Raw genomic sequence first — 56,745 nt, forward strand, 5'->3', positions numbered from 1 at the left:
GCTCGCGAGACGCTTCGCCTCTGTCGCCTGTCCAAAGCTGCTCAAGCAGCTTTGGCGCCACAGGCTCCAGCCCCTCGGGGTCCATTTTTCTACGGGCGGCCCGTCGGAGCCTTTCATGCTGAAAATCGAAAACCTCCACGCCTATTACGGCAAGAGCCACGTGCTGCACGGGGTCCACTTTGGCGTCCAACCCGGTGAAATCGTGGCCCTGCTGGGTCGCAACGGTTCGGGGCGCTCCACCACGGCCAAGGCCATCATGGGCCTGGTGGAATGCGAAGGCGACATCCAGTGGAAAGGCCGGCGCATCACCGGGCAGAAGGCCTACGAGATCGCCCACCTGGGCATCGGGTATGTGCCGGAAAATCGCGACATCTTCCCGACGCTGACCGTGCACCAGAACCTGATGCTGGGACAAAAAGGCAAGGGCAAGGGCAGCCGCTGGTCGTTTGAAGACATGTACCAGATGTTCCCGCGGCTCAGGGAACGCCAGCACACCGAGGCCGGCGTGTTGTCCGGCGGCGAGCAGCAGATGCTCACGCTGTGCCGCGCGCTGATGGGCGACCCGGACCTGCTCATCATCGACGAACCGACCGAGGGTCTGGCGCCCAAGATCGTCGAACTGGTGGGCCAGTACCTGCAGACCCTGAAGGCCAAGGGGATCTCCGTGCTGCTGATTGAGCAGAAACTGACGATTGCCATGGCGATTTCAGACCGGGCGCTGGTCATGGGCCATGGCAGCATTGTGTTTGAGGGCACGCCGGAAAGCCTGCGCGCCGACGCCTACACCCGCAAGGAGTGGCTGGAGGTCTAGGAGCCTGTGGGATTTGCCGCCGACGATTTCCAAGTCCGACAGGCTCCTGGGGCATGCTTTGTCACGGCAGGGACAAGACCGGTGCTGGCAAGGCTTGCAGTGCCCTGCCAGCCTTCTACAATGACAAATAGAACGGTCGTACTATTTTTGGACGCCAAGCCGTTTGAGAATCATCACCTGGCCCCGCAAACGGCCGGGTAAACGCAACAAAGGAAAAGCAAATGACAGCCAAATACGAAGTCCACGGCAGTGTCGCGGTGATCACCCTGGACAACCCGCCGATCAACGGCCTGGGTTATGCCACCCGGGTGGGCATCACCGACAGTCTGCAAAAAGCCAATGCCGATGCGGCCGTCAAATCCATTGTGCTGACCGGTGCGGGCAAGGCCTTTTCGGGCGGCGCCGACATCAAGGAATTCGGCACGCCGAAAGCGCTGGCCGAGCCCAACCTGCTCAGCGTCATCCTGGCCGTCGAGAACTCGTCCAAGCCCGTGGTGGCTGCAGTGCACTCGGTGTGTATGGGCGGCGGCCTCGAACTGGCACTCGGTTGCCACTACCGCATTGCCGCACCGGGCTGCAACGTGGCCCTGCCTGAAGTCAAGCTCGGCCTGATCCCCGGTGCCGGCGGCACACAGCGGCTGCCGCGCGCGCTCGGTGTCGAGCCGGCCCTGAACATGATCGTTAGCGGTGAGCCGGTCAAGAGTGAGCTGTTGGCCCAGATCCCCGGCCAGAAGCTGTTCGACAAGATGGCGGCGTCCGCAGAATCGCTGGCCCAGGAAGCTCTGGCCTTTGCCCAGGCCGTGTCCGACACGCGCCCCTTGCCGCTGGTACGCAACCTGCCTTGCAAACACCCGGGCGGCGACGCGTATTTCCAGTTTGCGCGCAACATGGTCAAGGGCATGGCCAAAAACTTCCCGGCCCCCGTCAAATGCGTGGACGCCGTGGAAGCCGCGACGAAGAAAAAATTCGACGAAGGTATGCTGTTTGAGCGCGAGATCTTCATCAACCTGATGTGGACCCCGGAGAGCAAGGCGCTGCGCCATATTTTCGCGGCCGAGCGTGCAGCGTCGAAGATTCCGGACGTGCTGGAAGACACGCCCAAACGCGAGATCAAGGCTATCGCCGTCATTGGCGCCGGCACCATGGGCGGCGGCATTGCCATGAATTTCCTGAACGCCGGCATCCCGGTGAAGATGCTGGAGATGAAGCAGGAAGCGCTGGACAAGGGCCTTGCCACCATCCGCAAGAACTACGAAGCCCAGGTCAAAAAGGGCAAGCTCAAGCAGGACAAATACGAGCAGCGCATGAGCCTGCTGAGCACCACGCTGAGTTACGACGAGCTGAAAGACGCCGACATGGTGATCGAGGCCGTGTTCGAGGAATTGGGCGTCAAGGAAAAAGTCTTCAAGGAACTCGACCGCGTGATGAAGCCCGGCGCCATCCTGGCCTCCAACACTTCGACGCTGGACGTCAACAAGATCGCGGCCTTCACCAAGCGCCCACAGGACGTGGTCGGCATGCATTTCTTCAGCCCGGCCAACGTGATGAAGCTGCTCGAAGTCATTCGCGGTGAAAAAACCGCCAAGGATGTGCTGGCCACGGTGATGGCGATCAGCAAAAAGATCAGGAAAACCGCCGTGGTTTCCGGTGTCTGTGACGGCTTCATCGGCAACCGCATGATCGAGCAGTACGGCCGCCAGGGCGGCTTCCTGCTCGACGAGGGCTGTACGCCCGCGCAGGTCGACAAGGCGATGGAAAAATTCGGCATGGCCATGGGCCCGTTCCGCATGGGTGACCTGGCCGGCAACGACATCGGCTGGGCCATCCGCAAGCGCCGTTACCAGGAAAAGCCGGACATGAAATACAGCAAGACCGCCGATCTGCTGTGCGAGAAGGGCCGCTTCGGCCAGAAGACCGGCGCCGGCTGGTACGACTATGTGCCCGGCAAGCGCGACGCGATTCCGAACGCCGAAGTGGTCAAGATGATTGAAGACCACCGCGCCTCGCTGGGCATCACGCCGCGCAAGATCTCCGACGAGGAGATCGTGCAGCGCCTGGTTTACGCACTGGTCAACGAGGCGGCGCACATTCTGGAAGAGGGCATAGCGTCGAAGGCCAGCGACATCGACATGGTCTACCTCATGGGTTACGGCTTCCCGATCTACCGTGGCGGCCCCATGAATTACGCCGACCAGGTGGGCCTGTTCAACGTGGTGCAGAGCATGAAGCGTTTTGCCCAGAACCCGCTGGACGACGCGAAATTCTGGCAACCGGCGCCGCTGCTGGCCCGTCTTGCCGCGGAAGGCAAGACCTTCAACTGAAGGGCCACCGAAGGCAAGACGTTCAATTAATTTCCGGAGATTTTCATGACTTCAGCTGTAATCGTTTCCACCGCCCGCACCCCCCTGGCCAAAAGCTGGAAGGGCTCTTTCAACATGACCCACGGCGCCACCCTGGGCGGCCACGCGGTTGAACACGCGATCAAACGCGCCGGCATCGAGGCCGGCGAGGTCGAGGATGTGATCATGGGCTGCGCCAACCCCGAAGGCGCGACGGGCGCCAACATTGCGCGCCAGATCGCGCTGCGCGCCGGCTGCCCCATCACCGTGTCGGGCATGACCGTCAACCGTTTCTGCTCGTCCGGCCTGCAGACCATTGCCCTGGCGGCGCAGCGCATCATTGCCGGTGAAGCCGACATTTATGTGGCCGGTGGTGTTGAAAGCATTTCCTGCGTGCAGCAGGAAATGAACACCCACATGCTGGCCGACCCGTGGCTGGTCAAGAACAAGCCCGAGATCTACTGGAACATGTTGCAGACGGCCGAGCAGGTCGCCAAGCGTTACGGCATCACGCGCGAGCAGATGGACGAATACGGCGCCGCCAGCCAGCAAAAAGCCTCGGCTGCCCTGGCTTCCGGCCTGTTCGATGCCGAAATTGCACCGATCACCGTCACCATGGGTGTGGCCGACGCCGTGATGGGCCTGACCACCAAACAGGTGACGGTCAGCAAGGATGAAGGCATCCGTGAAGGCACGACCAAGGAAGGCATCAGCGGCATCAAGCCGGCCGTTCCCGGCGGCGTGATTTCGGCCGGCAATGCCAGCCAGTTCTCCGACGGCGGCGGTGCGGTTGTTGTGATGGATGAAAAAGTGGCCGAGAAAAAAGGCCTGGCGCCGCTGGGCCGCTTCCTCGGTTTTGCGGTCGCCGGCTGTGAGCCTGACGAAATGGGCATAGGCCCGGTCTACGCCATCCCCAAGGTGCTGGCGCGCCTGGGCCTGAAGGTCAGCGACATCGACCTGTGGGAGCTCAACGAAGCCTTTGCCGTGCAGGTGATCTATTGCCGTGACAAGCTGGGCATTCCGATGGACAAGCTCAACGTCAATGGTGGTGCGATTGCGGTCGGCCACCCCTACGGCGTCAGCGGCCAGCGCCTGACCGGCCATGCGCTGATCGAAGGCAAACGCCGCGGCGCCAAACGTGTCTGCGTGACCATGTGTATCGGTGGCGGCATGGGCGCGGCGGGCATCTTCGAAGTACTCTGAGTTCCTTCAGCGAGCACGCTGACCATGGGGCTGAGCAGGCTGTCCGCATAAGACCGGACAGGCAGCTCGGCCCCCATTTATTGATGGGTACGCCCCAGCTAAAAGTGAGAGCACTATGAGCCTTCGTCCCACCCTTGATTTCCTGCTCTACGAGTGGCTGGGCGCCGAGTCGCTGAACCAGCGCGAGCGTTTTTCCGACCATTCGCGCGAAACCTTCAACGCGGTATTCGACACCTGCGAACGCATCGCGCGTGAAAAATTTGCGCCTTTCAACCGGCTGGTCGACACGCAGGAGCCGCATTTTGACGGCGAAAAAGTCATCCTGCCGCAGGCCACACATGACGCGCACAAGGCCTACGCCGGCTCCGGCATGCTCAGCGCCGCGCAGGACTACCACGAAGGCGGCATGCAGCTGCCTTACACCATCGAGGCGGCGGCCAACTGCTTTTTTGCCATGGCCTCGGTCAGCATAGGCTCCAGCCTGCTGACCAAGGGCAATGCCAACCTGCTGCTGGTGCACGGCACCGAAGCGCAGAAAGAGGTGTTTGCGCGCAACGAGTTTTCCGGGCGTTTTTCCGGCACCATGTGCCTGAGCGAGCCGCAGGCCGGCTCCTCGCTGAGCGACATCACCACACGCGCCGTGCCGGACGGCGACGATTTCGAGGCCGAGCCGCTCGGGCCGCGCTACCGCCTCACCGGCAACAAGATGTGGATCTCAAGCGGTGAACACGAGCTCACCGAAAACATCATCCACCTGGTGCTGGCAAAGATTCCGGGGCCGGACGGCAAGTTGATTGCCGGCACGCGCGGCATCTCGCTGTTCATCGTGCCCAAGTGGCTGGTGAACGTGGAGAGCCCTCACCCCAGCCCTCTCCCGGGGGGAGAGGGTGAGAAAGGCAGCGTCAAGGTCACGCTGGGTGCCCGGAATGACGTGGCACTGGCCGGCCTGAACCACAAGCTGGGCTGGCGCGGCACCACCAACACACTGCTGAACTTCGGCGAAGGCAAATATCCAGTGGACGGCAAGGCCGGCGCCATCGGCTACCTGGTCGGCAAGCCGCATGAAGGCCTGCGCTGCATGTTCCACATGATGAACGAGGCGCGCATCGGTGTCGGCACGGCGGCCGTGATGCTGGGCATGGCCGGGTATTACGCTTCGCTGGACTATGCGAAGAACCGGCCGCAGGGCAGGTTGCCGATCGGTCAGAAAAAGGAAAACGGCGCAAGCGCCGTGGGCAAAGATTCAGCCCAGCCGCAGGTGCGCATCATCGAACACGCCGATGTCAAACGCATGCTGCTCGCGCAAAAAGCCTATTGCGAAGGCGCGCTGGCGCTGGAACTGTATTGCGCCCGCCTGGTGGACGAGCAGCACACGGCCGAAGCCGGTGCGGCGGACGACGCCCGCCTGCTGCTGGAGGTGCTGACGCCGATCGCCAAGAGCTGGCCCAGCGAGTGGTGCCTGGAGGCCAATTCGCTGGCGATCCAGATTCACGGTGGTTACGGCTACACGCGCGACTTCCCGGTGGAGCAGTACTGGCGCGACAACCGCCTGAACATGATCCACGAAGGCACCCATGGCATCCAGGCCACCGACCTGCTGGGCCGCAAGGTGCTGATGGAGGGCGGCAAGGGCCTGCAGCTGCTGTCGGCGCGCATCAACAGCACGATGGAGCGGGCGAGCCAGGTGCCTGAACTCGCGGCCTATGCCCATGCGCTGGGCCAGGCGCTGCAGCAGGTCGGGGCGACCACCCAGGCCGCCTGGGCCACCGGCAACCCGCAGGATGCGCTTGCCAACGCCGTGCCCTACATGCAGGGCTTCGGCCACACCGTGCTGGCCTGGATCTGGCTGGACGTGGCGCTGGCCGCGCTGCAGGCCGATGCTACAAAATCCATAGCTGTTACCGCCGGTAAATTGGGCGCGGTGCGCTACTTTTATCACTACGAATTGCCTAAAATCGACGCATGGCTCCAAGTGGTCGCGGCCCGCGACCTGACCTGCGCCGACTTGCCGGAGGAGGCGTTCTGATGGGATTTTTCAAGGAATCAGGGAGCACCACGTCGAGCAAGTCGATTGCCCGGCTGCAGCAGCTGATCTGGATCCTGATCTACGGCGGGTTGCTCACGCTGGTGCTGGGCCTGTCGGTGCAGCGCATGGATGACGCCCTCGGCTGGTCCATGGTGGTCGCCGGCGGTGTTGTGGCGGCCATCGGTTTTGTGCTGATCTACGTGCGTTCCCGCCTGACCAGCGGCGACTGACCCGTCCGCCCTGCGACAGCCGGCAGGCACGCTTTGCGCGACACTCGTTTCCATCTTCCCCCAAACAACAAGGAGCCCTTCATGACCCGTACCATCCAGCAGCTGTTCGACCTCACCGGCAAGACCGCCCTCGTCACCGGCGGTTCACGCGGCCTGGGCCTGCAGCTGGCGCAGGCGCTGGGCGAAGCCGGCGCCAAAATCATGCTGAGCTCGCGCAAGGCAGAAGACCTCGAAGAATCGGCCGCCACGCTCAAGGCCGCCGGCATCGCCGTGGACTGGATCGCAGCCGATTGCTCGAAGGAAGCGGACATCCGCGCGCTGGCGGACGAAACCATCAAGCGCTTCGGCCATGTGGACATCCTGGTCAACAACGCGGGCGCCGCTTGGGGTGCGCCGGCCGAAGACCACCCGGTCGAGGCTTGGGACAAGGTCATGAACCTGAACATCCGCGGCTACTTCATCCTGAGCCAGCACATTGCCAAACACAGCATGATTGCGCGGCGTTCCGGCCGAATCATCAATATCGCGTCCATCGCCGGTCTGGGCGGCAACCCGCCCGAGATGACCACGGTGGCCTACAACACCTCCAAAGGCGCGGTGATCAACTTCACGCGCGCACTGGGCTGCGAATGGGGCAAGTACAACATCACCGTCAATGCCATCTGCCCGGGCTTTTTTCCGAGCAAGATGACGGTGGGCACGCTCAAGGCCCTGGGCGAGGAAAAACTGGCCGCCCACGCGCCGCTGCTGCGACTGGGCGACGACGAGGACCTCAAGGGCCTGTGTGTGCTGTACGCGTCGGACGCCGGCAAACACATCACCGCGCAGTGGCTGGCGGTGGACGGCGGCGTTTCTTCGGTAACAGGTGGCTAGAAATGAAGCCCCCACGTTCGCTCGCTTCGCGTAGCTCTCTGCCCCCCGAGGGGGCGCTGCGCCTGCGGCCCGGCAAAGCCGGTTCCGCGGCCCCGGCTGGTCAGGAGGGAGCTCCCACCCTTATGGCTTTGCGTGCTGCACTGCCCCCACTGGCGATATGTTTATGAGCTTCGGCGTCGAGATCCCCTTTGTCAACCACCTCGGTTTCGAGCTGGTGCTGTTCGAAGGCGGGGCGTCGCAGATCGACTACACGCCGCTGCCCGAGCACCTGAACTCGTTTCATGTCACGCACGGCGGCGCACTGATGACGCTGCAGGACGTGGTCATGGCGACGGCGGCGCGCAGTGTGGAGCCGGACATGGGCGTGGTCACCATCGAGATGAAAACCAGCTTCATGCGGCCTGCGCCCGGTGACGGCAGCAAGCTGACGGCCAAGGGCCGGCTGATCCACCGCACGGCAACCATGGCCTTCACCGAAGGCACGGTGTACGACGACCAGGGCCGTATCTGCTCGCATGCTACCGGCACCTTCAAGTACGTCAAACGCCTGGCCGTGGGCCCTAAAGGCGTGAATACACTCCAGACCGTCATTTCGACGGACTAGCCTTCTTCATAAGCAAAATCGTGCTCCAGCCCTTATTGCACCTGCGCCAGCAGCTCTCAAATCAATAGCAATTCACATTCCTCCAGGAGACACCCCATGCCACTCAACCAGCAAATCCTTCTCGACAACCGCCCCACCGGCGAAGCCGTCGCCGCCAACTTCAAGCTCGTCAGCAGCGACACGCCCGCGCTGGCGGACGGGCAGGTGCTGGTGCGCCACCACTACCTGAGCCTGGACCCCTACATGCGCGGCCGCATGAACGATGCCAAGAGTTATGCCCAGCCGCAGGTGCTGGGCCAGGTCATGGGCGGCGGCACGGCCGGCGAAGTGGTTGAGTCGAAAAATCCCAAGTTCGCGGTCGGCGACAAGGTGGTCGGCATGGGCGGCTGGCAGGAGTACAGCGTGGTCGATGCGACCCAGCCCGGTGTCCTGCGCAAGGTAGACACCACCCATGTGCCGCTGTCGCATTACCTGGGCGCCGTGGGCATGCCGGGTGTGACGGCCTGGTACGGCCTGGTGAAAATCATCGAACCGAAAGCCGGACAGACCGTGGTGGTCAGCGCCGCCACTGGTGCCGTGGGCAGTGCCTTCGGCGCTTTGTCCAAGGCGCGTGGCTGCCGCGTGGTCGGCATTGCTGGCGGGCCGGATAAATGCAAATACGCGGTCGAAGAACTCGGCTTTGACGCCTGCATCGATTACAAGCAGCACAAGGATGCGGCTTCGCTGTCGAAAGCGCTCAAGGAAGCCTGCCCGAACGGCATCGACGGCTACTTCGAAAACGTCGGTGGCATGATCCTGGACGCCGTGCTCACACGCATGAACGCTTTCGGCCGCATCGCGCTGTGCGGCATGATCGCCGGTTATGACGGCCAGCCTCTGCCCATGACGTATCCGCAGCTGATCCTGACCAATCGCCTGAAGATCCAGGGTTTTATCGTCAGCGAACACATGGAAGTCTGGCCCGAGGCCCTGAACGAGTTGGGCGCCCTCGTGGCGACCGGCAAGCTCAAGCCACGCGAAACGATTGCCCAAGGCATCGCCGCTGCCCCGGAAGCTTTCCTGGGTTTGCTTAAAGGCAAAAACTTTGGCAAACAACTGGTCAAACTCGTCTGACACGGCAGTTTTTTGCCGTTGAAAGGGATGCCATGAACGCAACCCATGAAGTCTTCAACCAGCCCGAGCCGCTGGTTGACTACAACCTGTTCGATACCAACCACGGCCTGCGCGACGCGCTGAAGTTCAATGCGCCGCAGCTGGCGACGGCGGAGCTCAGCGCGCTGGGTGCAAGCCTGGGCAGCGCGGAGATGCAAACCCACGCCCGTCTGGCCAACACCCACACGCCGCAGCTGCACAGCCACGACCGCTTCGGCCGGCGGGTGGACCAGGTGGAGTTTCACCCGAGTTATCACGTGCTCATGGATGCCGCAACCAGGGCCGGACTGCACGGGACGCCGTGGGGGAGCCCTCACCCTAACCCTCTCCCAAAGGGAGAGGGGACAAATTCCCCCGTCTTGCTCCCTCTCCCTCCGGGAGAGGGCAGGGGTGAGGGCTCTCCGCACGTCGAACGCGCCGCCGGTTTCATGCTGTTCACCGAGCTCGAGCCCTCCATCCTCTGCCCGATCTCCATGACCTACGCGGTCACGCCGGCGCTGCGCGACAACGCCGCCATCCACGCCGACTGGGCGCCCAGGCTCACCAGCCGCGCCTACGATCCGGCGCTCAAGCTGTTTTCGGAAAAAACCGGTGTGACCATGGGCATGGGCATGACGGAAAAGCAGGGCGGCTCCGACGTGCGCGCCAACACGACCCAGGCCGTGCCCGATGGCAGCGACGCCTGGGGCCAGCGCTTTCGCCTGACCGGCCACAAGTGGTTCTTCTCGGCGCCCATGTGCGACGCCTTTCTGGTGCTGGCCCAGGCGCCGGCAGGACTGAGCTGCTTCTTCATTCCACGCGTTCTTCCGGGCAACAGCCTCAACGCCATCCGCATCCAGCGCCTGAAAGACAAACTCGGCAACAAGGCCAACGCGAGCTCTGAAGTCGAGTTCGACAGCGCCACCGCCTGGCTGGTCGGCGAGGAAGGCCGCGGCGTGCCGCAAATCCTCGAGATGGGAACCATGACGCGGCTGGACTGCGCACTCGGCACCAGCGGCCTGATGCGCCAGGCGCTCAGCATTGCGCTGAACCATTGCGCCCAGCGCGAGGCCTTCGGCAGGCCGCTGATCGACCAGCCGCTGATGCGCAATGTGCTGGCCGACCTGGCGCTCGAATCCGAAGCGGCCACCGCGCTCTCCATCCGGCTGGCCCGCGCTTTTGACCACAACACCGATGCGCATGAGCAGGCGATGGCGCGCCTGCTGACGCCGGTCGCCAAGTTCTGGATCTGCAAACGCGGCAGCCACTTTGCGCAGGAAGCCATGGAATGCCTGGGCGGCAACGGTTATGTGGAAGAGGGCGGCGAAGGCATCATGGCCCGCATCTACCGCGAGATGCCACTCAACTCGATCTGGGAAGGTGCCGGCAACATCATGGCGCTGGACCTGCTGCGCGCCTTGCGCAAGGCCGATGCCGCCGCCGCGCTGGCGCAGGAACTGGCCCCCGCCAAAGGCGCCCATCCTGCACTGGACCGCCTCGCCGCGGCCTTGCCGACCCGCGTGGAAGAAATGGCCACCGAAATGGAGGCCAGGCGGCTGGCGCAGGACGTGGCCCTCGCGGTGCAGGCCGCGCTGCTGTACCAGAGCGCGCCCGCGGCCGTGTTCGAGGCTTTCTGCGATTCACGGCTGGGCGGCGACTGGGGCCAGGCTTTCGGCACCCTGGGCGCCGATGTGGACTTCGACGCCCTGATCACCCGTGCCATGCCGCGATGAACACGTGTACTTGTCATTGCGCACCCCGGATCAAGTCCGGGGCGGGCTTTGATCCGCAATCCATCCCTGGCACGCCGTCATGGATCCCGGGGCAAGCCCGGGATGACGGCCAACTGGAGCTCCCATGGCCGACCTGATTCTTCACCACTACCCGACCTCACCGTTTTCCGAGAAGGTCCGCCTGATCCTCGGCTACAAGCAGCTGGCCTGGAAGTCGGTGATCATTCCCAGCATCATGCCCAAGCCCGACGTGCTGGCGCTGACCGGCGGCTACCGCAAGACGCCCTTCCTGCAGGTCGGTGCCGACATCTATTGCGACAGCGCGCTGATCGCCGATGTGCTCGAGCACCTGCAGCCCACGCCTTCCCTCTACCCCGATCCGTGCAAAGGCCTGGCGCGCACGCTGGCGCAGTGGGCCGACAGCACCTTGTTCTGGGCCGCCATGGCGCACAACCTGGGCCCCAAAGGCGCGGCGCACATGTTTGCCGGCGCGCCCCCCGAAGCCGCCAGGGCTTTCGGCGAAGACCGCAAGGCCATGAGTTTCAACATGACGCGCCTGCGTCCGGCCGATGCAGCCGCGGCCTACAAGTCATATTTGCGGCGCCTGTCGGACATGCTCGACGAACAGCCTTTTCTGCTCGGCCAGGTGCCCTGCATCGCCGACTTCGCCGCCTACCACCCGCTGTGGTTCACCCGGGTGCGCACGCCGGTGGTGGCCGACATCCTGCAGCTCACGCCGGCCGTGCTCGACTGGATGGACCGCATGGCCGCCATCGGCCACGGCAGCATGGAAAAATTCGATGCGGCCCAAGCCATCGCCGCCGCGGCGGCCGCCAACCCCATGCCGGTCGGGCACGGCCTGCTGCGCGACAGCACCTTCCAGGACGAACACGGCATTGCGCTGGGCAGCCGCGTCAGCATCACGGCCGAAAGTTTCGGCCCGGAACCCACCGAAGGCGAGCTGATCGCCGCCACACGCACGCACTACACGCTGAGCCGCAACGATGAACGCGCCGGCACGCTGCATGTGCATTTCCCGCGCATTGGGTATGTCCTGAAAGCGGCGATACCCGCATGACGGTTACCTGGCGCTTTGTCCCCTTTGATGCGCTGACCACCACAGAGCTTTATGAAGTCCTGCAGCTTCGCACGGAAGTTTTCGTGATGGAACAGGACGGCATCTATCAGGACATGGACGGGTCGGACCACCAGGCCGTGCATGTTCTTGGCGCATCCGATCGGCAGCTCGTGGCTTATGCACGCTGCTTCCCCGCTGGCGTGAAGTTTGCCGAAGCCAGCATAGGACGCGTGATCACCCGCCAGGTCCTGCGTGGAAGCGGCATGGGTCATAAACTCATGCGCCAGGCCATCGCCTGCGTTTTCGGGCAGTGGGGTGCGCAGCCCATCCGCATAGGCGCCCAGGCACGGCTTGAAAAATTTTATTTGCAGCACGGGTTTGTAAAAGCCGGGCTGCCCTACATCGAAGACGGCATTCCCCACATCGAGATGCTGCGCCCGGTTTATTGATGTTTTGTAATTCACGACACTGCACCGTTCAGGCTGAGCCTGTCGAAGCCCTTCGACAAGCTCAGGGCGAACGGTAGTAAGTGGCCTGTCGTGAATTATGGAAGTCTCAACAATTCAAGGAGTTACTGATGATCACGGATTTCAAAGGAAAAACAGCGGTTCTGACCGGCGCGGGCTCAGGCTTCGGCCTCGAGTGTGCACGCATAGGCGCACGCCTGGGCATGAACCTCGTCCTTGCCGATGTGCAGCAGGATGCACTCGACAAGGCCGCGGCTGAAATGACGGCCGCCGGCGCGCAGGTGCTGGCTTTGCGCCTCGACGTGTCCAAAGCCGCCGAGGTCGAAGCGCTCGGCGCCGCCGTGCTGGCACGTTTCGGCGCGCCCCATTTTGTCTTCAACAACGCCGGCGTCGGGGCAGGGGGCCTGATCTGGGAGAACACGCTGAAAGACTGGGAGTGGGTCATCGGCGTCAACCTCATGGGGGTGGCGCACGGCGTGCGTGTGTTCACGCCCATGATGCTCGAAGCCGCCAAAAAAGACCCGGCCTGGCAGGGCCACATCGTCAACACCGCGAGCATGGCCGGGCTGCTCAACGCGCCCAACATGGGCATTTACAACGTCAGCAAACATGCGGTGGTCAGCATGAGTGAAACCCTGTACCAGGACCTGGCGCTGGTCACCGACCAGATCAGTGCCTCGGTGCTGTGCCCCTTCTTCGTGCCCACCGGCATCAGCCAGAGCCAGCGCAACCGCCCCGATGAGCTGCCGGCCGCCAGGCCGACCAAAAGCCAGCTGATTGGCCAGGCCATGAGCGACAAGGCGGTTGGCTCCGGCAAGGTCACGGCGGCTGACGTGGCACAAAAGGTGTTCGACGCGATCGCCGCCAACCAGTTCTACATCTACAGCCACCCCAAGGCGATCGGCTCGGTGCAGACGCGGCTCGAAGACATTCTGCAGGCGCGCAACCCGACCAACCCGTTTGCGCACAAACCGGAAATCGGCGAAGAGCTGAAAAAAGCACTTCGCGAGGAAGCCTAGGCGCGAAGCTGGGCCCCCTCAGAAGCTGAAGGGGAACTTGACCCCGATGGTGATGTCCGGCGCGTCGGCGGTGACGCCGATGCCGAGGTTGAACACCATGGACCGCCGGTCCGACAAGGAATAGGTCACGCCGAAGTTGAGCACGCCGGCGCTGGAGTCGCTGCCATTGACGGTTTGCCAGTCCTGCCCCTGCTGGCGGATACGCGCCTTTCTTGCAAAGCGGTGCGAATACGAGGTGCTCAGGCTCATGCGTTCGTTGAGGGCAAAGGCAAAACCCGCGCCCAGCGAAAACTGGTCACCCAGCCTGACGCTGCCCGGCGTTCTCGTGTTCGGGTCCGAACTGATGTCGCTGAAGCTGCGGTCGAAGTGGTGCGTATAGCCCAGGTTGGCAAACAGGATGGCCGGATCCACCGTCTTGATGAAGCTCACGCCGGCCGAAGCGGCCCACACGCCATTGCCGGTCGGCAACTTCGCGGGAATCTTCAGGTTGCCGCCCGAATCCGGCGAATCCTCGAACTTGATGCCATAGGGGCTGGTTCCGGTCGGTGCCTTGACGCGAAAGTTGAGCACGGTGTCGGGGCGGTCTGCGCTTTCCTGGACCAGGCGGTAGAACACGCCGGCATTGACATCGCCCACATCGCCGTTCGAGACATTCCGCTCGGCCACGGCCGATGTGCTGAAACCCGCGCCGACCGACGAAAAAGCGGAGTAGCGGTACAGGTAGGGCACGTTGATGTCGAACTGGAGCCGGTCCGTCGGCGCATAACGCCCCGTCAGGTCAAAGGTCAGGGTGTCGGCCTTGATGCGGTCAAGATTGATCTGCCCGAGAAAGATCGCATCCAGCGCCAGAAAGCCGTTGAGGAAAAGGTCACGCCGGTTCGAGTGGGAATAACTCACGCCCGTTTCCAGGGTGAACTTGCGGTCGAACATGGCGCTCTGTTCGCGGTACACCGCCTCGGCACTGCGCGAAGCCGGCGCTTCCCGGACCACCTTCTCTGCGCCGCCACCCTCTGCAGAACCCGGCTCCCGGCTTGCCGACGCATCAGGCTGGGAGCCATCGGCTGCCGTTCTCACCATGCGCGCCTGGCCCGGGCCTGCCGCCTCAAGCTGCTGCAAACGCCTGGCCAGCACCCGCAGCGAGGACTGGTGCGTGTCCACGCGCTGGGTCAACTCCTGTATCTGCCGGCGCAGCTCGGCCACTTCGCCATCGTTGTCCGCCAGGCAAGCCAGGGGGAGGCCGGCTGCCAAGGTCAACACCAAGGGCCGCAGCGGAAAAAAACGTCGCATAAGATCTCCCTCATCAGTTTTTCGATTGCCCCGATTGGCTGGCCGACAGAACGCGGCATTCCCCCTCTTCAGCGCCCCGTGCGACCCCCGGGCGCGTTCCGGACGGGCACGGTTGGCCCGTCCGGACGGCTCAAAAAGCGCCGCTTTGCGGCATCAGCTTCATCCCCAGCAACTGGTTGCCCGCCAGGGATGCCGGTCCGGACGCGGAATTCATCTGGACATTGAGGTTGATCCTGTTGTGAATCTGGTTGACGTCCCCACCCAGCTGCACCGACTGCAACACCTGCCCGCCGCCCATGCCCACCTGGCGAATCTGCTGCATCGCCCGTCCCTGGTCCGGAACGGCGACGGCGACATTCATGCCGTTGCTGCCCAGCCCGACGGACGCCACGCTGCCACTGGCCGTGGTGGTGGACGCCGAGAGCAAGCCGGTTGATTGGGGCTGCGGGGCGGGTTGCCCCGATGCGTTCTGGACGTTGATGCCTATGGTGTTGGTGATGCCGTTCGAGGTGCCCGCCACCTGGATGTTCTGCACCACGCCGGTGACGTCCTGCAGCCCGCCGCCGCCGCCGGCCACCGCAGAGCCCTGACTTGCAGCGCCGCCCATCGCCGCCTTCTGCTCCACGGTGATGGTCGGCACAAAGCTGACCTGCGGCGTGTTGCCGGACAGATTGATCTGCAACACCCCGGACGCGGTAATAGCCTGTCCCGACGAGGCCAGCCACTGCGTCACCATTTCGACGCCGAAGTACATGACCTGACCGGCCGCCACGAATTTGCCGCGCATGTGGCCGAGCTCATCGTCGGCAATGACCGTCGCGTGATCAAACACATTCAGGTCGGGTGGCAGTGCGGCGCGTGCCAAGGGCAGGGTCGCGAGGGCACCTGCCAACGCTGCCACCAGTGCACGTTGTTGCCATGACCTGCAGCCGCCCGCAGTGGACGGCGATCTGCCGCGCCACGGTTTTTCCTTTTGCGCCGCGGCAAGCGCCAATGAATAAATGGTTCGTATCATCACATTTCCCCTCAAACTTCAGGACAGCGTGCTGTCCGTCAACCGAAGACCATGGCCTTGCTCATTCGTCGCGCAAGGCCTCAGAAAAGCTCTGCGCTGGAGAAACCGAACTCCAGCAGTTGGGCATCCGTCAGTGGCCGCCACGTGTCCATGGTGCTGCGTGCTGTCAGCGGCTCGCTGGGGCGCAACAGGACGGTGTCACGTTCAAAGCCCTGGCCGATGATGGCGAACACCACCCGGTTCCAGCCGCTCACAAACTCCTGCCTGGCGACGACCCGGTTGCCCAGCGCCGGATCGGCGAGGTAGACCTTGTCCGGTGTCGTCTTCTTGAGCACCACAAAATGTTTGTACCCCCGGATATCCAGCAGCACGATGGTGGGTACCTTGATCCTGTCCAGCATCTCGGGCGCCATGTTGTAGCCGCGGCCGCGCATGCCCCGGGCCTGCACGTAATTTTTCAGGTCGAGCAGGGAAAATCCTTTCTCCCTGACGACGGCGGGATCACTGACCTGGAGCAGCCCCTGGATGACTTCGTCTTCCGTCAGCTTCTGGCCATAGGCGTAATTGAGGATGGTGGCAAGCGCTGCCGCACCGCAACTGAAGTCGGTTTTCTGCGGAACCATGTCCACATACCGCATTTCCCGCATGCTCAGGACGTTCTTGTGGATGGCGCCCGCGCCGGGGATCACGCCACCGAGGCCAACCGCACCGGCGTGGCCCGCCACCGTCAGGCTGGCCAGGGCATGGCCCAGCAGCCACGCTGCAGGCGGGATCCATTTGTGGTTTGCCAAGGGCATGGCGGTTTATCCTTGTCCAGTTGAAAGCCTTCGGCCGCCGGGGGTGGGCGGCCGAAGGTTGATCCAGCAATGGAACTTCAGCGGCGCAGAGCCTCGCCGCCACCACCGCCGTTGGTGCCACCAGCTTGGGTTGCCGACACCGCCATACCGTTGTACTGCTGGTTGTTGGTGCCCGATGCGATGTTCACGCCGATATTGCCCGCCGCGCCCATCAAGGCGTTGCCGCCCAGCGAAGACGTGTTGGTCGTGGCAATGCTGACACGCGTCACGACGGGAATCATGCCGGTGACCGAGCCGCTCAAGGCAATGTCGCCCTGCTCATTGAAGCTCAGGGAGCCTCCGGCGCTGGAGTCGCCGTTGGGCGTGCCGTTGGCGTTCAGGCCGGACGAAGCCTGGCGATCCAGCCCGCCTTGCGTGTTGGTGTCAAGGTCGAAGTGCCCGGTCTGGCTACCGCCTGGGTGGCTGGTGCCGTTCCAGATGTCGGGGTACTGGTTACCCTTCTGATCGGAGATGCCTGCATAGACACCCCGGGACTGGAAGGCCAGGTCCACCGGAACCATGGTCACGACTTCCCGTTGCTTGGGCGTGTTGGACGTGACGTTGTGGTCGTTCATCTGCTTGACCGCCACCGTCGCCGTGGCCATGCGCGCGACCGCGACAGACGCCGCCAGATCGTTTTTCTGCTGGTTGCTGTTTCCGGCGGAGATGTTGACCCCGATGTTGCCGGTCGCATTCTGCAACGCATTGCCGGCCAGGGTTGCCGCGTTGGTGTTGCCGAAGTTGATGGCCCGGTTGGCCTGGACATCCTGGCGTGCAAAAATTTCAGCGTCGGACGATCCGAACAGGAAGCTGGCATCGGATGCGGACAGCGCAGCAGAATTCGCCTGCTGGTTGTTGTCGCCGGCCGTGACGTTCAGGCCGATGTTGCCTGCTGCGTTCTGCAGGGAGTTGCCGTTGACCACCGACGAGTTCGTGACTTCGTCATTGGCCACCTCGTTGAGGTAGTTGATCTGCTTGTCATCAACCACGGCTGCGGAACTCGAGTCGACCCCGATTGCACCGGTGACCTGCACATTACCGCTGACGTTGACCTCCTGCCGGTAACGCAGGTCTTTCTCGATGTTGACCCTGGTGCGGTTCTCCGTGGAACTGCTGTCCGTACTGACACTGGTTGCCGACGTCGACTTGCTGTCCTGGGTGCCGTCCTGCGAAAAAGCCAGCGGAGCGGCGAACAATGCGGCCACCGCCAGTGCCAGAGGGGCAGACTTCATTTTTAGCGTTTTCATGGAATGATCTCCAAAAAGTTAAGAGCTGTCTTAAGGTTTCGTCCCCAGCTGGAGCTGGAAGGCGAAGTTGTTGGCCGTGCTGTTGCCCGACCCCGCAGACTGGTTGATCTGGACCAGGCCGCGCGAGCCGCGAAAGGCGGAATCGGAGATCGATACCGCCTTCATGTTTGCGCCCCTGGCCGGACCAGCCAGCCCCACACCGGAAGCAGTCGCAGCGAGCACGCTCTCTGAAGCTGCTTCCACATCAAAGCCCACAGCAACCGCCATGCCGTTGGCCTGGGTGTTCCCCACGCCACTGGTCTGGTTCACGGAAACTGCGCCCGAGCTGTTCGCAAAGGCACGGCCTCCGATCACCGCGATGGACAGATCCGGCGCGGTAGCGCGAATCCATCCGGTCGCCTGATGCACACCGACCAGGGCCGCGGCAGTGCCGCCGTCCAAGCCAATGGCCATGGCGCCCGCATTCGTCTGGGCATTTGAATCTCCTGCCGCCATGTTCACGGCGAATCGGCCGCGAACATTGCTCAGCGCATTGCCGTCGATCACGCTGCGCGTGACATAGGCCGGCAGTTCCGGTCCGGCACTCTGGCTCCAGCAAGGAAACGAGATCAGCCAGGCCAGCGCCGCCAGAACCGTGTTGGGTTTGGGTTGAATCCGCATCATGGTCGTCTCCCTACTTGGTGCCGGCGGGCGCGAGGACGCCGGTCAGGGCATGGCCCAGTGCACCGGTGGCGCGGCTGACACTGGCTCCCGCCTGCACGCCGAAGCCGCCAGCCAGGGAGCCCAGCCCGCCTGCTGGCGCAAAGGCATCGCCCCCTGCACCCGTGAATTTTCCGGACGCCAACCCGGCCTGCGCTGTCGCCGCCTGCACCGTGCCCGCGACGCTGCCCATGTGGCCCTGCACGCGTCCCGCGATGGCCGCCGACTCATGATCCGTCAACTCGGTGACTGCGCCGGCGCGGACCGCTGGTCCGACACCCAACATCGGGACATCCGGCGCGGTCTGGACGCCGGTGACCTGCCCGGTATGGCGCGGACCGGCCGCCGACTGGTAAGGCACGTCCCGGGTGATGACCAGGAAGCCATCCCCGGCAAAAACCTGCGCGGCAAAAGCGAATTGACCCATCACCAGCACACCAGCGCAAGCCCATCTCTCTGGATATCGAGGCATGATTTTCTTCTCCCTTCGCTGTCGGATGAATCCAGCATCACCCGTCTGCTCGACATCGCGTGGCGCCAGAGCCGTCCTTGTGACAGGGCTTCATGGCCTGCGATATCGGGGGCCAGTTTCATCCCAGCCGCGGGGTCTGCCAATCCCTTCAATGGGGTATCCCCAGCGTCGATGCAGCCGGTGTGTTTCATGCGCGCGGCCCCCGTGATTCATCAGGCGGCGCTTGGAAAAGGCGTCATTTTTTCGACGGACGCAGGGCCTGAAAACCCGCTCATGGCGAGGTGTAAGGCCGGTAACCGGGCGTGAAAAACAGGGAAGTGACGTGCCCGGCAAGAGCAGCTGATCGCCGCCTGTCAGTTCAGCAATAGGAACAGCAACAGGAAAAGGAACAGGACGGCGAACGCGCGGCAGCGGCCGTCTGGATATGGTTAATCGTTTTTTCCCCGGTCGGCGGATGCCTGTTACTGTTGCGCCGGTGAGGTTCAGGCCGGCTGCAGTGCAAACGTCACCTTGACCTCGGCCGCTGCGGGCGTACGCCCGGCGCGACGTTGCTGGGCGGCTGCAGCGGCCATCACCAGGCTCAGCGACGATGGTTTCATCGCGTAGATCAGCGCGCGGCGGTGCTCCGTGGTCAGGAAGCTGCCGCCGGCGTCCACCACGATATCGCGCGGATCGTCATCGAGCGTGACCCACAAACTGCCTTCGTGGCAGCTGATCTGTACGCCGGCGGCATCGGACACGCTGAACATCGCCTGGTGGGCAAGGGTCAGGTCCAGGGGGCTTGAGTCGGTCATCATGGCTCTCCTTTTTCGCTTTCACATTCGGTGTGGAAATGAATATACTGGCCGGCCCCAGAGCGTTCAAACGGTCATTTGGAATCCTTGGCATGCCTCCAAAGAATGTGAAACCCGCTTCACCGGCGGTCCAAGCCCAAGGCTTTCGCCGCGGCGAACTGCCGCGCCTGGACCTCCTTCACAGCTTCGAGGCCGCTGCGCGCACGCTGAGTTTCACGCGGGCAGCCGCCGAACTGTTTCTCACGCAATCGGCCGTCAGCCGGCAGATCCAGCAGATTGAAGCCGACCTGGGCGCCGCGCTGTTCGAGCGGCGCCACCGCGCACTGGCGCTGACCGACGCCGGCAAGCTCATGCAGCGCGTGGTCAGCGACTGCCTGGAGCGGCTGCGCGATGCCGCCACCAGCGTGCGCGCCACCACGCCGGCGCGGCAGGTAGCCATCACGACCACGCCGGGTTTTGCCTCGCTGTGGCTGATTCCGAGGCTGGCCCGGTTCACGGCCAGCCATCCCGGCGTCGATGTGCGTATTTCTGCCACGCTGGAACGGCTGGACCTCGAACGCAGCGGCATCGATGTGTCGGTGCGCCTGAGCCTGACCAGCCATGGCGTGGGCAGCACGCTGTTCGAGGAAACAGTGTTGCCCGTCTGTGCGCCGCAGTTGCTGAAAAACCGTGCGCTGCCTTTGAAAAAACCGCCCGACCTGGCCGGCCACACACTGTTGGCCACCGACATGCCGCAAGGCCAGCCGCTCACCATCGACTGGGAACCCTGGTTCAAGGTCATGGGGCTGCCCGAGGTGCGCATGAAAAACACGCTGCGCTTTTCGCAGTATTCCGATGTGGTGGCGGCGGCCGTGGCGGGGCAGGGAGTGGCGATAGGCCGCCTGCCCCTGCTGGCCGAGCTGCTGCGGGATGGCCGGCTTGTCGCGCCTTTCAGCGGCGTGGCATCCCGCATGGGCTACTTCGTGAACATGTCGCCGCGCGCCGCAGGCAACCCCGACGCCCAGGACTTCGTGCGCTGGCTGATGGCGGAGGCCGAATCGGCCAAGGCACGGGAGCCGGCGACACACCCGTGAATCATCTGCCGCTGCGAAAAACTACCCCGCGCATTGAAGGCTCAGGGCCTGCAGCGTCCGGCCTCCTTGCGGATCAAACACCACCAGATTGACCTGCCGCTCATGGCCGGGCGTGGCGGCAATGCTACGAAATCCCGGTTTTTTCGGGTTGCATCGTTGCTTCTGTATTCGCCGGCCTGGGTGTATTGCCGCACCACGAAATCGTGCTTCAAAAATTCACCGGCAGCCTTCCGATGTGTAGAGCTCCAGCACCGGTGTCACCAGGGAGCCGGTGCTGCCTGCGCACTGGTTTGACATCGAAAATGTGGCGCTGGCCCACGAAGCAAGGGCGCAGACAGCTATGAATTTAGTAGCAAGAGTAGCCATAACCGGGTCCTTTAGGTGGCGTATCCCCTGTTTGTCGCGCGGGAACGGCTGTTCTTACAGGGCCGCTCTCACACCAGGCGAAGGCCCGATCCCATGATGACCATGGGTAACGCTTGCTGGCTCCGACCCGCCTTGGGTACCGGGCTCTTTCCTCCTGCTTTCAAAACCAGCAGGGCACCTCAAGTGGGTTAGCCTGAATGGGAGCCATTGGTCTACCAGGGCGAGTTTCGACGGCATTCAATACAGCCAGCGCCTTGCGTTCTGGCGTTGGCGGCATGAGAATCCTTTGATCATGCTGCGCAAGACACCTGACGGAGAGGCCATATGGCGGAAACCTCAATCCTTGAGAAACCGTCTGCTCACGCTCGCCGCGCTGCCCTTGGTTCCGGCGGTGCTGCTCGTCCTGCTGCTCATCGTCCTTCAGGCCATGCGCATCCAGGAAGAGGCGCAGGCCAGTGCGTTGCGCACGACCCGTGCGCTTGCGGTAGCGGTCGATTCCCGGCTTCGGGAGGTCGAGGCCAGTCTGGCCGCCCTGACTGTTTCTGACTCCCTGCGCAACCAGTATCTCGCCACGTTCTACAAGCAGGCCCTGTTGTTCCAGGTGTCGACGGGCCTGGGCACCGTCGTTGTGCTGGATGAGCATGGCCGCCAGGTCGTCAATACCTCCCAGCCCTATGGCGCACCGTTGCCGGCGCTTGGCGCCCAGGCCTCAACCATGCCGGTCATCGTGGAGGGCAGGCCGATGGCCCGGGTGATCAAGGCACCATCGTCGGGCGAGCCGCTGGCTGTCGTGAGTGTTCCCGTGCGTATCAACGGTCAGGTGCGGTACGCGTTGTCGACAACCATTGGCTTTCGCCATTTCGATGATCTCCTGCGCGAGCAGAGCCTGCCGCCAACCTGGATCGGCTCCATCGTCGATCCCGAGCGCGTGGTGGTGGCGCGTACCATTGATGGAGACAAGTTTGTGGGTACACCGGCCCCCGGCTTCCTTGTCGATGCGATGTCACGCTACCGGGAAGGAGCTTTCGATGGCGTTAGCGTCGAAGGCATACCGGTTCGCACAATTTATTCGTCCACGGGCTATGCCGGCTGGGCGGTGGCGGTGGGTGTTCCTAAAGCCGAACTGGCGCGCGAGTTGTACATGCCGCTGCTCTGGTTCTCCGTGTCCACCCTGTTCGTCCTGGGTCTGGCCGCAGCTGCTGCGTGGTGGTACGCCGAGCGCATCGGCCGCGCCATGGCCCGGTTGACCAACGCTGCCCGCGAACTTGGGGGAGGTGCAGCAGTCAGCGTGCCGCCCTTGGGCATTGTGGAAGCCGACCAGCTCGCGGCCGCCATGACCCGCGCCAGCTCGGAGTTGCGCGGCAATGAAGCCAGGTGGAGCGCAGTTCTCGAGTCGGCCATGGACGGCATTGTGGCCGTGGACGAATCCCAGCGCATTGTCATCTACAACCCCGCGGCCGAGCGGATTTTCGGCTGGAGCTTTCAGGAAACCATGGGCCAGCCTCTGGGAATGCTCATTCCGCCCGAGCACCGCGGCACGCACGAGGTCATGGTGCGGCAGTTTGGCCGCACGGGTGAAACTTCACGCCGCATGGGCGCAGGCGTCGTCGTGAGCGGGCTGCGCAAGGGAGGGGCGGTTTTCCCAATCGAAGCGTCCATCTCACATGTGGACATGGGCGGGAACCAGCTCTACACGGTCATCATCCGGGACGTCACTGAAGCCGTGCGGGCGCGGGATGACCTGACGCAGATGGCCGGGCAAGCGAGCCGCGTGCGCGAGCAGGAGAAGGCGCGGATCGCGCGGGAGCTGCACGACGAGTTGGCCCAGTCGCTTGCCGTTCTCAGGATGGACTTGGTGCAGCTGGGCAGTGCGCTGCGGACCAGCCATGCCGATGCGGAGCAAAACGTGGCGCGGATGGTGGCCGGGGTCGACGCCAGCGTGGCGGCCACCCGCCGCATCGCGGCCGACCTGCGGCCGCTGATACTGGACGACCTGGGCCTTGCCGCCGCGATCGAATGGCTTGGGGAGGAGTTCACCGGCCGCACAGGCGTTGCCTGCACAGTCCGGCTCGAAGGTGACCTGGACTTGCCGGAGCCTTACGCCACGGGGGTGTTCCGCATCCTGCAGGAGGCGCTGGTCAACGTGGCGAAGCACGCACGCGCCCACCGCGTCGAGGTCAGCGGCGTACGCAACGCAACAGACATCCTGTTTGCGGTCGTCGATGACGGCGTCGGATTCGACACCGGCGGGCCGCGCAAGCCGCTGTCCCTTGGCTTGGCAGGGTTGCGCGAGCGCGTCCACCTGCTGGAGGGCAAGCTCGTGGTGACCAGCAGGCAGGGCCACGGAACCCGGCTGGAGGTCACGATCCCCGCGCCGGCGACAGCACGCACGGTTGATATTTCTCCGGACGGCCCGGATTCTTGCTCATAGCTGCGGGTATTTTTCAGGGGGCACGCCTAATCGGCGTGCGGATTTAATGACAATCATCCAGCGTGGGGCCGCTGCAGATCATCAGAGCAGGGGAGGCGTGTCGGTGCGCACGACGCGTGTACCTACGCCGTCGCGCTTTTCCAGGCGGTCTTCCAGTTCACCGATGTACGCGGCCAGCGTGTTGCCGGACTGCTCGATCTTGCCGATCAGCACCTGCTGGGTCTGGGCCAGCCGCTCCGCCAGCACCGTATCGTGTGCGGCCTCGCGCTGCTGGGCAAGCAGGGCTTGGGCTTCGAGGTACTGGCGCAGTTCCGTGAAACGCGAAGTTTCGGCCTTGTCGGCCAGCTCGCGCTGGGTGGCCAGCGCGCGCGTGGTCTGGCGCATTTCCAGCAGGTGGGTGCTCTGGATGTACAGCGTGGTCGCCAGAAACACCAGCAGCACCGCTGCCAGCAGCACCAGCATGACCAGGCCCAGCGGCACCTGCACAGTGGTGAAACCCAGGCTCAGCAGGGAGGACCGGCTGAACTCGTCGAGGTTGAGCGCGGCAAAACCGGCCATCAGCACAATGGCGACGATTAAGACAATGGTTCGAATACGCATGTTCAGGCTCCAGGAATTGAAGTCCTGATCATGGTGGCTGCGCCTGGCCCTGTCTGTAGGAAAAAAGCCTGTCCGCACGGAGAACAGCGCAATCAGCCGGGCCGGGTGCCGTCGATGACCGGTTCCTGCCCGTCGGTTGGAAGGGCGCCGGCCGGCTCCAGCGCTTCGGCGGCTTGCTCGTTGAGCGCTTGGCCGGACTGCTTGGGCCTGGTCAGCGGCGCCGGTGTCCAGCGCCCGCCATGCATCAGGTCGATGCCGCTGCTGATGTCGCCGCACAGCTGCAGCTGCAGCCGCTCGGCATCGCGGCGGCGTATGTCTTCGGCCACCGCGGCCACCTCGGCCTCCTGCACACCCAGTTGCCGCAGTGCCGCACTGCTGAAGGCCAGGGCCGACTCCAGGGTTTCGCGCAGCTGGTAGTCCACGCCGCTGCGGATCAGTTCGATCGCGTGCTGGCGGTCGTAGGCGCGGGCCAGCACGGGGGTCAAGGGGAACGCATGCTTGACCAGCTCCACGATGAGGCTGGTCGCCTCTTTTTTGTCGACGCAAACCAGGATGGCACGGGCATGGCCTGCGCCGCTGGCGTGCAGCACGTCCAGGCGCGTACCGTCGCCGTAATACACCTTGAAGCCGAACTGGGCCGCCGCGCGGATCATGTCGGTGTCGTTTTCGATGATGGCGATGTCGATGCCGCGCGCCAGCAGCGACTGACTGGCAATCTGCCCGAACCGGCCGAACCCGATGATGAGCACGCTGCCCCGCAGGTCCTGGGTGACGTCCACACCGTCCATGTCCTGCCCGGGCTTGTCCGGCATGACCCAGCGCAGCGCAAACACGGCCAGCGGCGTCAGCGCCATCGAGATGATGATGGCGGCCGTCAGCACGGCGTTGACACTGGCCTCCACGATGCCGGCCGCAGCGGCCGCCGAATACAGCACAAAGGCAAATTCACCGCCCTGGGCCATCATGGCGGTGCGTTGCAGGGCATCGCCATGGTTCGACTTGGTGATGCGGGCCACGGCGTAAATGCCCATGCCCTTGAACGCCATGTAGGCCAGCACACCGCCAAGAATCAGCGGCCAGTCGGCCAGCACCAGCGTGAGGTCCAGCGACATGCCCACACCCATGAAAAACAGGCCCAGCAAAATGCCTCGGAAGGGCTCGATGTCGGCTTCCAGCTGGTGCCGGAAGGTGGACTCGGACAGCATCACGCCCGCGGCAAACGCCCCCAACGCCATCGACAGGCCGCCCCACTGCATGGCCAGGGCGGCACCCAGCACCACCAGCAGGGCGGCCGCCGTCATCACCTCGCGTGCCTTGGCTTTGGCCAGCACGCGAAACAGCGGGTTGAGCAGCCAGCGGCTCACCGCCACCAGGCCAATGATGGCCGCCAGCGCCACGCCGATGCTGACCCAGCGCGACGCGCCGGTGCCGGCCTCCGGCGCCAGGAAAGCCACAATCGCCAGCAAGGGAACAATCGCCAGGTCCTCCAGCAGCAGGATGGACACCATGCGCTGGCCGCGTGGTGTGGAGGTGTCGCCGCGCTCTTCGAGCAGCTGCATCACGATGGCGGTGGATGACAGCACAAAACCCATGGCCGCGATGAACGCCACCACCGGTTTCAGCCCGGCGCCCATGCCCAGCGCCGTGAGCAGGGCGCCGCAAACCACCACCTGCATCAAGCCCAGGCCGAAGATCTGGCGCCGCAGCGTCCAGAGCCGGGTCGGCTGCATCTCCAGCCCGATGACAAACAGGAACATCACGACGCCGAGTTCGGCCAGGTGCAGGATGGTCCCGGCCTCGCGAAACAGGCCCAGGCCGAAGGGCCCGATGGCCAGGCCTGCCGCCAGATAACCGAGCACAGAGCCCAGGCCCAGCCGTTTGAACAGCGGCACGGCCAGCACGCCGGCGGCCAGCAACACCACCACCTTGACCAGCTCACTGCCTTGTTCGACTGCCATCACATTCCCGTGGACGCGCCCCGCGGGGGCTGATGCTCGGGATGGTAGCGGAGTTTGGCGGCACGAGGCCTGCACCCCGTCTGGCTTCTTGCCGCTTTGCCTTTCCTGCTTGCCTACTTGCGCAGGGAGGCGGGCAGCATGTCAAACAGCGGCGTCGGCTCGCGGCGCAACTCGCGGCGAACCGTGGTGCTGTCCAGCGCCGGCGCACCGCCGGACAGGTTCAGATAGGCCAGCTGCTGCATCCAGGTGATATCGACCTGTCCGTCGGGGCCGGGCCGGGAAAAGATCAGTTCCAGCATCCTTTTGGCCGGCTCGCTGCCCTGGTTTTGCGCCAGACGGTAAAGGCGGATGGCCTCCACGAAATTGGCCGGCTGGCCTTCGCCGCGGTGGTTGCGCTGCGCCCGTGCAAAGGTGTCGGCGGCTGAGGCGGAACTGCGGGCCGGCGGCGTGACGCGCAGGCGTTCCGACAGCAGTGCCGCGTTGGCAGAAGCCGCTTCCGACCTGGACCCGGCGGCGCGAAAATGCTCCAGCGCGTCCGCGGGCCGGTTGGCAGTGATACTTTCGAAGCCGAGTTCTATCCGGGCATGCACGTTGCCACCGCGCGCCGCGCTCAGCAGCAGTTGCCGGTCCGGCGCGGAGGCCGCGGGAGTTGCGGGGACGGGTTCACCGCGCAAGCCCGGTGTCGCCAGCTGCAGCGGCGACAGCCGCTCGTCAACCAGCCACTGCAGGTACTGGGCACGCGGCAGGTCCACCCGGCGCAGCAGCGTGATCCAGCGCTGCGCTGCCGAGGGGTTGGGTGCAGTGCGGCAGCCATCGATCTCGCACCAGGCCAGGCCAGCGGCGGCCAGCGGCTCACCCAGCGCACGCGCGCGTTCAAACCACGCGGCGGCCTCGCCAGGGCTGGCCGCCACGCCGATGCCGTGCAGATACAGCAGGCCGAGCAGCCAAGCGGCGCGGGCCTGCTCCCGCGCGACGCGGCCCGGTTGCGGGCCCACCGACAGCGCCCGAGAGCGCAGGCGCGAGACTTCCGCCTCCAGCGCAGAGGGCTGCTCCCTGGCCTGCAGCGGAGCAGGCGGCAATTGGGTGGCGCTGAGCGTCTCGGGCGTCGGGTCCGCCGCGCGCAGCGGTGGCGCAGGCGGCGGTGAGCCGTCGAAAGCCGGCTCCGGCTGGATGCTGCCGGCAGCCTGGACCGCCCCCAGCCACAGGCAGCAGCAGAAAACACGGGAGATGAACCGCAGCATGTCCGGCTTCCTGCCGCGGACTAACGCGCAGCTGCAGGTGGCGCAGCTGCAGCCGCCGGCGCAGCGGCGCGCTTGGGCCCGACCTGCCACTGGACACCGGCAAAGGTGTAGCCATCTGCCCCCAGGCTGCTGGCGAACGCTTTGTTGATGTCCTCGAGGCTGGTCGTCTGCCGCAGCGGCACCAGCGCCGGGGCCTGCAGGTACTGCGGCAGTTTTCCGGCCACGTCGGCATCGGTGGCAAAACAGCCCGCGCGCTCGGTGCCCGCGCTGGTCGAATCCATGATGAAGCCGGGCGTGGGGCTCATCCAGTCCGGGATGCGGATCGCCTGGTTGGCGCTCAGCAAGGCATTCGGATTCGTGGCATTGGGCAGCAGGCGCATCACCTTGCCGCCCGCCTCATGCAGGAAGCAGTACAGGTAGGACGCGCGTGACAGGCTCGCCGACAGGAAGATCTGCTCGCCCACCTCGAAGGCGGAACGTCCCACCAGCACATTTTCGATCTGCAGGCTGATCTTTCTGGGCGGCGCCGCGCTGCCATAGGCCGAGGGGCCGTAGGGGCTTGTGCCGCCCGGGCGCTGGTAGTCTGCCGCGTTGGCCAGCGGCGAGGCGCTGGTGGGGGACCAGCCGATCTGCACGAGTTTGCCGTCCTTGCCCAGCGAGACAAAATGGCGCAGGGCGCGCTCGTAGGTCGGAAAATCAACCACGCCGGACACCACCATGCCGGTATCGGCCTGAAAGCGTCCCAGCGCTGTCCGGAACTCCGGGCTGTGTTCATCCAGCTGCGTGCCGTTTCCCCCCAGATAGCCGTGGCTGATGAGCGAGCGCTGCACCAGCTTGTTGTGCTGCAGCGGTGAGCCCTGGTCGTACCAGTCGCGCAGCTGCCGCTGGAAATCGGGGTGGGTCTGCTCCAGGGTCAGGCACTGCCAGTAAGGCACACGCGCCCATTTGCCGACCAGTTCAATGGTGGCGAGCTCCACCAGCGTCCGGATGGCCGCACCGGCCCCCTGCGCATAGTCGCGCCCCACATTGAACTGCACGCCGTAGTTGCCGATCCGGCCGGCCAGGTCCAGGCCCTGTCCACCGGAAGCGATGATGACTTCATTGGCGGAGTCGAGCCCGGGGATCAGGGTGCGCGAACGGAAGTCGCCGATGTGCAACTCCAACCCGATGATGGTGGCGTTGCGGTTCTTGCTGTAACCGGTGTCCAGCCGCGACGCGGCGGTGCCCACCTCGAAGCGGTTGTTGATGACGTTCTGGTCGACAAACGCGATCGCGCCGGAAAAATAGAGGGCAGGGCGCTGCAGCTGGATCTGGTTGTTGTTGAGCAGGATGGTGGTCAGGTTCTGCACCGTGTCCTGACGCGCGATGTCAACCTCGTAGTCGACATAACGAAAGGCATTGCTGAGCCGGGACATCTGCGAGAGGGCCGTGATGATCATGTCCTTCGTGGCAACCGGCACACGGGTCGAAAAATCGGGGATCTGCTTGCTGGTGATCAGCGTGGTGGAGATCTCCGCCTCGCGGAACAGGTAGTCCATGCACATCAGTGAATCGGAAAAACTCGAGACTGATCGCACGGGCCGCACCACGGGCCGGTTGGTCGCGCTGGCATAGGACTGGAATTTTGCATCGTCGCGCGGATCGGCCGGCGTCGCGCAGCCAGCCAGCAGGACGGCGCCCGCGAGGCCGAGAACGAGGGCCAGAGAACTGAGGCGGGACCTGACAGGCTCAAGCCGGATGGATGGTTTCATGTTGTTCTCCCCACGACGATTGTGAAAATTTTTGAAATGACGGCCTGAAGACACGCCTGGTCTGCCCCGCGGCAAAAGGCCACGGCTACTTGCAGATGTTCACGAGATCGCCCTTGAGCACCACGATCTGCTGGTTGCTTGAAAGACCGTTTTGCCGGCCACCGGTCGCAGCACTTGCCACCGTCGTGCTGCCAACTTCCTGGATGCAGGTTTTCTTGAATCCGTCAGAACTGGCCGAGCGGATCGCGTCCTCGTCGGTCGAGATGCCGTTGGTCTGGTCGGCATTGGCCTTGGCCTCGTAACGCGCGACCTTGGCCTTCATCCATGCCGGCATGTTGTTCATGGACTCCAGCGGCGAGCTGGGACGCGCGCCGCCGATCGGGGCCATCTGCACCGAGATGCGTTTGGTCAGAATGACCGGGTCTTCGCCGGGCGCATTCTGTGCCCACGCGGACCCTATCAGAAACAGGGCGGCCATGGCGGCTGCGCCCACTACCTGCGATGACGTTTTCATGACGGATTCTCCACACGTTAAAGGAAAGGAAAGTGCCGGATCAAACACCGTCTGACCCGGCACGCACCGCCAGGGCCTTCACGCCGCAGAAGCCGTTGCATCAGCCAGGGCTGACAGCGGATTCGGCGACGCAAGAGGCCCTGGAACGGCGCTCTCAGCGGCCGTGGTGGCCGCCGCCGTGACCGGAGCCGGTCGTGGTGCAGGCGAAGCAGGCATTGTTCGAAGCAATGTTCTGCACCGCTGTCGCATCGCGGCCGGTGGCGCTGTTGAGCACATAGCTGTTGTCCATTAGCGTGGCCTGCAGCGAGTTGCCGCTGACCGTGACGTCACCGATGTTGGACGACAGGTTCTGCTGGGCCACCGTGTCGGCGTTCGCGGTATTGCCCACATAGCTGCCGCGTGCAGCGACGATCTGCAGCGAGTTGCCGCTGATCGTCACATCACCGGCATTGCTGGCCAGGTTTTGCTGGGCCACAGCATCACTGCCGTTGGCGGTGTTGACGACGCCTGTGGTTGACAGTACCGCGATCTGGGCCGAGTTGCCGCGGATCTTGATTTCGCTGGCAGGTGTCGGGCCGGTAGCCATCGCAGCCGTAGCCACAACAGACAAAGCGAGGAGTACAAGTTTTTTCATGACAGTTTCCTTAAAAAGTGACTTAAGACCTTCTGGTCATCAGGGAATCCGGTGACCAGCTACATTGACTTCGCGGTGGAGAACAGCTCTTTCCAGTGGGAATTGGCAGCTCTTTCGGCGTTGTCGAGGTGGAGTTTGGGTACGGCGCAGAGTTAAGCCAATAACCAGACGTGAGTACTTCAATTAGGGGAGAGGACCCCCCCAAAAATTCAGCCACCCATGTGGCGACGCTGGCCCCACAAGGTGACATTGCTATCAATTTGTGAGATGCTTCGGCCAAACGAAATAGCTAGTAACAATATGTATCCGAAGCAACACGTAGAAATAAACATCAAACGGGTCACTCATCTGGGACCTAATTACTTCGTTGTGTCAAAAAAATCACGGATGTTCGATGTTTCTGCCTCGTGCACCAGGTGACTTGATGTAACGAATTCGCCCGGGTTTCCAGCAAGTTTTTGGGAGTAGACAAACAGTCAAACGCAAGGGTGTTCAGGGAAACAACGGATCGATGCCCCCGGCACCGTCCGGGACTTTTTTGATGCCGGTCATAACGCAACAGGTTTCCGCTTTCCACACTTGCACCAGTTTCGGTCAAGAGTAGCTAAAAAAACAGTAAAGGGAAGTCATGCAGAACATCATCCAGACCACGGCTGCGTTGCAGCCCCCGCCCCGTGACATTCGCGGAATGCAACCAGGCCTGCAGGCATCCCGCGAGGGCCCACCTTCTCTGTGGCCCAACTTCCTCAACGGTCAGCCCGGACAACCGGTGCGGGTCCTGTTGATCGACGATGACCCCCATATCCGCAAGGTGATCTCACAGGAACTGCTGGGTGACCTGCGCACCGACGTCGTGGGGGAGGCCAGCAACATGCGCGAGGGCCGGCGCCTGATCTCGCAGCTCGAGTTCGACGTGATGCTGGTCGACCTCAATCTGGGCGACGGCACCGGGTTCGACCTGATTGACCACATGAAAACCGTCAGGCCCATGGCCGAAGCGGTGGTGATCTCCACCCTGGAGGACGAGGAACACGCCTTGCGCGCCTTCACACTGGGTGCCACGGGCTACTTCGTCAAGAACTCCTGGTTCGGCAACTTTCCCGAAGCCGTGCTGCAGGTGGCCAATGGCGGCGCCTCCATCACGCCCCACCTCGCGCGGCGGCTGCTGCACAAGCTGCAAAATGGCCAGGACCCCGGGTATCCGTCCAATGGAACGAGCAACAAGAGGCTGTCGGATCGCGAAAAGGAAGTGCTGAAGCTGGTGGCTGCGGGTTACACCAGCAACGAAATTGGCGCGCGGCTTGCCGTCAGTTGCCAGACGGTCAACTCCCACATCAAGAACATCTACCGCAAGCTGCATGTGCGTAGCCGGGCCCAGGCGGTCAGCTATGCGGCGCATCGCGGCCTGTTCTAGGGGGCCATCATGTCCCTACGCGCACTTCCCCAGGGTCTGGTCCCCCCGCACGCCAAGCGTGTGCACCGGGGCGCGTCGCCGGCACGGCCCGAATCCTCAAACCCGGGCCCGTTGCAGCGCGGTTTTTCCGGCGCCACCCTCGCCGGGGCTTTGCGGCTGGCGCTGCTGCTGTGGCTGACCCACTTTCTGGTCAGCATGGGGCTGGGTTTCAAGGCGGGATCACCGCACACGGCCTATGTTGCCCACCTCGGGGTTCAGTTCCTGCTCCTCAGCGCCGCCTGTTTCCTGTTCACCATGGTGCATGTAGCCAGCGCGAGGATCTACTGGATCCTCGGGGTACAGGCTATGGCGGGAGCGACCGCGCTGTACTACAACGGCAACGCCAACGGTGCAGAGGTGCCCGTCCCCTGGATGGTGATGAACCTGCTGTCGGCCATGCTGCTGACCATCGCCATGGCGGCCTGCGTCTACCTGCCGCGCAGTTCCCCGGGCTGGCTGGCGCTGGCGGGCGGCATGCTTGGCCTGGGCATTTGCATCCAGCAGGTGACGCTGGCAGATGCCACAGAAGACAGCGCCGTCCTTTTCAGGCATTTTTATGTGCTGATCCTGCTGGTGGTCTGGCAGTTGGTGACGCGACGCGGGCGCCTGAGACTCCTGGGCACGGGCGAATCCGCCCGGGCCGGCGGTAGCCAGGAGACGGGGGCAACCGCCTCCGCTGTCCGCCACGAGCGCCGCCGCATTGCGCGGGACCTGCACGATGGTGTGGCCTCCCAGATTGTCAGCATCCTGTCGTCGCTGGACCACCGCGCGCCCGAGCAGCAGGCCCTGGGCCTGGCGCTCGAACAATGCCTGCTGGACATCAAACTGACGGTGGACGGCATCGAGTCGGAGGACCAGAACATTGTCGAGGCACTGGGTTCCCTGCGCTACAGGGTGCAACGCCCTCTCGACAAGCTGGGGATCCACATGGTCTGGGACGTCGAGATATGCAGTGCCCTGGAGACCGTTCGCGGCGAGGAGGCACGGCAGGTTCTTCGCATTGCGCAGGAGTGCCTGTCCAATGTGATGCGCCACGCGCAGGCCTCCAGGGTGGTCGTGTCCTGCCGCTACGCCGCGGACATGGGCTGCATGGAATTTGAGGTGCGGGACAACGGTGTGGGCATCGCGCACAACATGGCGTCGGAAGCGATCGGCAAGGGCCTGGAGAACATGCGCCAGCGCGCCCGGCTGATGGGTGGAGAACTGACGATCTCGAGCAAGTTCGGCAGCGGCACCCGCGTGCAGCTGACCTTGCCGCTGGATCCGGAACTCTGCGCCGTACCGGTGGGGCCTGCCGACGTCAATTGATGTTTTCTTGATTCATGACATCACACCGTTCGGGCTGAGCCTGTCGAAGCCTGTCCTGAGCTTGACGAAGGGCCCTTCGACAAGCTCAGGGCGAACGGCAGCAAGTTGCCTGTCATGATTCATGGAGTCTCCATAGACTGCGCAGGTAGCCCAGGCCAGGGCTTCCCGCTGTGGGACAATGCCGACCCTTGACGCCGTGGTTTGAGGCCCGGCGCCAACCCGGCCCCCCCATCCACAGCCTACGACGAATCACTCCTCTTCATGCAAAAAATCATTCGCCAGATCGCGGCGGAAATCAAGGTCCAGGAACACCAGGTCAAGACCGCCGTCGAGTTGCTCGATGGCGGCGCCACCGTGCCGTTTATTGCACGTTACCGGAAGGAAGTGACCGGCGGCCTCGACGACATCCAGCTGCGTGAACTCGAATTTCGCCTGGGTTACCTGCGCGAACTGCAGGAGCGGCGCGAGTCCGTGCTCAAGAGCATTGAAGAGCAGGGCAAACTGACGCCCGAACTGGCCGCCGCAATTGCCGCGGCACCGACCAAGCAGGAGCTCGAAGACCTGTACCTGCCCTTCAAGCAGAAACGCCGCACCAAGGGCCAGATCGCGCGCGAGGCGGGCATCGAGCCGCTGGCCGACAAGCTGTTTGCCGATCCCGCGCTCGTGCCGGCGGACGAGGCGGTGGCTTTCGTGAAAGCCGAAAAAAACGAAAACGGCGACGACTTCACCACGGTGCAGGCTGTGCTCGACGGCGTGCGCGACATCCTGTCCGAGCGCTGGGCCGAAGACGCCGCGCTGCTGCAGTCGCTGCGCCAGTGGCTCTGGAGCGAAGGCCTGCTCTCGTCCAAGCTGGTCACCGGCAAGGATGAAAACAATCTGGAGAACAGCAAGTTCCGCGACTACTTCGACTACGACGAGCCGATCGGCCGCGTGCCTTCGCACCGGGCGCTGGCGGTGTTCCGCGGCCGCGGTCTGGAGATCCTGGACGCCAAGCTGCTGCTGCCCGAAGTGCCTGAGCCCGGCAAACCCAGCATCGCTGAAGGAAAAATCGCGCTGCACCTGGGCTGGAGCCACAAGGGCAGGGCGGCCGACGACCTGCTGCGCAAATGTGTGAGCTGGACCTGGAAGGTCAAGCTCAGCCTGTCGATCGAGCGCGACCTGTTCAGCCGCCTGCGCGAAGAGGCCGAAAAGGTCGCGATCAAGGTGTTTGCCGACAACCTGCGTGACCTGCTGCTGGCCGCACCGGCCGGCCCGCGCGTGGTCATGGGCCTGGACCCCGGCATACGCACCGGTGTCAAGGTCGCGGTGGTGGACGCCACCGGCAAGCTGGTCGAAACCGCCACGGTCTTTCCGCACGAGCCGCGCAAGGACTGGGACGGCTCGCTGCACACCCTGGCCAAACTCTGCGAAAAACACGGCGTCAACCTGATCGCCATCGGCAACGGCACGGCCAGCCGCGAAACCGACAAGCTCGCCGCCGACCTGATCAAGGGCATGGCCAAGGTCGGGCAGGCCATCGAAAAAGTCGTGGTCAGCGAAGCCGGCGCCTCGGTCTATTCAGCCAGCGAATTTGCCTCGCAGGAGATGCCGGACGTGGACGTCAGCCTGCGCGGTGCGGCCAGCATTGCGCGCCGTCTGCAGGACCCGCTGGCCGAACTCGTCAAGATCGACCCCAAGTCCATCGGCGTCGGCCAGTACCAGCACGACGTCAACCAGAGCGACCTGATGCGCAGCCTGGACACCGTGGTGGAAGACTGTGTGAACAGCGTGGGCGTGGACCTGAACACCGCGAGTGTGCCGCTGCTGGCCCGCGTTTCGGGCCTGAGCAACACCGTGGCCAAGTCCGTGGTGCGCTGGCGCGACGCCAATGGCGCCTTTGCCAGCCGGGCCGACCTGCTCAAGGTCACCGGCCTCGGTGCGAAGACCTTCGAGCAAAGCGCCGGCTTCTTGCGCCTGCGCTCCAGCAGCAACCCGCTGGACATGACGGGCGTACACCCCGAAACCTACCCGGTGGTCGAGAAAATCATGGCGCATACCGGCAAGCCGGTGGCCGAACTCATGGGCCGCGCCGAGATGCTCAAGACGCTCAAGCCCGAGCTGTTTGCCAATGAGCAGTTCGGCGTGATCACCGTGAAGGACATCATTGCCGAGCTGGAAAAACCCGGCCGTGACCCGCGCCCCGACTTCAAGGTGGCGCGTTTCAACGACGGCGTGGAAGACATCAAGGATTTGAAAGAAGGCATGACGCTGGAAGGCACGGTCAGCAACGTGGCCGCCTTCGGCGCCTTCATCGACATCGGCGTGCACCAGGACGGCTTGGTTCATGTGAGCCAGCTGTCCAACAAGTTCGTGACCGACGCGCGCGAGGTGGTCAAGACCGGCGACATCGTGAAAGTGCGCGTGACCGAGGTCGATGTCGCCCGCAAGCGCATCGCCCTGACCATGAAGCTGGACGCGGCACCGGCGCGCCCGGGCAGGGAAGGAGGTCCACGCGACAACCGCTTTGAAGGCGCGCGGCCGGGGCAGGGGCAGAACCGCGGCGGCAACTATGGTGGCGGGCAAGGCAGGGCGCCGCAGCCGGCGACATCGACGGCGATGGAGTCCGCCTTCAGCAAGCTGGCCGCCCTGAAGAAATAGCGTTTGTCGCGCGGAAGGCTGCAGGGGCGCCGGTTTTCGATGTCAAATCTGCATCTGGCCCAATCAGTACGGGCGCAAGAAGCTACCAAAACCATAGCAACCGCGATCCGTCCATGAAAGCCCTCCGCATCTACGCCGGCCCCCAGGCCCGACGCCACATCGAACAACACGGCTTGCGCCCGCAGGACGTGCGCGTGGTGCCGGGCGCGGCGGGCGGGCCCAAGGGTCTGGTGCTGGGGCCGCTGGACCGCTTCATCTTCGGCGACTGGCTGGCGGGCAGTAGCCAGCAAGTGCACCTGGTCGGCGCGTCGATAGGCGCCTGGCGCATGGCGACCGCCTGCCTGGACGAGCCGGTGGTGGCCTTCCAGCGGCTGGAGGACGACTACATCCGCCAGCATTTTGAGGTGCTGCCCGGGCAGAAACGGCCCAGCGCACAGCAGGTCAGTGAGCAGTTCGGCCAGAGCCTGAAAGATTTTTACGGCGGCCGCGTGTTGCAGGTGCTGCAGCATCCGCGTTACCGTCTGCACATCGTCACCTCGCGCGGGCGCCACCTGCTGGGGCGTGAACACCGCCTGCGCACGCCCCTGGGCTACCTCGGCGCTTTCCTGACCAACACCCTGCGCCGCAAGGCCATGGGCGCCTGGCTGGAACGCGTGGTGTTTTCGAGCCAGGGCGCGCCATTACCCTTTGCCACCAGCGACTACCGCACGCGCCAGCTGGCACTGACTGAAGCCAACTTCAACCCGGCGCTGCAAGCCAGCTGCTCGATTCCCTTCATGCTGCAGGCCGTGCACAACATTCCCGGCGCACCACCCGGCGCCTACTGGGACGGAGGCATCACCGACTACCACCTGCACCTCAACTATGCTTCTGATTTGATAGCTGCTGGCGCAGAAGGGACGGGGGCTGGAGGCCAAAATGACTCAAAGAATCCGGGCCTGGTGCTGTACCCGCACTTCCAGAAAGCCGTGGTTCCGGGCTGGCTCGACAAGGGCCTGAAGTGGCGCCACGGCGCCACGCATTTCCTCGACAACATGGTGCTGCTGGCGCCCGACCCGGCTTGGGTCCAGACCCTGCCCAACCAGAAGCTACCCGACCGCAACGACTTTCTGCGCTACGGCGCCGACCTGCCCGGACGCATCAAGGCCTGGAGCACGGCGGTGGCGGCGAGCCGGCAGCTGGCCGATGAGTTTCAGGGTTGGCTGGCAAGGCCGGATATGGGGCGGGTGGAGGCGCTTTGACGGGCGCCCGCGACGGCCTTGAAGGGTTTCGACCACAACGTAACCCCGCTGGCGGCACTTGTGATCGACTGCATGGCAGCGCATAATGTGTACACAATGATTCGCAAAGTGCGAAGCACACGCAGCAATGAGGTATCACCCATGGAAACGACCAAAGTTGGCATTCGGGAGTTTCGTGCTGACCTGGCGGAATACATCGCCTCCAGAACCGCGGTGGCCGTGACGCGCCACGGCCAGACCGTAGGCTATTTCATTCCGACACAAGGCCAGGTGGGCGCAGACCTTTCGGCATTGAAGCAAGCCAGCGAGGTGCTGGATCAACTGCTGCAAGCCCACAGCGTTGATGTCAATGAGGTGGTCTCAGAGTTCAAGGTCGCCCGTAAAAAAGCAACGCAAGCCAAAAAGGCAAAAGCCAGGACTGCATGAGCAGCAAAGCCATCGTCCTGGATGCAAACATCCTGATCCGGGCCGTGTTGGGAAGGCGGGTTCGGGAGCTGATTCTTGAAAACGCCTCGACCGTCAAGTTCTTCGCCCCGGACGTGGCTTATGCCGATGCCCGAAAGTACCTGCCAGCGCTGCTGGAAAAGCGGGGCGTCATGAGTTCCGTGGCCATGACGGTTCTGGACGGCCTCGAAGGCGTCGTCCAGTCCATCGAGCTTGAACTTTACGCCGGCATGCAAGCGCAGGCCTTGCAACGAATCGCCATCCGCGATGCCAACGACTGGCCCGTGCTGGCCTGTGCCATGACCATTGGCTGCCCCGTGTGGACGGAGGATGCCGACTTTTTTGGCACAGGCGTGGCAACGTGGACGACGGACCGTGTTGGGCTTTACTTGTGCAGCCCATGACGCCCGTTGTTCACCCGATTCTCACCGAGGCCGATTACCAGGCCGCACTGCAGTTGGTGGCGCCGTACTTTGAGAACGAGCCCGAGGTTGGCAGTGATGCCGGATCGCACTTTGAGGCGATGGTCGCGCTTATTCAGGACTATGAGACCAAGCACTACCCGATCGCTCCCGCCGAGCAGGCTGTGCCGATTACGGAAAGCCGTAGGGCAAAGCACTAGCTTTGCTACCAAAGCTTTAGTGCAGTTATCCTCTGGGCATGGCTATTCCAGACTACCAAACCTGCATGCTCCCATTTCTACGTTTTCTCGGCGATAGCGAGGAACATTCCCTTCGCGATGCTGAGGAATCGCTGGGTGAGTATTTCCAGTTGTCCGCCACCGAGCGCGCCGAACTGCTAGCAAGTGGGCAGCAGAGAGTCTTCAAAAACAGGATCGGCTGGGCAAGAACATACTTAAAAAAGGCATGCCTCATCGAGGCGCCCAAGCGTGGTGTGTTCAAGATCACTGACAGAGGACTTAAAGTTCTTTCGACAAATCCAGTCCGAATCGACGGAAAGTTTTTGGAGCAGTTTCCCGAGTTCGTGGAATTCAGGGAAATCTCCAAGAAGACAAGTGAGAACATAACGGCTTCAGGACCTGCGCAGAATCCATCGGCCACCGTCACTCCCGAAGAAGAAATCGAGCGTGCCTATCAAGGTTTGCGTGAGCAACTCGCGCAGGAACTGCTTGCTGTAATTCTGAGTTGCTCTCCAGTATTTTTCGAGCAGCTTGTTGTTGATGTGCTTGTGAAGATGGGTTACGGCGGTTCCAGGCGCGATGCGGGTGAGCGAATAGGGCAGACCGGCGATGGCGGTATCGACGGAATCATCAAGGAAGATCGTCTTGGCTTGGACACGATTTTCATTCAGGCAAAACGCTGGCAAGGATCGGTCGGACGCCCTGAAATTCAAAAGTTTGTTGGTGCACTTCAAGGCCAGCGCGCGAGGAAAGGCGTCTTCATTACTACATCGACTTTTACAGCCGATGCAATTGACTACGCCTCGAGAATTGACACAAAGGTGGTGCTGATCGATGGAAAGGCTTTGTCTGCGTTAATGATCGATTTTGATGTGGGTGTTTCGGCGTCTGCCTCTTATGTGGTCAAGCGCGTTGACTCTGATTACTTCGAAGAGAGTTGATTACAGCGAATCGCCCAGCATCGCTTCATATTCCTCCGCCGTCGCAATCCGCGGATTCGTCTTGTGGCAATGGTCGGCCATCGCGCCCACGATGATCTGCTCGAACTGCGCGCGCTGAACGCCCATCTCGGCCAGGCCCTTGGGCAACCCCAGGCGGGCATTCATGTCCTTGACGGCTTCGGGAATGTCGCTGCCTGAGGCCAGGCCCATGGCCTGCGCCATGCGGTTCAGCCGGTTTTCTTTCTGGATCGACTCGGCACTCGCGTTGAAACGCACGACCGCCGGCAAAAACATCGCGTTCAGCGTGCCGTGGTGCAGGCGCGGATCGACGCCGCCCAGGCTGTGGCTCAGGCTGTGCACACAACCCAGTCCTTTCTGGAAGGCCATCGCGCCCTGCATGGACGCGCTCATCATGTTGAGGCGGGCTTCGCGGTCGCTGCCGTCGCGCGTGGCGCGTTCGATGTGGGCCCAGCCGCGCTGCAGGCCGTCCAGGCCGATGCCGTCGGCCGGCGGGTTGAAGGCGGGCGCCATGAATGTTTCCATGCAGTGCGCAATCGCGTCCATGCCGGTGGCCGCCGTCAGTTGGGGCGGCAGGCCCAGCGTCAGTTCGGGGTCGCAGATCGCGGCTTTCGGAACGATGTGCCAGGAGTGGAAACCGAGCTTGCGGTGGTCGTCCAGGATGATGATGGCGCCGCGCGCCACCTCGCTGCCGGTGCCGCTGGTGGTGGGCACGGCAATCAGCGGCACCGCGCGGTCGGTGATTTTCAGCGAGCCGCCCTCGATGGTGGCGTAGGTTTTGAGCGGTCCTTCGTGGGTGGCGGCAATCGCCACGCCCTTGGCACAGTCGATGGCCGAGCCGCCGCCGACGGCGATCAGGCCGTCGCAGCCCTGGGCCTGGTACACGGCGACTGCGGCGCGCACGGCGGCTTCGGTCGGGTTCGAGGGCGTCTGGTCGAACACCGCCACGGTCATGCCGGGCAGGGCGTCGAGTGCCTTTTGCAGGACGCCGGCCGCCTTGACCCCGGCGTCGGTGATGACCAGCGGCTTGCTGATGCCCACACGTTCACATTCCTGCTTGAGGAGCTTGACCGCGCCGTAGTCGAACTGGATCTGGGTGACGTAGTAAATGAAGGCCATGGTTTGCTGTCTTTCGGCGTTGTACGATGCGGGGCGGTTGGCGTATTCCTGCCCAACCTGAACACTCTACTTTACCGGCTGGAGACTCCCTTGACTTGCATGCAGACCCGGATGATGGTCACTTTGGCGATAGCGGGCACCCGGCCGATGTTTCTGGCTTACCGGTAAATGCGGGGACAGGCTGCACACGCCCTGCTGACGCCCGCCATGCGCGACGTGATCCGCCGCATGGGGCGGGCAGGGCACCCGGCGTTTCACACGCTGACGGCCACCCAGGCCCGCGCGGCCTACGAAGCCGGCGCTGGCGTGCTGGAAATTCCCACACCGGCACTGGCGCGCGTCGAAAATTTCAGCATCCCGGCGCGCGACGGCCATGCCTTGCCGGCCCGGCTGTACGCGCCTTCGACCGACAAGCTGCCGGTGCTGCTGTATTTCCACGGCGGCGGGTTCACCATAGGCAGCATCGCGACGCATGACATCCTGTGCCGCCAGCTCAGCCACCTCGCGGGCTGCGCTGTGGTGGCTGTGGACTACCGGCTCGCCCCCGAGCACAAGTTTCCGACGGCCGCCCATGACGCGGAGGATGCGCTGCAGTGGTTGGCAACCCATGCGAACAGGCTCGGGCTGGACAGTGAACGGTTGGCGGTGGGCGGCGACAGCGCAGGCGGCACCCTGGCCGCGATGTGTGCAGTGCTGGCGCGCGATGCCGGGCTGCCGCTGGCCCTGCAACTGCTGTTTTACCCCGGCTGCTCAGCGCACCAGGACACACCCTCACACCGCCGGTTTGCACGCGGCTTTGTGCTCGAGGAGCGCGAGATCAACTGGTTTTTCAGCCGTTATGTGCGCGGCCCGGCCGACCGCGACGACTGGCGTTTTGCGCCCCTGAACACCTCCGATGTGGACGGCGTGGCGCCGGCCTGGGTGGGTCTGGCAGAATGCGACCCGCTGGTCGACGAGGGTGTGATGTACGCCGACAAGCTGAGAATGGCCGGCGTGGCGGTCGACCTGGAAATCTACCGCGGCGTCACCCACGAGTTCATCAAGATGGGACGCATCCTTCCCGAAGCGCGGCAAGCCCATGCCGACGCGGCAAGCGCCTTGCGCCGTGCTTTTTTGAAAGAGATTGACGCATGAAACGACAGGACTTCCGATTTTTTCACCGCCTGCGCGTGCGCTGGGCCGAAGTGGACATGCAGAAAATTGTCTTCAACGCGCACTACCTGATGTACTTCGACACGGCGGTCACCGACTACTGGCGCGCGCTGGCCCTGCCGTATGAACAGGCCATGCACCAGCTCGGTGGCGAGCTGTATGTCAAGAAAGCCACCGTCGAATTCCATGCTTCGGCGCGCTGCGACGACCAGCTGGACGTCGCCATGAAGTGCTCGCGCATCGGCACCTCGTCCATGGTGTTCACCGGCGCCATTTTCCGCGGCGAGCAGTTGCTGATCACCAGCGAGTTGATCTACGTGTTTGCCGACCCGCTCACGCAAACCTCCCGGCCGGTGCCCGACGGCTTGCGCCGCATTTTGACAGCCTATGAAGCCGGCGAGCCCATGGTCACGCTCAAGCTGGGTTCCTGGGCCGAACTCGGTGCCCATGCCGGTGCCATCCGCTCCGAAGTGTTCATCGAAGAGCAGGGCATTCCGCTGGAGATGGAATGGGACGAAGCCGACCACAGTGCCGTGCATGCCGTGGCCTACAACGGCCTGGGCCAGCCGGTGGCCACAGGCCGGCTGCTGCAACACGGTACCGGCACCGGAAAAATCGGGCGCATGGCCGTGAGCCGGGTGCTCCGGGGCACCCGCCTCGGACGCGAACTGCTGCACGCCCTGATGGCCCAGGCCCGGCAACGCGGCGACACCGAGGTGCTGCTGCACGCCCAGCGCAGCGCCGAAGGGTTTTACAGCCGCCTGGGTTTCACCCCGCGCGGCGAACCCTTCGATGAGGTGGCCATTGCCCACATCGAGATGGTCAAGCCCCTTTAGAAAAACCGCCGCCTGAATTTACAGCGGGGTCCGGCCCTGCTGCCAGATCAGTTGGCAGCGGCTGTCGCTCTTCCGCAGCAAGCCGTGCCGGGGGTCGTGTGGGTGGGTGATTTCATCGATCTCGATGGCCCATGTAACCTCAGGAGAAACACTTTCTTCGGCACGAGCCACCAGCACCGTGCTGCTGCGCGTGCCGTAAGCGTGCTCGGGAAAATCGACGAACACACTCGACAACGCGCGCTCCAGGGCCAGCGGTACACCCGTGCGCGGCAGGTGCACGTCGCCGGGGCGCTTCCTGTCCTGCAGGGCGGACCAGAGTCCGGCCTGCAGGTCCTCTTGCCTGTCCGAATCCAGCGCTTGGCGCAGCGCTGTTTTCAGCGCGCGGGTTTTGGGCCAGGGCGTGTCCAGTGCGCCGTTGGACAGGCCGTAAACACCGGGCTTGAGCGCGCACGATTGCCAGCTCTTGACCGGGCCGCCGTCGGGGTCGGACTGGTTGCTGAGCCAGTGCCAGGCGGAGGACTGGAAATCACCGAGCACCAGGTTGAAGGCGCCATAGACAGTGCTGTCGGTCTGCGCCATGAACTGGCCGGCATCCATTCCGCCTTCGAGCCAGCGCATGACCAACTCACCACGTGACCGTTCACCGGCGACCGGATGCGGCTCGCGCACATTGGTCAGCATCGCCACCCGCCCGCCGGGGCTCAGGCCCAGCCAGGTCCCGCCGGCGCGCAGGTCGCGACCGGAGATCACTTCCTTGCCCGCCTCGGTGTGCCAGCGCGCCAGCGGCGCCGTGGGCCGGTTCAGGAATTCATCGCGGTTGGCAGCGATTACCAGCGGCCAGCGCGGCGAAGCGTCAATGGCAAAGGCGATCAGGCACATCGCTGGGCGTCAGATATCTTCAAGCAGGGCGTAGGGCAGGGGCAACAGCGCCAGGGCTGGACCGCTGGCACTGCCCAAAGTCAGCCGGCCGCCGTCGGCATCGGCCGCAGCGGCGGTCTGCAGGGACACGATCACATCAAAACCTGCAGTCGGGTGCGGTGCGCAGGCCGCAACCAGGCCGCAAGGCTGTTCCGCGTCGGCGGCATGGAACACCTCCTGGCCCACCTGCGGCGTGCCGTCGGTGTGCGCCACGTAGGCGCGGCGTTTGAGCGTGCCGCGAAACTGGCTGCGCGCCACGATTTCCTGCCCCGGGTAACAGCCTTTCTTGAAACTCACGCCGCCGACCGACTCGTAGTTGAGCATCTGCGGCACAAAGGCTTCGAAAATCGGCTGCGTGATCATGGCGATGCCCGACTGCACCTCGAGCCAGTGCCAGTGCGCCAGCGGCAACACCGCGCCCGCAGGCGCCGGGGTGCCGGTCGGGGCGCACCACAAGGCGCGCGGCTGGCCGGCGCCGGGATGCAGGAAAACCAGGTTTGCCTCATCAAAATCAAGCTTGGCCCAAGCGGGATGCGCGCCGCAAGCTATGGTTTCGATAGCGTCACCAGCCAGCCCGCGGAGGGTGTACTCCGCCGTGGCATCACTCAACCTGGCTTTGGCACGCAGCACAAACATGGACAGGCGCTTGAGCGTGGCGGGCAGGATGTCGCGGCTGCAGACCAGCAGAATTTCGTCCGCGCTGCGTTTGAAAACAATGAAGCTGGCCTGCATGCGGCCCTTGGCATTGCAGAACGCGGCCAGTCGCGCTTCGGACAGGCCCAGCAGCGCCACGTCCTGCGTGAGCTGGCCCTGGAGGAATTTGGCCGCCTCTTCGCCGGCGACACGAATCACGCCCAAGTGCGTCAGTTCGGCAACGCCGGACGGCAGGGTGTTCAATGGCAGGGAAACAGGAGGGGAATCGGAAGGGAAGGTCAACATGGCTGAATTATCATAGCCCTATCGTTTTCCGGAAGGTAACAGGGTTGTGCGTCGTTTCTTGATGAGTTTGCTTGTTTTGGTGTTTGTCGCCGGTCTGGTGGTGTTTGGTGCCGTCGGCTGGTGGCTGCACGAACCCCTGACCCTGAAGCCGCAGCCCGGCAGCCAGGTGCTGGATCTGGAGATCGAGCCCGGCACCCCCGCCCAGCGCGTGGCCGGCGTCGTGGCCGCCAGCGGCGTCGATGTGCAGCCGGTGTTGCTGTATGCCTGGTTTCGCCTGTCGGGCCAGGCGAGGCAGATCAAGGCTGGCAGTTACGAGATCACACCGGGCACCACGCCGCGCAGGTTGCTGAGCATGCTGGTGCGCGGCGAGGAAAGCCTCAAAAGCGTGACCCTGGTCGAGGGCTGGAACTTCCGCCAGGTGCGCGCAGCCCTGCAAAAAGCAGAAGCCCTCAAACCCGACACGCAGGGGCTGGGCGCGGAGGCCATCATGGCGCAACTGGGCAAGCCTGGTGTGCATCCCGAGGGCCGGTTTTTCCCCGACACCTATACCTATGCCAAAGGCTCCAGCGACCTGGCGGTGCTCAAACGCGCGGCCCGCGCGATGGACAAACGCCTGGAAGCGGCCTGGGCCCTGCGCAGCGCGGACACGCCCCTGAAAACGCCCGATGAAGCCCTGATCCTGGCCAGCATTGTTGAAAAGGAAACCGGCAAACCCTTGGACCGGCCGGAAATCGGCGGGGTTTTCAGCAACCGCCTGCGCATCGGCATGATGCTGCAGACCGACCCGACGGTGATTTACGGCATGGGCGAACAGTTCGACGGCAACCTGCGCAAGCGCGATCTGCAGGCTGACACACCGTACAACACCTACACCCGCACCGGCCTGCCGCCCACGCCGATTGCCATGCCCGGCAAGGCGGCCCTGCTGGCCGCGGTGCAGCCGGCGCAGACCAAGGCTCTGTATTTTGTCGCGCGCGGTGACGGCACCAGCCACTTCAGCAGCAGCCTGGACGAGCACAACCGCGCCGTCAACAAGTTTCAACGAAACAACTGATGACAGGCCTGTTCATCAGCTTCGAAGGCATAGACGGCGCGGGCAAGTCCACGCACATCAGCGCGCTGGCCGAGGCCTTCAGGGCGCAGGGCAGGGCCGTGACCCTGAGCCGCGAACCGGGCGGCACGCCGCTGGCCGAGAAGCTGCGCGCCATGATCCTCAACGACGTGATGGACCCGCTGACCGAAGCCCTGCTGATTTTTGCGGCCCGGCGCGACCACCTGACCACCGTGATCGCCCCGGCATTGGCACGCGGCGATGTGGTCCTGTGCGACCGGTTCACCGACGCGACCTTTGCCTACCAGGGCGGCGGGCGCGGTTTCGATCTCGACGTGCTATCAAAATTGGAGCTGTGGGCGCAGGATGCACGAGGGCTGGGGCGTGATTTTGTTCTTGAACTCGGCCAAAAGGAAGAGGCTGCACCGATTGTCCAGCCCGACCTGACGGTCTGGTTCGACCTGCCGCCCGAAGAAGCCGCCCAGCGCCTGACCGGCGCCCGCGTGCCGGACAGGTTCGAAGCCCAGCCGGTGGAATTTTTCCGCCGTGTGGCTCAGGGCTACGCCGACCGCATGACCGCCGACCCCGGACGTTTTGCCCGCATCGACGCCGGCCAGACACGCGAGGCCGTGTGGCAGTCGGTGCATAGAGTGTTTACCGGCAAGGGCTGGCTCTGATGACCGGCGATTCCGTCGCAGCCCGCCCGCCCCTGGCCCCTTGGCTGCAGACCCAGCTGCAAACCCTGCTGGCCCAGCGCGGCCATGCCTGGTTGCTCAGCGGCCCTTCCGGCCTGGGCCAGTTCGACCTGGCGCTGGCCCTGGCGCGGGCCTGGCTGTGCGAGCAGGCCACGGCGCAGGGCGCCTGCGGCGTGTGCGGCAGTTGCCATGCGGTCGACGTCCACACCCATGCCGACCTCTGCATGTTGATGCCCGAAACCCTTTCCTTGGGCCTCGGCTGGCCGCTGGATGAAAAAACCCAGGACGAGCTGGACAGCAAGAAACGCAAGCCCAGCAAGGAAATCAAGGTTGATGCGGCACGCGAGGCGGTGACGTTCACCCAGTTCACGCGTTCGCGCGGCAGTACCAAGGTGGTGCTGGTCTACCCGGCCGAACGCATGAACGCGATCACCGCCAACACCCTGCTCAAAACGCTGGAAGAGCCGCCCGGTGCGGTGCAGTTCATCCTCGCCACCGAGGCCGCGCACCAGTTGCTTCCCACCATCCGCAGCCGCTGCCAGGGCCACACCATGCACTGGCCGGATTTTGACCAGGCACTGGCCTGGCTGGCAGAGCGCGCCGGGCCGGAAGGCAAGGCCGGCAAATTGCCGGCCGCCACCGACCTGCACACCCTGCTGGCCGCCGCCGGTGGCCGGCCCGCCGACGCGCTGGAACGCGCGCAGGCCGGACCGAGCAGCGCCATCGCCCAGCACTGGCAGGCCCTGCCCAAAGCCATGGCCCGGGGCGAGGTCGGCGCGCTCAGCGACTTCGGGCCGGCCCAGGCCGTCGATGCGTTGCAAAAGCTCTGCCACGACATGCTGGCCACCCGGGCCGGCGCCGAACCGCGGTTTTTTCGCCACGCCGACTTGCCGGTACAGCCCGCCGGCAAACCCGGGGCGGCTGGCGCGGGCGCCGGCCCCGGTTTTGCCGCGCTGGGCGCCTGGGCCAAGGAGCTGGCCGCCACGGCGCGTACCGTGGAACACCCCTACAACCCCGGCCTGATGCTCGAAGCGCTGGTCAGCCGCGCACAGCTGGCACTCAATTCAAAATAAGCGCTGTTTCTTGCTGACAGCCCGGCGGCCAACCCGATAAACTAGGCGCATGAGTACAACGCCTCCTGCTGGTTCTCCCGGTGCTGCCGGTGCCACCGCCACCAGTTCCAGCGCCGCCCGGCCCAGCGTCATCCAGCTGGCCATCCGCGAAAAAGCCGCGCTCTACGCCGCCTACATCCCGCTGTTCAGCGAAGGTGGCGTTTTCATCCCCTCGGCGCGCGACTACAAGCTGGGCGACGACGTTTATGTGCTGCTGACCTTGCCCGAAGACACCCAGCGCTACCCGGTGGCGGGCAAGGTGGCTTGGGTCACCCCGGCGCGTGCCTCCGGCAACCGGACCCAGGGCGTGGGCGTGCGTTTCCCCGACGACGAAAAGTCCCACCTGCTGAAGATCAAGATCGAGGAAATCCTCGGCGCCCACTTGGCTTCCGACCGTCCGACGCAGACGATCTAGGCCCTTGCCGGCCTGCCCGGGCCGCTTCACTTTTGATAGCTGCCTGCGCCCGTCTGGTATGGGTTGCAGCCATTTTTGATACCCAATAAAGCCTTGCCGATGTTCACCGATTCCCATTGCCATCTGAGTTTTCCTGAGCTCCAGGCCCAGCTGCCGCAGATACGCGAAGCCATGGTGCAAGCCCAGGTGGATCGCGCGCTGTGCATCTGTACCACGCTGGAAGAGTTCGAGACCGTTCACGCGCTGACCACCACCTATGACAACTTCTGGTGCAGCGTCGGCGTCCATCCCGACAACGAGGGTGTGACCGAACCCAGCCTGGCCGACCTGGTGCAACGCGCCGCCTTGCCCAAGGTGGTGGCCATCGGCGAAACCGGGCTCGACTACTACCGCCTGGGCGAGCGCAGCATCGCCGACATGCACTGGCAGCGCGAACGCTTTCGCACCCACATCCGCGCCGCGCGCCAGACACAAAAGCCGCTGGTGATCCATACCCGCAGCGCCTCCGCCGACACGCTGGCGATCCTGAAGGAAGAGGGCGAAACAGCCGACGGAGCAGGGCGGGCCGGCGGGGTGTTCCACTGCTTCACCGAAACCGCCGAGGTCGCCCGGGCCGCGCTGGACCTCGGGTTTTACATCTCGTTTTCCGGCATCCTGACCTTCAAGAACGCCGCCGATCTGCGCGAAGTGGCCCGTTTTGTGCCGCTGGACCGTACCCTGATCGAGACCGACAGCCCCTACCTGGCCCCCATGCCTTACCGCGGCAAAACCAACAACCCGTCCTATGTTCCGTACGTGGCCAGGCAGATCGCCGAGATCAGGCAGATGCCGGTGGAAGCCATTGCCGAGGCCACCAGCCGCAACTTCGAGCGGCTATTTTCAGGAGTTTTGGGATGAAAAAATACCTCATCAATCACTTTAAAAAAATCATCTATCTATTTGTCGTAACTGGATTTATTTCAGTCAATGCAGGCTCCTACGAAGATTTCTTCGTGGCCATCAAACAGGACAACCCCGGCGCCATCCGGCAGCTCCTGACCCGCGGTTTCGATGCCAATACCGTCGACCCCAAAGGCCAGCACGGCCTGTACCTGGCTATCCAGGAGCCATCGCTGAAAGCCGCCCAGGCCCTGCTGGACTGGCCCAAAACCAACGTCAACGCGCTCAATGCCAATGACGAAAGCCCGCTGATGCTGGCCGCGATCAAGGGCCAGCTGGAAGTGGTTGCCGCCTTGATCAAGCGGGATGCCGACGTCAACAAGACCGGGTGGACACCGCTGCATTACGCCGCCAGCAAGGGGCACCTGGCCATCATGAACCTGCTGCTGGAAAACCACGCCTACATCGACGCCGAATCACCCAACGGCACAACGCCGCTGATGATGGCCGCGCAATACGGCACCACACCCGCCGTCAAACTGCTGCTGGACGCCGGCGCCGATCCCTTGCTGAAAAACCAGCAAGGCCTGACCGCCATCGGCTTCGCCCAGCGTGTCAGCCGCACAGAATCGGCAGACCTCATCGCCGCAGCCGTTCGCAAGCGGCAAGCCACGGGTAAATGGTGAGCCTGAGAAGGCGCTGAAATAGCTTCAGTACCACGCCAATTGGTTCAGACAGTTTTCAAGTCTGGCGCGGCGTGGCGGCGATTTTTGTTATTTTGATCTGCCTTTTTTATTCCACGATGTATATTATGTTAAATGACAAAATTTACAGCCATCAAAGCGCAATTGGATAAAATCATCCGGCGAAATGAAGTTGACAACACTTTGGAAATGAAAGTGTCAACACTCAATCCCCTTTCCTTATCCCATGCGGGTTTCGAGCCACCATCGCAATCCGTCAAATTTCAGAGTCCCCGCGTTTAAACAGTTTTTTTGATCTTTTCTGTGAAGTAAAAGTGTCAACAGAGGGCTCGTTTCCTCGATCTGAGTAAGGAGATCAGCCGCTCGTGGCACACTGACGGGATGCCGAAAACTGCAACATCACTGAAGCCGCTCAGCACCTCAGCCAGGAAGCGCCCACAGACGCTAAAAGACGTCCTAGCCAGTGAAGTCCAAGCAGCGCTTGGAGCCAGTAACTCTCGTTTCCTATTTCCGAAAATGTCCGGGGCGGCGGCTGCCGAACTTATGAAAGCTGCTGGAATTCTGACCCCGTCCGGTAAGCTGACAAAGGCTTATCGCTAAGGGCGAGCTCTCTGGAGCTTTAGAGCTGCTCTAAAGCAATTGGCGTCTTTTGCAGGTCAAGGTGACAGGACTGTCGGCCTTGGCGTCGTGCCTTGGCCGCTCAAAGCTGCCCCCCACAGAAATATTCCGCAACCAAAAGGCGAATATTTTCGACAAATTTGAACGGGGTTGCTACAGTCCGATATGGCAATCCTAGATGAACTTTCGAGCGTGGTGAAACGTCAGCGCACCGATATGGGCCTCAGCCAAGAACGCCTCGCCGACCTAGCTGGGCTCTCGCGCGCCACGATCAACGAACTCGAAACAGGCAGACTGACAAACCTAAGCCTTACCCGCGCTGAGCGCCTGGCGAACACGCTGGGTTTTGGACTGGGTGTGACCGGGGTCCGCAGGACAAAGTCGGACGGTGTCACTGCCAGCGCGTTGGAAACGGCCGCCCGCTCTGGCAGCATCAGCTACAGCGAAACGATTCCGCCAGAAACGCTGCGTCACACGCTGACCACTGGTGTGATCCCGCCCAATTACATCCCCCAGTTGCGTGCTCTCCTCGACGAAGCGCCTCTGACGGTGCTCTCGGCTGCAGTGGCGCAGATAGAGCTGGAAAACGACGTGCCTCGCAAGGCAACCTGGCAAAGGATGCGTCAACTGGCCACGGCCACCGCTTGTACGCGAGGCATTTGGTCGTAACCCTATCCGATTTGTATATTTTGGCTGACTGCGGCAAGCCAGATGAGTGCTCTTGCGCTTTCCGAATTGCTGTATGAAAATAAGGGGTATCCGCTTAGCTCCATTAGGCCATTTCAGTGGACTCTTCAGCGGGCATGACGATGTCGGCATAGGTCACCGGATCGGTGACGACGGCCTGCTGCATCAGCCTGTAGAACAGCATCCCGCGGGAGCTGGAGGTGCGGCGGTTGAAGCGAAAGACGAATTCGTCCAGGTAGGCATCCAGGTGTTCGGGCTGGACCGAGCCGTGATGGGTGCCCAGAATCCAGCGCTTGATCAGTGAGGCCACCCGATGCACGCCGGCCATGGAGACATGCGCAGGTACATCCGAGCCCAGCATGACGTTGCGCTGATGCTCATAGCCCAACTCCGGCAGCGATCGGTAAGCGGCCGAGCCATCGGTTTTGAGGGTCGAGCCCGTCTCGATACAGGCCTGAACGAAAGGCACGATGAACTCCTCGGAGTCCTTGTCGATGCGGCGCAGACGAATCCGCCCGAACCCCTTGGGCTGCAGTATTTCCACCGCCAGCACGATCAGCACTTTGCTGGTGCTGCTCTTGCGCCCCACTGGAGAAATGGGCTGTTTGCGGTCCGTGATGGCCAAGTAGGTCTCGTCCACTTCGACCACACCTTTGAGGCGATGACGGTCGGGCCGGACCATCGCCCGGCGAAACCGGTGCAGCATGGTCCAGGCGGTCTGGTAGCTGCCCAAGCCGAGCACTCGCTGCAGGCCTAAAGCGCTGACGCCTTGCTTCTGATTGGTTACGTACCAGGCGGCGGCCAGCCAGACTTTCAAAGGTGTGCGGGTCTTGTCAAAGATGGTGCCGGCAGTCACGGTGCTTTGGTGCCCGCAATCCTTGCATAACAACCGGCCTCGGCTGGCGCGCGATGGCGGCGACATCGCGCCGCAGCTCGGACAGACAAACCCTTGCGGCCAGCGCAGGCGCTCCAGATAGGTAAGACAGGCATCTTCGGATGAGAACCAGTCAAGGAACTCAATCCAGGTGCGCGGATAGTCTTGGTCGGGAACGAGCATAATAACTGGGTATTTATCCAGTATATCTTGATTCGCTGGAGCTAAGCGGATACCCCTTATGAAAATACAGCTAAGGTGTCGAGGCCTCCAACGGCTCCTTCTTTGATTCATGGGGCCAGGAGTTCAGCATGAGCAAGAACAGCAAGCAGACCTCGCCAAACGTTGCTTCCGTCGCCGGCAAGGCGTTAGGCAGCTCGTCATCCAGCGCAGTCCAAAAGTCACTGGCCGGCTCCGCACTACGTCAGTCTGGCAGTTCAGCCCAGACCGGTGCCCAGACTGAGGGTCGGGCATCCCGGGCCTTGGACAATCCCAACTCAGCGCCGGTGACCAAAACTTTGGCCGGAAGCGTTGTATCTCAGTCCAATCGCCAGCGATAGTCCGCGACATACAGCGGAGAGAGTCAAACTTTCCGGGACCTATGGCCACCGATCTCGTCATTTCCGTCGCGGAGGAACTGAGTGCAGACGACCTGGAACAAGTGCGGGCCACCCTCTCCAACTTGGCTCCAGTCCTGATAGACCGCCTTAAGGCTCACAAAGCGGAACAGGTGCAAAACCTGGTTCGCATCTTGGTCGGTGCGGCGGCGCCAAAAACCATGGACCTTCGACGCGCGCGGATGAATGTCAAGGCAATCAAGGCCATCTATCGTGGTACGGAGTGGCTCTCTGCAGCCGAGGTTGGTACATCGCGCGGAAAGTTCGCTGGACGTACTCCAGTGAAGCCGGCGGCAACTGTAACCCGCTGGAGGCGCGGGGGCGAGGTTTTCGCCGTCAGGTATGAGGGGAAGAATCGGTACCCAAGATACGCCTTTGGGTCTGACTGGCGGCCGGTGCCGGCAATCCGGATGGTGCTTAAGCTGTTCCCCAGAATCGATCCGTGGCGGCTGGCCGCCTGGTTTGAAAGCTCTTCATCCTATCTTGGCGGTAAAAAGCCTCGCGAGATCATCCAACAGGGCGGAGATCAGGAGGTGATCGCCGCCGCGCAGGACTATCACGTTCAGATGTTTCGTTGACAGTCGCCCTTCCCCGGAAATTGCCATGCCGCTACCGCCTTCTAACTTCATCGAAGACCTACAGGATCCTGAGCTCGCACCGATGCTTTCACCCGCACGCTACATTGGCCTGTTGGAAATGGACGTCGAAACCCTCGCTCGAAATGCACGGGTATCTGTGAGCGCAATCACTAAAACCCCAGGCGCTACCGCCATCCAAAGCCATCTGAGGGACAACCTTCGTGTCATCAAAGCCGCTTATGAGACATCCGGTGGCGACCTGGCGAAAGCACTGCGCTGGTTTCGAGCGGAGTCACTTCCAGCATTCGGCCAACGGACCGCGGAACAAGCGGTGTCAGCAGGCCGGGCAGATGACGTTATCCGCCTGATTGATTCTCTTCATGGTGGCGCTGCAGGCTAGCCCATTTTTGAAGGCCAAGCACGCCCCTTCCAAATAAATATCATGCCCAACACACTCACAAAGCGAGTCGGCCTCAGTATCGGGAGGCATTTTGTCTCCCTTTCATGCATGCAGTTCATCCCCGAAAAACCCGACAAACCTCATGTGTTCTCGGGATTCGTCATGGCGATTGCCGACGAATGGTTTTACGTCACAGCCGGGCACATTTTGCGCGCAGTGCGCGCCGCTCTGACGAGCGGCTCAACCTTCGATATCTGGCGCTTGGGCGATCAGACGGCGGCTCGCGGTAAGTTCAATCACACCGCTGTCCCTTTCGACTTCAACTTAGAGAATTGGCTGGTGATCGAGGACGAGACGCTGGGCATCGACTATGCCGCAGTCCACCTGGGCACGTTCTACCGGTTGCAGCTTGAGGCGGGAAGCGTCGAAGCATTTGAAAAGGACGCCTGGAGCGATCACGTGGTGGCGTCAGATCACTGGGCGCTAGTTGGCATTCCTTCGGAGTCGGTATCGTATGACGGCAAGACCAATATCGGTGCCCGGTTCGTGTTGGCGCCGTTGATCAAGGCAGACGCTCCGGAGCAAGCTGGTAAGCGCGCTGAGAATCAGTTTTACGCTCGACTCGCCGAAGACTATGAAGGCGTTGTTAGGGACATTGACGGCATGAGCGGAGGGCCCGTTGTCAACCTTAAATATGGAGACGAAGCTGGGTGGCGGTATGGGCTGATCGGGGTCCAGAGCGCGTGGTACCCATCGATCCGCACGTTGGCGATTTGCCCTTTCTCTTCATTCGCTGTAGCACTGGAGCAAGCAGTATTGCCAGCCTTGGCTCGGTCAAATACTGCGGCCGAATAAAAAGTATGCTCTAGGGAACTAATAGACTAGGGTGAGTAGAACGCCATGACAGTTTTGTCTCAACACTCAGTTCAAATTTCTCGATCTGGGCTCCCTGCCCTTTTATTTTGCGCCGCTTGGACAGATCATGACGGTCAAACAATGGCTGAAGCGTGGCTTGCCTTGGCTGCCAGGAATAAGAATGGGCATTCTTCCTTTCGCCGGTTTGTCAGGGTGGCTCGAAAAGTTGATGAAATGGAACTCCTCGCCGTGATCCAAAAAGCGGCCGAGCAGGATATCTGGGCGCAAATAGAGGCAGGCGATGCATCTTGGCGTCCGGACAGTCTTAAGCTCGATGAACTAACGATGGATGCTGTTAGAACCTGGCGCAGCTTGGCGTCGGTTGAAAGCCTGAATCAAATAATCACTCAATCAAATTGTCCCGACGCCTCGGCAAGCGTAAGAGCATTGCCGCGAGGATTCCCTGGCCTGGATCAAATCGCAGAGGCTTATCCGAACATTAAGCCAGCCGCCCGTTAGGCCATAAGGTTTTTTAGGGCTGTTTGAATCCCCACCTACTCGGAACCATGATGGCTAAAGTATTCTTTTCTTATTCGCATGACGATGAGCAATTTCGCAACCAGCTTGAAAAGCATTTGAGCATGCTCCAGCACCAGGGCTTGATTGAACCTTGGCACGATAGACGTATTACCGCTGGTGCCGCAGTTGATGACGCCATCTCGAATGCCTTGGAAGAAGCTGACATCATTCTGCTGTTGGTCAGCGCAAGTTTCATAGCATCGGCGTACTGCTACTCTAGGGAAATGGAAAGAGCGATGCAGCGACACCGTGATGGAACAGCTGTGGTGATTCCCGTCATCGTGCGCATGTGCGATTGGCACCCTGCCCCATTCGGGAAGCTCTTAGCCGTCCCCAAGGATGGAAAAGCTATCGATCTCTGGGCCAATTTTGATGAGGCTTATACAGATGTTGCTCGGCAAATACGCACAGTTGTCGAGAAACGAGCTTTTCAGTCCCCTGCCAGCTCTTGTACTGTTCGGGATCATCGGGGAGAAGGCTCGCCATCGCCTGCCGTCCCGTCATCTGAACTACCGCGCTCCAGCAATCTGCGTCTAAAAAAGGAGTTCACAGATCATGATCGCGACCGATTTTTGAGTGAGAGTTTTGAATATCTAAGCCGCTTCTTTCAAGGCTCACTCAAGGAGTTGGCTGATCGAAATCCCGGCATCGAGGGCAAGTATCAACAGATCGATGCCACCAAATTCACTGCGACGATCTATCGAAATGGAAAAAAAATCAACGAGTGCGCCATAAACTTGGGTGGGGGCGGTTTTAGTCAGGGTGTGATAACGTTTTCCTACGATGCTTCAGCGCGGAGCAACAGCTTTAATGAATCCGTTTCGGTAGAAACTGACGATCAAGCCCTGTTCTTCAAACCCTTAGGTATGGACATACGCAACGCCAGAGAGTCCCACTTGTCTCAGGAAGGCGCTGCAGAGCTGTTCTGGGGCATGTTGATTGCCCAGCTCCAGAAATAACGAAGAAGGCTAGCCGTACTTGCGCAAAAGAGTCGGGCCAAACTGAAGAGACAACTGCGGGTCGTAAGAGAGATAGGTCTCGATCTTCTCGTAAATTGGCGCGAGTGGCAGCAACAGGCCTTCTCTTGGTACCGTAGTGCCTACCAGGCAAACCCTGGGAGGCCTGATATTGATCGATATGCAAGGGTCCTCACCTCGCAAGCGGGGCCCTGAAAGGGCATCCTGAAGGGGTACGCCAATGTCTCCGATAGCTGCTCGCCGAACGCCATACTGGTCTTCCAATATTCTGGTAACGCTCAGTACCAAGAGATCCTTGGCAGTGAATTCCCTTGCTACACGTGACCCCGGTTTTACGAGGTGATATGGGGGAAGAACTCGCAGTAACGCATGGAGCTCATCTCGTGAGTATCCCGTTACCACGCAAACGTCAGCCGCAGTTAATTTTCTGACCATGACGAATTAGGCTTGAAAAACAATCGCACACTTGTAATTTTATGTCATACTCCCTTCCCCCCTGCGCAAAAATGCCGCAGTGGTGCTGGGGAATGTCGCAGCTAAGCCACACGCGACAGCCGGATTAGGTAATTGGCAGCTAGCCCGCACAGCTGCAAAGCGTCGCAGTGCACTACAACCAAGCTCAGTGAGACGGGGGTCGTCTAAGCAGGGTGAGGAGAAGTCCTCTGTAGGCAGGTGACGTGATAGATGTGCCTATCCGACTCTGAGCGTCGAAACAGGCAAAAAAGAAACCACCGGACAGTCGTCGGGTGGTTTCGCTAAAACCTGCGCAAGCAGGCGATTACTAGGGTGCAAGTCTGCCACAGATGCAGTCAAAACCCAACCAATTGCTGCGCGGTTTCATCGAAATCACAACATCTTTCTTTATAGAAGGAGCCGCGCATGCATCGCGAATCACTGTCGTTGCCGACCCGGCGGCGCTATTCGAACCAAGCGGGTTCGAAGTTCCGGGAAATTGTCGAGGCTATCGCTCGGCTCCACGAACCCACCCCAACGCAACTGGAAAACCTGGAGCGCTCGTACGGCTCCACCGGACAACACTTAATGGAGTGTCCGGAATTGCGCGACCATATTGTGCTTGTTCACGGACAAGGCTCGCGGATGATTGGCACGCTGATCAGACCCAGCCGCTTGAGGGCCGAGGGCTACGACGTCGACGGCGTCGTCCGTCTACGTGCAGAGGCCTTTGCCGTGTATTCAGGGATCGGGGGACCGGGTCAGTTGATCGACGATGTTTTCCGGCCACTCGAGCGCTACGCGTTAAGGCACAGCTTGGACATCTTCAGGTGGGACCGTTGCGTCACCCTCACCTATGCCGATGGCATGAAGGTGGACATCACGCCAGTCATTGCCGATCCATTGTCCAGCCTGCCATTCGGGGAGACTCATGCGCGCGTCCCGGACCGCGATTTGCGCCGCTTCTCAGTAACGAATCCGATGGGCCTGGTGAACTCGTTCAATGAGACGGCTAAAGTTCATGCGGTATTTACTGACCAGATCGTTCTCGATAGCATCCAAGAAGCCAGAGCAAAGGCCGAGGTGGAACAGCTTCCCAATGCTGCTGACGTGCAAAACCGTTTGCTCAGTCAGCTTGTGCAATTGGTAAAGGTACACCGAAACGTGTCGTTT

Annotated in this window: 55 protein-coding genes (1 of these 55 only partly in view); 37 read left to right on the forward strand and 18 right to left on the reverse strand. The window is 62.7% G+C overall.

Annotated features, from left to right (window positions below; all coding sequences use genetic code 11):
• Positions 1-115: 115 nt before the first annotated feature.
• From PSV40_RS04185 to PSV40_RS04240, 12 genes are all read left to right on the forward strand, one after another.
• Complete coding sequence (locus tag PSV40_RS04185) at positions 116-811, forward strand: ABC transporter ATP-binding protein (RefSeq protein WP_300534563.1); 696 nt, start codon at positions 116-118, stop codon at positions 809-811.
• 221 nt (positions 812-1,032) lie between these two features.
• On the forward strand, positions 1,033-3,132 hold the full coding sequence (locus tag PSV40_RS04190; protein WP_300534565.1) for a 3-hydroxyacyl-CoA dehydrogenase NAD-binding domain-containing protein: 2,100 nt from the start codon (positions 1,033-1,035) through the stop codon (positions 3,130-3,132).
• A gap of 45 nt (positions 3,133-3,177) precedes the next feature.
• Positions 3,178-4,353 carry an acetyl-CoA C-acyltransferase gene (locus PSV40_RS04195; protein ID WP_300534568.1) on the forward strand — a complete coding sequence of 392 codons (1,176 nt, stop codon included), beginning with the start codon at positions 3,178-3,180 and terminating at the stop codon, positions 4,351-4,353.
• A gap of 115 nt (positions 4,354-4,468) precedes the next feature.
• Positions 4,469-6,379: an acyl-CoA dehydrogenase gene (locus PSV40_RS04200; RefSeq protein ID WP_300534571.1), complete on the forward strand. Its 1,911-nt coding sequence runs from the start codon at positions 4,469-4,471 to the stop codon at positions 6,377-6,379.
• Positions 6,379-6,609, forward strand: a complete 231-nt coding sequence (locus PSV40_RS04205) for a hypothetical protein (RefSeq protein ID WP_300534573.1) — start codon at positions 6,379-6,381, stop codon at positions 6,607-6,609. The genes PSV40_RS04200 and PSV40_RS04205 overlap by 1 nt, the downstream gene beginning before the upstream one ends.
• Before the next feature lie 81 nt (positions 6,610-6,690).
• Positions 6,691-7,482, forward strand: coding sequence for an SDR family oxidoreductase (locus PSV40_RS04210; protein WP_300534576.1), 792 nt, complete (start codon positions 6,691-6,693; stop codon positions 7,480-7,482).
• A gap of 163 nt (positions 7,483-7,645) precedes the next feature.
• A complete protein-coding gene (locus PSV40_RS04215) occupies positions 7,646-8,086 on the forward strand; it encodes a PaaI family thioesterase (RefSeq protein ID WP_300534578.1) in 441 nt (146 codons plus the stop codon).
• A 96-nt stretch (positions 8,087-8,182) separates the two neighbouring features.
• Entirely contained in the window at positions 8,183-9,199 is a 1,017-nt protein-coding gene (locus PSV40_RS04220; RefSeq protein WP_300534580.1) for an NADP-dependent oxidoreductase, read from the forward strand.
• A 32-nt stretch (positions 9,200-9,231) separates the two neighbouring features.
• Positions 9,232-10,950, forward strand: coding sequence for an acyl-CoA dehydrogenase family protein (locus PSV40_RS04225; RefSeq protein WP_300534583.1), 1,719 nt, complete (start codon positions 9,232-9,234; stop codon positions 10,948-10,950).
• Positions 10,951-11,074: 124 nt separating this feature from the next.
• On the forward strand, positions 11,075-12,028 hold the full coding sequence (locus PSV40_RS04230; protein WP_300534584.1) for a glutathione S-transferase family protein: 954 nt from the start codon (positions 11,075-11,077) through the stop codon (positions 12,026-12,028).
• Positions 12,025-12,477, forward strand: coding sequence for a GNAT family N-acetyltransferase (locus PSV40_RS04235; RefSeq protein WP_300534587.1), 453 nt, complete (start codon positions 12,025-12,027; stop codon positions 12,475-12,477). The genes PSV40_RS04230 and PSV40_RS04235 overlap by 4 nt, the downstream gene beginning before the upstream one ends.
• 128 nt (positions 12,478-12,605) lie before the next feature.
• Complete coding sequence (locus PSV40_RS04240; protein ID WP_300534589.1) at positions 12,606-13,514, forward strand: SDR family oxidoreductase; 909 nt, start codon at positions 12,606-12,608, stop codon at positions 13,512-13,514.
• A gap of 18 nt (positions 13,515-13,532) precedes the next feature.
• Here the strand turns inward: PSV40_RS04240 and PSV40_RS04245 are convergent, their stop codons facing one another.
• The 8 genes from PSV40_RS04245 to PSV40_RS04280 all read right to left on the reverse strand — a co-directional run bounded on the left by PSV40_RS04245 (position 13,533) and on the right by PSV40_RS04280 (position 19,867).
• A complete protein-coding gene (locus PSV40_RS04245; protein WP_300534591.1) occupies positions 13,533-14,801 on the reverse strand; it encodes a transporter in 1,269 nt (422 codons plus the stop codon).
• A gap of 130 nt (positions 14,802-14,931) precedes the next feature.
• Positions 14,932-15,702 (reverse strand): hypothetical protein, encoded by a 771-nt coding sequence (locus PSV40_RS04250; RefSeq protein ID WP_300534594.1) that lies wholly within the window; start codon positions 15,700-15,702, stop codon positions 14,932-14,934.
• Positions 15,703-15,896: 194 nt separating this feature from the next.
• Positions 15,897-16,613 (reverse strand): C39 family peptidase, encoded by a 717-nt coding sequence (locus PSV40_RS04255; RefSeq protein WP_300534597.1) that lies wholly within the window; start codon positions 16,611-16,613, stop codon positions 15,897-15,899.
• Positions 16,614-16,690: 77 nt separating this feature from the next.
• On the reverse strand, positions 16,691-17,899 hold the full coding sequence (locus PSV40_RS04260) for a hypothetical protein (RefSeq protein ID WP_300534600.1): 1,209 nt from the start codon (positions 17,897-17,899) through the stop codon (positions 16,691-16,693).
• 30 nt (positions 17,900-17,929) lie between these two features.
• Positions 17,930-18,562, reverse strand: coding sequence for a hypothetical protein (locus PSV40_RS04265; protein ID WP_300534602.1), 633 nt, complete (start codon positions 18,560-18,562; stop codon positions 17,930-17,932).
• A 10-nt stretch (positions 18,563-18,572) separates the two neighbouring features.
• Positions 18,573-19,025, reverse strand: coding sequence for a hypothetical protein (locus PSV40_RS04270; RefSeq protein WP_300534605.1), 453 nt, complete (start codon positions 19,023-19,025; stop codon positions 18,573-18,575).
• Positions 19,025-19,261: a hypothetical protein gene (locus PSV40_RS04275; protein ID WP_300534607.1), complete on the reverse strand. Its 237-nt coding sequence runs from the start codon at positions 19,259-19,261 to the stop codon at positions 19,025-19,027. The genes PSV40_RS04270 and PSV40_RS04275 overlap by 1 nt, the downstream gene beginning before the upstream one ends.
• Positions 19,262-19,552: 291 nt before the next feature.
• Positions 19,553-19,867, reverse strand: coding sequence for a DUF2917 domain-containing protein (locus PSV40_RS04280; protein WP_300534610.1), 315 nt, complete (start codon positions 19,865-19,867; stop codon positions 19,553-19,555).
• Positions 19,868-19,956: 89 nt separating this feature from the next.
• On the opposite strand from PSV40_RS04280, the gene PSV40_RS04285 reads away from it, so the two are divergent.
• Both PSV40_RS04285 and PSV40_RS04290 read left to right on the forward strand, forming a co-directional pair.
• Positions 19,957-20,937 (forward strand): LysR substrate-binding domain-containing protein, encoded by a 981-nt coding sequence (locus PSV40_RS04285; protein ID WP_300534613.1) that lies wholly within the window; start codon positions 19,957-19,959, stop codon positions 20,935-20,937.
• Between the two features lie 658 nt (positions 20,938-21,595).
• On the forward strand, positions 21,596-23,734 hold the full coding sequence (locus tag PSV40_RS04290; protein WP_300534716.1) for a PAS domain S-box protein: 2,139 nt from the start codon (positions 21,596-21,598) through the stop codon (positions 23,732-23,734).
• An 81-nt stretch (positions 23,735-23,815) separates the two neighbouring features.
• Here the strand turns inward: PSV40_RS04290 and PSV40_RS04295 are convergent, their stop codons facing one another.
• The 6 genes from PSV40_RS04295 to PSV40_RS04320 all read right to left on the reverse strand — a co-directional run bounded on the left by PSV40_RS04295 (position 23,816) and on the right by PSV40_RS04320 (position 30,432).
• Entirely contained in the window at positions 23,816-24,334 is a 519-nt protein-coding gene (locus PSV40_RS04295; RefSeq protein ID WP_300534617.1) for a hypothetical protein, read from the reverse strand.
• A 92-nt stretch (positions 24,335-24,426) separates the two neighbouring features.
• Entirely contained in the window at positions 24,427-26,292 is a 1,866-nt protein-coding gene (locus PSV40_RS04300) for a monovalent cation:proton antiporter-2 (CPA2) family protein (protein WP_300534620.1), read from the reverse strand.
• Between the two features lie 113 nt (positions 26,293-26,405).
• On the reverse strand, positions 26,406-27,533 hold the full coding sequence (locus PSV40_RS04305) for a hypothetical protein (protein ID WP_300534623.1): 1,128 nt from the start codon (positions 27,531-27,533) through the stop codon (positions 26,406-26,408).
• 20 nt (positions 27,534-27,553) lie between these two features.
• A complete protein-coding gene (locus tag PSV40_RS04310) occupies positions 27,554-29,284 on the reverse strand; it encodes a DUF4384 domain-containing protein (protein WP_300534626.1) in 1,731 nt (576 codons plus the stop codon).
• An 85-nt stretch (positions 29,285-29,369) separates the two neighbouring features.
• Positions 29,370-29,798 carry a hypothetical protein gene (locus PSV40_RS04315; protein WP_300534629.1) on the reverse strand — a complete coding sequence of 143 codons (429 nt, stop codon included), beginning with the start codon at positions 29,796-29,798 and terminating at the stop codon, positions 29,370-29,372.
• 154 nt (positions 29,799-29,952) lie between these two features.
• On the reverse strand, positions 29,953-30,432 hold the full coding sequence (locus tag PSV40_RS04320; protein ID WP_300534632.1) for a hypothetical protein: 480 nt from the start codon (positions 30,430-30,432) through the stop codon (positions 29,953-29,955).
• A 688-nt stretch (positions 30,433-31,120) separates the two neighbouring features.
• Between PSV40_RS04320 and PSV40_RS04325 the strand changes: the two genes are divergently transcribed.
• From PSV40_RS04325 to PSV40_RS04360, 8 genes are all read left to right on the forward strand, one after another.
• Positions 31,121-31,846, forward strand: a complete 726-nt coding sequence (locus tag PSV40_RS04325; protein WP_300534719.1) for a response regulator transcription factor — start codon at positions 31,121-31,123, stop codon at positions 31,844-31,846.
• Between the two features lie 9 nt (positions 31,847-31,855).
• On the forward strand, positions 31,856-33,193 hold the full coding sequence (locus PSV40_RS04330; protein ID WP_300534635.1) for an ATP-binding protein: 1,338 nt from the start codon (positions 31,856-31,858) through the stop codon (positions 33,191-33,193).
• Positions 33,194-33,454: 261 nt separating this feature from the next.
• On the forward strand, positions 33,455-35,830 hold the full coding sequence (locus PSV40_RS04335) for a Tex family protein (protein ID WP_300534638.1): 2,376 nt from the start codon (positions 33,455-33,457) through the stop codon (positions 35,828-35,830).
• Between the two features lie 113 nt (positions 35,831-35,943).
• The gene (locus tag PSV40_RS04340; protein ID WP_300534641.1) at positions 35,944-37,071 is read left to right on the forward strand and encodes a phospholipase; all 1,128 of its coding nucleotides are present in this window, start codon (positions 35,944-35,946) and stop codon (positions 37,069-37,071) included.
• A gap of 72 nt (positions 37,072-37,143) precedes the next feature.
• Positions 37,144-37,497: a type II toxin-antitoxin system Phd/YefM family antitoxin gene (locus PSV40_RS04345; protein WP_366914953.1), complete on the forward strand. Its 354-nt coding sequence runs from the start codon at positions 37,144-37,146 to the stop codon at positions 37,495-37,497.
• Positions 37,494-37,919 (forward strand): PIN domain-containing protein, encoded by a 426-nt coding sequence (locus tag PSV40_RS04350; protein WP_300534646.1) that lies wholly within the window; start codon positions 37,494-37,496, stop codon positions 37,917-37,919. Before PSV40_RS04345 ends, PSV40_RS04350 begins: the two co-directional genes overlap by 4 nt.
• Positions 37,916-38,137: a hypothetical protein gene (locus PSV40_RS04355; protein WP_300534648.1), complete on the forward strand. Its 222-nt coding sequence runs from the start codon at positions 37,916-37,918 to the stop codon at positions 38,135-38,137. Before PSV40_RS04350 ends, PSV40_RS04355 begins: the two co-directional genes overlap by 4 nt.
• A 38-nt stretch (positions 38,138-38,175) precedes the next feature.
• Positions 38,176-39,096 (forward strand): restriction endonuclease, encoded by a 921-nt coding sequence (locus PSV40_RS04360; protein ID WP_300534651.1) that lies wholly within the window; start codon positions 38,176-38,178, stop codon positions 39,094-39,096.
• Here PSV40_RS04360 and PSV40_RS04365 read toward each other — a convergent pair whose 3' ends face one another.
• Positions 39,097-40,233: an iron-containing alcohol dehydrogenase gene (locus PSV40_RS04365; RefSeq protein ID WP_300534654.1), complete on the reverse strand. Its 1,137-nt coding sequence runs from the start codon at positions 40,231-40,233 to the stop codon at positions 39,097-39,099.
• A gap of 168 nt (positions 40,234-40,401) precedes the next feature.
• Here PSV40_RS04365 and PSV40_RS04370 point away from each other — a divergent pair, with 168 nt between their 5' ends.
• Both PSV40_RS04370 and PSV40_RS04375 read left to right on the forward strand, forming a co-directional pair.
• Complete coding sequence (locus PSV40_RS04370) at positions 40,402-41,367, forward strand: alpha/beta hydrolase (protein WP_300534657.1); 966 nt, start codon at positions 40,402-40,404, stop codon at positions 41,365-41,367.
• Positions 41,364-42,221, forward strand: coding sequence for a YbgC/FadM family acyl-CoA thioesterase (locus PSV40_RS04375; protein ID WP_300534660.1), 858 nt, complete (start codon positions 41,364-41,366; stop codon positions 42,219-42,221). The genes PSV40_RS04370 and PSV40_RS04375 overlap by 4 nt, the downstream gene beginning before the upstream one ends.
• Before the next feature lie 18 nt (positions 42,222-42,239).
• Here PSV40_RS04375 and PSV40_RS04380 read toward each other — a convergent pair whose 3' ends face one another.
• Together PSV40_RS04380 and PSV40_RS04385 are read right to left on the reverse strand one after the other, a co-directional pair.
• Positions 42,240-43,100: an NRDE family protein gene (locus PSV40_RS04380; RefSeq protein WP_300534663.1), complete on the reverse strand. Its 861-nt coding sequence runs from the start codon at positions 43,098-43,100 to the stop codon at positions 42,240-42,242.
• 9 nt (positions 43,101-43,109) lie between these two features.
• On the reverse strand, positions 43,110-44,078 hold the full coding sequence (locus tag PSV40_RS04385; protein ID WP_300534665.1) for a folate-binding protein: 969 nt from the start codon (positions 44,076-44,078) through the stop codon (positions 43,110-43,112).
• Positions 44,079-44,124: 46 nt separating this feature from the next.
• On the opposite strand from PSV40_RS04385, the gene mltG reads away from it, so the two are divergent.
• From mltG to PSV40_RS04420, 7 genes are all read left to right on the forward strand, one after another.
• Positions 44,125-45,132, forward strand: coding sequence for an endolytic transglycosylase MltG (gene mltG, locus PSV40_RS04390; protein WP_300534668.1), 1,008 nt, complete (start codon positions 44,125-44,127; stop codon positions 45,130-45,132).
• Positions 45,132-45,806, forward strand: a complete 675-nt coding sequence (tmk, locus tag PSV40_RS04395) for a dTMP kinase (RefSeq protein WP_300534671.1) — start codon at positions 45,132-45,134, stop codon at positions 45,804-45,806. Before mltG ends, tmk begins: the two co-directional genes overlap by 1 nt.
• Positions 45,806-46,897: a DNA polymerase III subunit delta' gene (locus PSV40_RS04400; protein ID WP_300534673.1), complete on the forward strand. Its 1,092-nt coding sequence runs from the start codon at positions 45,806-45,808 to the stop codon at positions 46,895-46,897. The genes tmk and PSV40_RS04400 overlap by 1 nt, the downstream gene beginning before the upstream one ends.
• 49 nt (positions 46,898-46,946) lie before the next feature.
• Positions 46,947-47,351 (forward strand): PilZ domain-containing protein, encoded by a 405-nt coding sequence (locus PSV40_RS04405; protein WP_300534676.1) that lies wholly within the window; start codon positions 46,947-46,949, stop codon positions 47,349-47,351.
• Positions 47,352-47,450: 99 nt separating this feature from the next.
• Entirely contained in the window at positions 47,451-48,248 is a 798-nt protein-coding gene (locus PSV40_RS04410; RefSeq protein WP_300534679.1) for a TatD family hydrolase, read from the forward strand.
• Complete coding sequence (locus tag PSV40_RS04415; RefSeq protein WP_300534682.1) at positions 48,245-48,916, forward strand: ankyrin repeat domain-containing protein; 672 nt, start codon at positions 48,245-48,247, stop codon at positions 48,914-48,916. Before PSV40_RS04410 ends, PSV40_RS04415 begins: the two co-directional genes overlap by 4 nt.
• Before the next feature lie 801 nt (positions 48,917-49,717).
• Positions 49,718-50,221 (forward strand): helix-turn-helix transcriptional regulator, encoded by a 504-nt coding sequence (locus PSV40_RS04420; RefSeq protein ID WP_300534685.1) that lies wholly within the window; start codon positions 49,718-49,720, stop codon positions 50,219-50,221.
• A gap of 103 nt (positions 50,222-50,324) precedes the next feature.
• On the opposite strand, the gene PSV40_RS04425 is transcribed toward PSV40_RS04420, so the two are convergent.
• Entirely contained in the window at positions 50,325-51,296 is a 972-nt protein-coding gene (locus PSV40_RS04425) for an IS1595 family transposase (RefSeq protein ID WP_300534688.1), read from the reverse strand.
• A gap of 418 nt (positions 51,297-51,714) precedes the next feature.
• Here PSV40_RS04425 and PSV40_RS04430 point away from each other — a divergent pair, with 418 nt between their 5' ends.
• From PSV40_RS04430 to PSV40_RS04455, 6 genes are all read left to right on the forward strand, one after another.
• Positions 51,715-52,308, forward strand: a complete 594-nt coding sequence (locus PSV40_RS04430; protein ID WP_300534691.1) for a hypothetical protein — start codon at positions 51,715-51,717, stop codon at positions 52,306-52,308.
• A 25-nt stretch (positions 52,309-52,333) separates the two neighbouring features.
• Positions 52,334-52,708, forward strand: a complete 375-nt coding sequence (locus tag PSV40_RS04435) for a DUF2384 domain-containing protein (protein ID WP_300534694.1) — start codon at positions 52,334-52,336, stop codon at positions 52,706-52,708.
• Between the two features lie 108 nt (positions 52,709-52,816).
• On the forward strand, positions 52,817-53,563 hold the full coding sequence (locus PSV40_RS04440) for a hypothetical protein (RefSeq protein ID WP_300534697.1): 747 nt from the start codon (positions 52,817-52,819) through the stop codon (positions 53,561-53,563).
• Between the two features lie 45 nt (positions 53,564-53,608).
• Positions 53,609-54,082 (forward strand): hypothetical protein, encoded by a 474-nt coding sequence (locus tag PSV40_RS04445; RefSeq protein WP_300534699.1) that lies wholly within the window; start codon positions 53,609-53,611, stop codon positions 54,080-54,082.
• A gap of 50 nt (positions 54,083-54,132) precedes the next feature.
• Positions 54,133-55,101 (forward strand): toll/interleukin-1 receptor domain-containing protein, encoded by a 969-nt coding sequence (locus tag PSV40_RS04450; RefSeq protein ID WP_300534701.1) that lies wholly within the window; start codon positions 54,133-54,135, stop codon positions 55,099-55,101.
• A gap of 897 nt (positions 55,102-55,998) precedes the next feature.
• Positions 55,999-56,745, forward strand: the 5' portion of a protein-coding gene (locus PSV40_RS04455; RefSeq protein WP_300534704.1) for a nucleotidyltransferase. The gene runs 516 nt beyond the window's last position; only the first 747 of its 1,263 coding nucleotides appear in the window; it begins with the start codon at positions 55,999-56,001; its stop codon lies off the right edge, out of view.

Origin of the sequence: Polaromonas sp., from assembly GCF_029945925.1 — a bacterium.
Taxonomy (GTDB): Bacteria; Pseudomonadota; Gammaproteobacteria; order Burkholderiales; family Burkholderiaceae_C; genus Polaromonas.

Coding starts and splice junctions, on each gene's coding strand:
- PSV40_RS04185 (WP_300534563.1), top strand. CDS start 116: ATGCTGAAAATCGAAAACCTCCACGCCTATTACGGCAAGAGCCACGTG.
- PSV40_RS04190 (WP_300534565.1), top strand. CDS start 1,033: ATGACAGCCAAATACGAAGTCCACGGCAGTGTCGCGGTGATCACCCTG.
- PSV40_RS04195 (WP_300534568.1), top strand. CDS start 3,178: ATGACTTCAGCTGTAATCGTTTCCACCGCCCGCACCCCCCTGGCCAAA.
- PSV40_RS04200 (WP_300534571.1), top strand. CDS start 4,469: ATGAGCCTTCGTCCCACCCTTGATTTCCTGCTCTACGAGTGGCTGGGC.
- PSV40_RS04205 (WP_300534573.1), top strand. CDS start 6,379: ATGGGATTTTTCAAGGAATCAGGGAGCACCACGTCGAGCAAGTCGATT.
- PSV40_RS04210 (WP_300534576.1), top strand. CDS start 6,691: ATGACCCGTACCATCCAGCAGCTGTTCGACCTCACCGGCAAGACCGCC.
- PSV40_RS04215 (WP_300534578.1), top strand. CDS start 7,646: ATGAGCTTCGGCGTCGAGATCCCCTTTGTCAACCACCTCGGTTTCGAG.
- PSV40_RS04220 (WP_300534580.1), top strand. CDS start 8,183: ATGCCACTCAACCAGCAAATCCTTCTCGACAACCGCCCCACCGGCGAA.
- PSV40_RS04225 (WP_300534583.1), top strand. CDS start 9,232: ATGAACGCAACCCATGAAGTCTTCAACCAGCCCGAGCCGCTGGTTGAC.
- PSV40_RS04230 (WP_300534584.1), top strand. CDS start 11,075: ATGGCCGACCTGATTCTTCACCACTACCCGACCTCACCGTTTTCCGAG.
- PSV40_RS04235 (WP_300534587.1), top strand. CDS start 12,025: ATGACGGTTACCTGGCGCTTTGTCCCCTTTGATGCGCTGACCACCACA.
- PSV40_RS04240 (WP_300534589.1), top strand. CDS start 12,606: ATGATCACGGATTTCAAAGGAAAAACAGCGGTTCTGACCGGCGCGGGC.
- PSV40_RS04245 (WP_300534591.1), bottom strand. CDS start 14,801: ATGCGACGTTTTTTTCCGCTGCGGCCCTTGGTGTTGACCTTGGCAGCC.
- PSV40_RS04255 (WP_300534597.1), bottom strand. CDS start 16,613: ATGCCCTTGGCAAACCACAAATGGATCCCGCCTGCAGCGTGGCTGCTG.
- PSV40_RS04260 (WP_300534600.1), bottom strand. CDS start 17,899: ATGAAAACGCTAAAAATGAAGTCTGCCCCTCTGGCACTGGCGGTGGCC.
- PSV40_RS04265 (WP_300534602.1), bottom strand. CDS start 18,562: ATGATGCGGATTCAACCCAAACCCAACACGGTTCTGGCGGCGCTGGCC.
- PSV40_RS04270 (WP_300534605.1), bottom strand. CDS start 19,025: ATGGGTCAATTCGCTTTTGCCGCGCAGGTTTTTGCCGGGGATGGCTTC.
- PSV40_RS04275 (WP_300534607.1), bottom strand. CDS start 19,261: ATGAAACACACCGGCTGCATCGACGCTGGGGATACCCCATTGAAGGGA.
- PSV40_RS04280 (WP_300534610.1), bottom strand. CDS start 19,867: ATGATGACCGACTCAAGCCCCCTGGACCTGACCCTTGCCCACCAGGCG.
- PSV40_RS04285 (WP_300534613.1), top strand. CDS start 19,957: ATGCCTCCAAAGAATGTGAAACCCGCTTCACCGGCGGTCCAAGCCCAA.
- PSV40_RS04290 (WP_300534716.1), top strand. CDS start 21,596: ATGCTGCGCAAGACACCTGACGGAGAGGCCATATGGCGGAAACCTCAA.
- PSV40_RS04295 (WP_300534617.1), bottom strand. CDS start 24,334: ATGCGTATTCGAACCATTGTCTTAATCGTCGCCATTGTGCTGATGGCC.
- PSV40_RS04300 (WP_300534620.1), bottom strand. CDS start 26,292: ATGGCAGTCGAACAAGGCAGTGAGCTGGTCAAGGTGGTGGTGTTGCTG.
- PSV40_RS04305 (WP_300534623.1), bottom strand. CDS start 27,533: ATGCTGCGGTTCATCTCCCGTGTTTTCTGCTGCTGCCTGTGGCTGGGG.
- PSV40_RS04310 (WP_300534626.1), bottom strand. CDS start 29,284: ATGAAACCATCCATCCGGCTTGAGCCTGTCAGGTCCCGCCTCAGTTCT.
- PSV40_RS04315 (WP_300534629.1), bottom strand. CDS start 29,798: ATGAAAACGTCATCGCAGGTAGTGGGCGCAGCCGCCATGGCCGCCCTG.
- PSV40_RS04320 (WP_300534632.1), bottom strand. CDS start 30,432: ATGAAAAAACTTGTACTCCTCGCTTTGTCTGTTGTGGCTACGGCTGCG.
- PSV40_RS04325 (WP_300534719.1), top strand. CDS start 31,121: ATGCAACCAGGCCTGCAGGCATCCCGCGAGGGCCCACCTTCTCTGTGG.
- PSV40_RS04330 (WP_300534635.1), top strand. CDS start 31,856: ATGTCCCTACGCGCACTTCCCCAGGGTCTGGTCCCCCCGCACGCCAAG.
- PSV40_RS04335 (WP_300534638.1), top strand. CDS start 33,455: ATGCAAAAAATCATTCGCCAGATCGCGGCGGAAATCAAGGTCCAGGAA.
- PSV40_RS04340 (WP_300534641.1), top strand. CDS start 35,944: ATGAAAGCCCTCCGCATCTACGCCGGCCCCCAGGCCCGACGCCACATC.
- PSV40_RS04345 (WP_366914953.1), top strand. CDS start 37,144: ATGGCAGCGCATAATGTGTACACAATGATTCGCAAAGTGCGAAGCACA.
- PSV40_RS04350 (WP_300534646.1), top strand. CDS start 37,494: ATGAGCAGCAAAGCCATCGTCCTGGATGCAAACATCCTGATCCGGGCC.
- PSV40_RS04355 (WP_300534648.1), top strand. CDS start 37,916: ATGACGCCCGTTGTTCACCCGATTCTCACCGAGGCCGATTACCAGGCC.
- PSV40_RS04360 (WP_300534651.1), top strand. CDS start 38,176: ATGGCTATTCCAGACTACCAAACCTGCATGCTCCCATTTCTACGTTTT.
- PSV40_RS04365 (WP_300534654.1), bottom strand. CDS start 40,233: ATGGCCTTCATTTACTACGTCACCCAGATCCAGTTCGACTACGGCGCG.
- PSV40_RS04370 (WP_300534657.1), top strand. CDS start 40,402: ATGCGGGGACAGGCTGCACACGCCCTGCTGACGCCCGCCATGCGCGAC.
- PSV40_RS04375 (WP_300534660.1), top strand. CDS start 41,364: ATGAAACGACAGGACTTCCGATTTTTTCACCGCCTGCGCGTGCGCTGG.
- PSV40_RS04380 (WP_300534663.1), bottom strand. CDS start 43,100: ATGTGCCTGATCGCCTTTGCCATTGACGCTTCGCCGCGCTGGCCGCTG.
- PSV40_RS04385 (WP_300534665.1), bottom strand. CDS start 44,078: ATGTTGACCTTCCCTTCCGATTCCCCTCCTGTTTCCCTGCCATTGAAC.
- tmk (WP_300534671.1), top strand. CDS start 45,132: ATGACAGGCCTGTTCATCAGCTTCGAAGGCATAGACGGCGCGGGCAAG.
- PSV40_RS04400 (WP_300534673.1), top strand. CDS start 45,806: ATGACCGGCGATTCCGTCGCAGCCCGCCCGCCCCTGGCCCCTTGGCTG.
- PSV40_RS04405 (WP_300534676.1), top strand. CDS start 46,947: ATGAGTACAACGCCTCCTGCTGGTTCTCCCGGTGCTGCCGGTGCCACC.
- PSV40_RS04410 (WP_300534679.1), top strand. CDS start 47,451: ATGTTCACCGATTCCCATTGCCATCTGAGTTTTCCTGAGCTCCAGGCC.
- PSV40_RS04415 (WP_300534682.1), top strand. CDS start 48,245: ATGAAAAAATACCTCATCAATCACTTTAAAAAAATCATCTATCTATTT.
- PSV40_RS04420 (WP_300534685.1), top strand. CDS start 49,718: ATGGCAATCCTAGATGAACTTTCGAGCGTGGTGAAACGTCAGCGCACC.
- PSV40_RS04425 (WP_300534688.1), bottom strand. CDS start 51,296: ATGCTCGTTCCCGACCAAGACTATCCGCGCACCTGGATTGAGTTCCTT.
- PSV40_RS04430 (WP_300534691.1), top strand. CDS start 51,715: ATGGCCACCGATCTCGTCATTTCCGTCGCGGAGGAACTGAGTGCAGAC.
- PSV40_RS04435 (WP_300534694.1), top strand. CDS start 52,334: ATGCCGCTACCGCCTTCTAACTTCATCGAAGACCTACAGGATCCTGAG.
- PSV40_RS04440 (WP_300534697.1), top strand. CDS start 52,817: ATGCAGTTCATCCCCGAAAAACCCGACAAACCTCATGTGTTCTCGGGA.
- PSV40_RS04445 (WP_300534699.1), top strand. CDS start 53,609: ATGACAGTTTTGTCTCAACACTCAGTTCAAATTTCTCGATCTGGGCTC.
- PSV40_RS04450 (WP_300534701.1), top strand. CDS start 54,133: ATGGCTAAAGTATTCTTTTCTTATTCGCATGACGATGAGCAATTTCGC.